This is a genomic window from Micrococcus sp. Alg238-R198, assembly GCF_900537135.1.
GTDB classification, from domain to species: Bacteria; Actinomycetota; Actinomycetes; order Actinomycetales; family Micrococcaceae; genus Micrococcus; species Micrococcus luteus.
Genome location: NZ_UNRH01000009.1, coordinates 1 through 56,530, shown reverse-complemented (window position 1 = coordinate 56,530; position 56,530 = coordinate 1). Strand labels below are relative to the sequence as shown.

Genomic DNA, 56,530 nt, shown 5'->3' with positions numbered 1-56,530 from the left:
GTCGACCCTGCCGGCCTGCTCGGCGAAGCCCTGTCCGAAGCATCCCCGGATTTGATGCGTTCGTTGCTGCAGACCGTGATCAACTCCCTGCTCTCCGCTGACGCCGACGCGGTGGTCGGCGCCGAATGGGGTAAACCCACCCCGGGCCGAGCTACCCAGCGCAACGGGTACCGGCACCGGGACCTGGACACCCGGGTCGGGACCCTGGACGTGGCGATCCCCAAACTCAGGTCGGGCACGTACTTCCCGGAGTGGCTGCTCGAGCGCCGCAAAAGGGCCGAATCCGCGCTGATCACGGTGGTCGCCGACTGCTACCTGGCCGGGGTCTCGACCCGGCGGATGGACAAACTGGTCAAGACCCTCGGGATCAACGCGCTGTCGAAGTCCCAGGTCTCGCGGATGGCCACCGAGCTGGACGAGCAGGTCGAGTCCTTCCGTCATCGCCCGCTCGGGGAGGCTGGGCCGTTCACGTTCGTGGCCGCCGACGCGCTGAGCATGAAGGTCCGCGAGGGCGGCCGGGTGGTCAACGCCGTGGTGCTGCTGGCCACCGGGGTCAATGGTGACGGCCACCGCGAGGTCCTCGGCCTGCGGGTGGCCACCTCGGAGACGGGGTCGGCGTGGAACGAGTTCTTCGCCGACCTGGTGGCCCGGGGCCTGACCGGAGTCCGCCTGGTCACTTCCGACGCCCMCACCGGGCTCAAGGACGCCATCGCCGCGAACCTGCCCGGAGCGACCTGGCAGCGGTGCCGGACCCACTACGCGGCGAACCTGATGGGCATCACCCCCAAGTCCATGTGGCCGGCCGTGAAGGCCATGCTGCACTCGGTGTATGACCAGCCCGACGCCGCCAGCGTGGACGCCCAGTTCGACCGGCTGCTGGACTACGTCAGCGAAAAGCTGCCCGCGGTGGCCGAACACCTCGATGGTGCCCGGGCGGACATCCTGGCGTTCACCACGTTCCCCAAGGACGTGTGGACCCAGATCTGGTCGAACAACCCGGCCGAACGGCTCAACCGCGAGATCCGGCGTCGCACCGACGCCGTGGGCATCTTCCCGAACCGGGCAGCGATCGTGCGCCTGGTCGGGGCGGTGCTGGCTGAGCAGACCGATGAGTGGGCCGAGGGCCGCCGCTACCTCGGCCTCGAGGTGTTGGCCCGCTGCCGCCTCACCACCGTGGACGACACCGGGAACGAGGTGAACGCCGAACCGGAAACCACCCTCGAACTCAGCGCCTAGCAGCACCAATGGAGGATCAGAGCGTTACACCACTACTCGGGACTTGACCCCCCACAGGAGCGGAGACTCACGGCGGCCGCGTTCGGACCCGCCTTCGTGGACGTGCCTCAACGAAGTCTGCTCCCCACAGGAGCGGAGACCACAGACCACGGAAACGGGCCATCGCCTTCCGCTGGGGCCTCAACGAAGTCCGCTCCCCACAGGAGCGGAGACAGCGGGTGCTCCACCATGCCCTCGATCAGCCGTTCGCCTCAACGAAGTCCGCTCCCCACAGGAGCGGAGACCGCCGTATCGCTGCCGGTCTGCCTCGGCCTCTGCCTGGCAGCCTCAACGAAGTCCGCTCCCCACAGGAGCGGAGACGCGCTGATCCGTCAGGAGTCGTCCGGCAAGAACATGCCTCAACGAAGTCCGCTCCCCACAGGAGCGGAGACTCGCCCATGTTGGCGGGGTCTGCGAGGTCCACGGTGGTGCCTCAACGAAGTCCGCTCCCCACAGGAGCGGAGACGTTGCCCAGGGCCACCCAGGAATACTGGTCCAGCGGGCCTCAACGAAGTCCGCTCCCCACAGGAGCGGAGACGGACATGAGGCCGGAGACGCGCCTCATGAGCCAGAGGCCTCAACGAAGTCCGCTCCCCACAGGAGCGGAGACATGCCGGGGCATCACATCCCGGCCCTTCATTGTCATGCCTCAACGAAGTCCGCTCCCCACAGGAGCGGAGACCCAATTCAATCTTCTCACCGCCCCCTGTGAGATTGCCTCAACGAAGTCCGCTCCCCACAGGAGCGGAGACTGCGCTGGGACACGCGGATCTGTCGTCGATCAGCCGGCCTCAACGAAGTCCGCTCCCCACAGGAGCGGAGACCTCCGCGTTGGACACCATGAGCGGCACCGTGGCCTTCATGCCTCAACGAAGTCCGCTCCCCACAGGAGCGGAGACAGTTCTGGTAGGCGACGATGAGGTTGAGCCGGAAGCCTCAACGAAGTCCGCTCCCCACAGGAGCGGAGACAGCACCTCAGATTACAGCCCTTGACATGGGCAGACGCGACCTTCGGCGAGCCCTGGGCTCAAGAGGCGTCCGTGGAGCGCCATGCTTATCGGCCTCGACCCATGAACCGTGGGCTGACAAGCCCTTTTCTGATGCGACGGCTCGCCGGATTCCGGACATCGACGGAGCCCTCGCGAAGGTCCCTGGCTCGCTTCAGATGATGATGGGCCCATCCACAGAGATCTCGCGTGATCGACCCAGAAAGCTGAACTGCTCTGCGCCAAGCGTGGCCGTCAGGCCGAGGTCGCAGACCAGCACGCTGTCCTCGCCCGGATCCAGCACCGCTTCGAGGGCTGCTTGCAGGGAGACGAACTGGGCGGGCAAGGCATCCACCACGAAGACTGAATATTGGACTCGATCTCCGAACCCTTCGAGAACGCGGGCCGCCCGGGATCTGCGGCGGTCGTCAGGAATGTCATAGGCGATGAGCCTCCTCCGGAGACGATCCCGGGCACTCAACGGACTCGCACCCCCTTGTAGACCTCCTGCGAGCCGTCCAGGACGCCGAGGAACATCCTCGCCTGGACCTCTATCGCGCGGCGCCACGTCACTCTGTATCCGAAGACGGGGTGCTTGAACTCCGTCCCGAGGCGCCGTTCCACCGCCGCAATCACTTTGCGCCGGCCGGTCTGGGTGAGCCGCGCGCCGCCGAGCACATGAGTGAAAGACAGCCGCCCCAACTCGCCATTGTTGAACGCGGCCAAGATGGCGGAATCGACCACGGGCGGACGGAACTCCTCCATCAGGTCCAGCGCCAGGGCCGGCTTGTTCCGTCCGCTGGAGTGCAGCACCCCGGCATGCGGGTCCAGGCCGCAGGCCAGGACCGCACGGATCACCTCGGACAGGAGCATCCCATACCCGTAGTTCAAGGCGATGTTCAACGGGTCGGTGGCCCCTCGCCCGACCCGACCGGGGAAGGACTCAGCCACGCCCGCGTCCACACCTGGCGCCAGCAGCCCCGGGAATCCTGCGAAATACTCTGCGGCAGCCCGGCCCTCGATTCCGAACAACTGGCCGGTGGACGTCGCCGTGCTCGCCAGTCGCGTCGCCGATCGAAGACGCTTGACCACAGCTGGCATGCCTCCGAAACGCCGGAGGATCGTGGCCTGGTTCGCGACCTTGGCCACCACGAACTCGCGAGCGATGTCCACTCGGCCTTCGGCCGATGCCGCGAACTGACGGAAGCGTGCGCCGCCATTCGGCGGCTTGACTCCATTGGTCCACCCGACGACGCGCCCCGCCCCCGTGCACCAGACACAGGGGAGGCCTCGCCACATCAGCTCCCGCAGCAACGCTCCTGAGAGGTCGACGTTGCCGTGCACCACGACGGCCGACACCCGCTCCAAAGGGATGCTGGCCAGCCGCTCATCGCCCTTCACCACCGTGATCCGCCCGGCCGACATGCTCGCTCGACTCCCCGGCACAGTGAGGTGCAGGGTCTCACCGGCAGGGTCCGGCGGGACGATTCGGGACAGCACTTCTGCTTCCTGCCGTTCCTCAGGGAGGCAGACGGAGGCGTGGGAGCACCGCATGCACCTCGGGTCGTCCAGTAACGGTGCCGGAGCGGTCTTCCCGTTGACCACGGACCGAGCCGATGCCACCGCATCACGGGCGGCCTTTCGGTCCGCAGCCGAGATCTCGATCGGGACCCGCCGATGATGGGTGGTGAAGTACACCTCGGCGTCCTCCACCGTGTTCCCCTGGGATTCGAGCGCCATCGTCTGCAGTACCAGCTGCAGACGATTGGCGTCGCTGATTCGGGCAGCTCGCTTCACTGGGGTGGCTTTGTGCTCGACGACGCGTAGACGCCCCGAAGGGACTCGCTCGACCCGGTCGACACGCCCGTGAACACCGAGAGACGGGTCCCGCACGTCGACGCCGCGCATCGTCTGAGCCTCACGCGTGGTGGGCACGTCCACCCGCGCGTGGTCCACCACTCCCTGCTGGATCTGCGCCACCTTCGGTGCTTTCTCGTCCATAGCCTCGAGCCATGCCCGACGCGGGCAGAAACTCCAGTGCGCGACCAGACTGAATGGCAGCGAATCAGCATACGGCTCCCCCGTGTCGTGCTCAGTCATCTCAGTGCCTCCGCCGCGAGAGTGCGCCGTTCCGGGGCCGACGCACTGCCGGTGACGTTCACGGGGAAGCTCAGGATCTGGGCCAACCCCCACTCCTCCAGGATCGTCTGAGCGGCCATCGTCTCGGCTGAGCCCAGGCTGGGAGCTGTCGCGTCTTCCCCCGCCACGAGCAGGTATCGCGAGCGCAAGGCGGCCTGCATCCGCGCCACCGTCACCCAGGATGTCGGCACCGGCATCAACAGCCGCGCCAAGGACTCCCTGCGGGCAGGGATATGAGCGGACGAAACGGACCGCCCGCGGCTGTCCGCCCAGACGGGCAAGGCCGCGAGCGCCCACAGCCCCACCCAGGCGCGCGCGGCATCCACCGGCCCCAGGGGGGCCATGCCCGTCGCCGTGCGGGAATCCGGCTTGTTCTTGCCCGGTTCGTCCTCCACCGTGGTCCCGAGAAGGCCCGAGGTCACTGCCTCCACCGCTCGGCCAGCCACGGCCCTTCCCGTGGGGAGGAGTGAATGCGCGATGAACTCCATGCCCTTGTTCCTGGTGCGCATCTCCCAGGCGGCCGCGCCATGGTCAGGCCGGAACGATTTGCTCGTCCTGTGCCACCAGGCCCGCTCCCCCAAGCCCACCACGAGAGCCGAGTCGAGCCCGCGCAATGGCCGCGCCGCCTCTGTGCGATCGTGCAGCAGGTCGACCCACGCGTGCTCGGACGCCGGCATCTTGGTCCGGGCCGAGAACAACGATCCGGCCACTGCGTCCGTGGAGTACAGCCAGCCCCTCGGGTCTTGGACATGCCGGGTCGCATGCCGGTGGATGAGGCCGCCAAGGGCCGCGGCATCAAGCCCTGCCCCACACAACTGCGGTCGAGAGTCCGGCTCGTCGGTCCACCGCAGCCGCACAGCACCGGCTCCCAGTTCCTCCTCCACGATCATCGCGGCGCCGAGCAGCGCCGTATGGGACAGCAGCACGTCCCACGTGCCCGCCAGCGTCACGGGCTCAGTCGTGCGGGCCATGTTCATCGTCCTTCCTTGGAGATCGTCACGTCGGCAGCCCGCAGTACCGCCTCGAGCCAGGCCACAGCCCATAGCCCCCACGTCTGCTCCACGGACAGGACCAGTGCGTCCCAGACTCCGACGTCGAACAGTTCCTCCGCGGCCATGCGGACGTGAGGGGCTGCCTCCGGGTGGACAAGACTCTCCGCCCCCATCAGGAACGTGCCGCGCCCATGCCCGTGGCTCGTTCCCACCAGACGCACGGCCAGGGCATCCGCCCCGTCCGCATGCGCGCGGAGCATCGCGGCGGACAGTTGCTCGTGCCGCCAGCCAGCGGGGAGGAACCGTGACTGACGGAAAGGCAGGGCGCTCAGCAGACTCTTCGCCATCGGCTCGTCCGCGCCAGCCACACCCTGGGTCAGCCATGCTTGGTAACGCTCGTCGCTCTTGCCGTCGTCGTGGTGTGCCCCCGCCACGGTCAACGTCCGCTTCAGACTCTCAGGCAGGCCGAGAATTTGGGCGAACTCGCCGGCCCGGTCTGCCACGTCCCTCTGGTGATCGGCGAGGGACACAGGGCTGCGCCCGGTTGTCGCAGAGAGCTGGGCGTCGTCAGGATCGGCCGCGTCCAGCAGCTCGAACACCACCCATGCCGCCTGCTGCGGCGAGTCGGGAGCCCGGCCACCCACGTGGACCTGCACGTCGAATCGCGCGGCCAGATCCGGGTCCGCCCACTGGCCGAGATAAGCGGTGAGCCACGCGGACTGTCCCCGGTCATCCAGCGCATCCAGCACGCTGGGGAGGGTCAGCGGAACGTCCGCCTCCTGCAGGCCCGCGCAGACCTCCAACAGGGAACATCGAAGGTAGTCCTGCACGCCAGGCGAAGCGACGCCGGTCATGAACACCACCCTGCGCCGACTGGCCTTTACCGGCTCGAGCGAGAGCATCGTTCCGTCCGGAGACCGCGGGTCGAGGACGTCGCCGACAGGCTCCTGGCCGTCCTCGACCAGGACGTGATGGTGTGTGGCAGCCCAGTCGTGGGGGACGCAGACGACATCTCCCGGGACGATCCCGTGACCCGAGGCCTCCGGATCCACGAGCGTCCACTGGCGTCCACGACGGACGAACGCGGGCGTGGCCCGCCCGCGGCGGCCCCCGGCGAGCAGCAGGCGTAGCCGGGAGAGCGTGACCGGATAAGCCTCATGCGGCTGAGGTGGGGCAGTCGTCAGCAACGCCGCGGACTCCGCCTGGTCCAGCCCTGACAAGTACTGTCCAGCGTCTTCGCCGAGACGGGGAAGCCGGCGGCCCACGACGGTGACGTCCGTTTCCGCGTCTAGTGAGTCCCTCAGCCACAGCGTCAAGTCCGGTTCGACGGCCAGTGCCTCGGACGTGCGGCTGAACAGGGCCGCGCGCGCGGCTTCGATCTCGCTGAGGACGGGCCTGGCCGGGGTGGAGGACGGGGCCGGGTGCTCCAGGAGAGCAGCGGGACTCACCCCCTTCGGATCCTCTGCGCGGTCCCGGAGCCACTCGAGCGCGTCGGTGATGTCCTGCACTTCGTAAGGGGCCGCCGTCTTTGCCGTGGGATCGGCGGACGGGCAGAGCACATGCACGGGCGCGGACTCCCGGGCCCCGGTGCGGTTGAGTCGCCCTGCCCGTTGCGCGAGCGCCGATCCCGACGCGATGTCCGTGATGAGGAACCCGAAGTCCAGGTCGAGGCCGACTTCGATCGCCTGGGTCGCCACGTAGACATCCGGGGTCCGGGATCGTTCGAGGGCCTGCTCCCAGCGGCGGCGCGGCCCCACGACGAGCGCGACATCCAGGCCGCCATTGAGACCGAGGAGGGCACGGTGCACGGCCAGGGCCGACGCGACGCGGTTCATGACGACCCCCACGGGGGTGTGTCCCGCCTGCACGGCGTCCGCCGCCATGCGGGCGATCTCCTGCGCTCCCTGCGTCGTTTCCCGCGCTGTGCCCCCAACGAGCCAGGGGCCGTCCAGATGCAGATGGACTGGCTTCGGACGATCCAGACGGCGCAGGAGCGCCTCCCCCACGGCACCCGTGCGGATGTCCGAAAGCTCGACGCCGATAGAAGTCTGGGCCGGCGCGAGTCCCGCCGGAGTGGCCGTCGTCTCGACGACCTGCAGTACTGGCACGTGAGCGGCGAGAGGTGACTCACCGGCGAGCGACGCGACACGACGAGCCGTGGTGAGCAGCTGCCGGTTGAGATGGGCCTCGTCCAGGATCAGCACGGAGTCGTATGCGATCAGCCCCGCCTCGCGGGGACGCATCCCTGCGGTGGAGCCATAGCCACGGAACAGGAGCCGGCTGCCGGCCATGTCCGGCGTCGCACAGATCACCTGGCAGGAGACCGGGTCGTCCTGCCATCCACGCTCCGGTGCGATCCCGCCGCGGAGCGTTGTCACCGAGCCCGGTTGCCCGGCCGGCGAGATGCGCCTCAGGGCAGCTGCGACTCGGCTCAAAGGCGCCTCGCCCGGGACGTCCGTGATCTCGGCGAGCTGCTCGAACACACCCTCGGCCCGGGAGGCCATGTCGTCAACGAGCGCTCGGCGCCCCACCACGTGCCAAAGGCGGCGAGGGGCCCGGGCCCCATCCCACCCGGGCGAGTGGGTCATGGCCACTGCGAAGACGTGCACCTCCAGGACGCTCGATTTACCGGCGCCTGTGGGCGCAACGACGGCGTCAGGCCAGCGCCCCGTTGTCACGACCTGCCTCAGCAGAGCACGTTGCCAGTCGTAGGGCTCACGGCCCTGGTTCACGGCGGCGAAGAACTCGTCGAACTCATCGATGTCGACGGTCAAGGCCGCCTTGTCATTGACGTTCATGACTGCTCCTGGGTCGATCCGGGAATGTCCGTGGGCACCAGCAGTCCGCAGCCCAGATGACGGCTCTGACCGAGCGCGAGGATGGCCCGGTCAGGCACGGCGGTGCTGAGAGTGAGCGTGAGGCGGAACGGCTCGATGGGGCTGCGGCGGTCCGTACGGTGGACGTACGCCGTCGGCGTGAGCGTGCGGAACGCCCTGCCCCGAAGCTGCGCCCCGCTCTCCACAACCGCTGCGTGCCGAGCGACAGGGTCCTTCGTCGCGAACGCCGGTTCGACGTCACGGAGCACATTGCCCAAAGACCATGCGGCAGCCAGGTCGACGTCCCGGATCGGGGGTTTGGACTTGAGCCGTCGCTCTACGACCACGGCCGGCTGGGCGTCCCACGTCCGCACCGCACCCTCGGTCGGAGCCTTCCAGAATTCAGCCCCGTCATACACCTCGATCTCCTCAGGTGCAACGGTCAGCTGGTGCTCTGAGGTGACGACACGGCGGACCCCGGCCAAGGCTGATGCCAGCATCCCCAGGGCGGGCCCGGGCATCCCTCGCGGCACCAGGACGAGGAATCGATCCCGTCCGTCCGAGAACGGCAGGTTCGGAAGGTCCCCCGGCGCCAGGTGGAGTGCGACACGGTTGGCCGGTGGGGCGACGGACGGCGCATAACGGCCGGTGATCTCCGGCGGGGCGTCGGGGCCCAGGCGCGACACGAGCGCGCGGTGCAGGGCGACGCAGACACTCACGTACCGCTCTTCAGGGACAGTGGAGTTGGCCCCGATGACGGGGACCGCCAGCACCTGGGTCCAGGGAACGTCAGGTTCGTGGTGCTCGACCGGCGCGAAGATCCCGCTCCGGAGGTGGTCGCGCGGCGGCAGGGTGGCATGCGGCACCGCCGACGTCGTGTGCTTGTCGCCGCTAGCCGAGGGCTTCCGCCCCAGCGTCGTTGCCGCGTGGGCACGGTCGAGCTCTGCCCTCCGTCCGGGACTCGGCATCGCCTGCCGCACCGCACCGGGGACCGCACGCAGACTTGCATTCCGGTCACGTCGATGCGTGGGCGCCGGAAGGCCCTCCCCCTCGTGCACCGTCAGACGTACGGGCGACGACGCCTCTCCGAGATGGGGCACGTCCGCGCAGAGTTGTTCCAGAGTTGAGCAGACCTGTGTGTCCGTCCCGCTGGGCCCGTCATCCCAGACCCACTGCACGGGGCCGCCGAGCGCAGTTCCGTCCGAGACAGGCCGGCCGGTCACTTTGTAGTTGGTCTTGCCGACCTCCTTGAGGAAGACCCCCTCCTTCCGGTACGCGAAGCGTCGCACGCCAGGTGCCACGGGCGTGTGACCAGGCAGGACCAACGCATCCGGCGGATGCTCCTCGAGCCAGTCCAGGGCGGCCAACGACTCTGCCGTGAACGGAGCCTCAGGATCCCCCGTCGAAAGAGTCCCCGCAGCGGCCGCCTGCACGAGGGCCGAGAAGAGCCTCGCGACATCAGGGAATCGCTCTGCGCCGCCGTCCGACCCGTGGCCCGTGTAGACGCCCAGCGGGAAGTCCGCGCTGATGACGAGTCCGCCCACGGTCACACCTCGGCGTCGTCGGTGCTGGCGGCGCCCAGGATCGCCGGGTCGCCCACCAGTTGGATGGTCTGCCCGTTCCACTCGACACCGGCGACCGACTCCGCATGCGCCAGCGCCGCTTCGAACACCTGGACGGCCACCTCGTCCGTGATGGGGGCGAGCGCCCGGGACTTGCCGTACCGGAGGTCGAGGGTCACGGTCGGCTCATCGGATTCGACCAGATGGCAGTTCGCACGCAGATGCAGCTCGCGGTCCGAGAGGGCCATGCCGAGCAGGGCGTAGGCCGCGAGCAGGGCGCGGCACGCCACGTCCTGCTCCGACGTGCCACCGAAGCGGAGCTGACGGAGCGCGGAAAAGGACAGGAGGCGTCGTCGCATGATGGAACGGCACGCGACACCACCCAGTTCGCCGAGGACCGGCGGGATGTGGCCCAGGCCGAGCGTGGACATGGACGATCCGGTCTCCCCCTTCTTCTTGGCCTCGGCGAGCACCTTGTCCTGCAGTTTGGCACTCAGTTCACCCGCCTGCGCCTTGACCAGTGCCTCAACGTCCTTGGCCGATGGCTTGACGCTCGCCGCGACGGGGTCCACACGGCCAGCTGCGCGCCGATTGGTCCGCGGCGCCCCGCCCTCCTGGTCCTGGTCGGCCAGAACGCCGATGATCTCACCCGTCATGCAGGACTGGTAGCGGCCCTGATGCGACTTCCGAGTGGAGTCCCATGCGCCGAGGACCAAGGCCGTCGGTGCGGCGTCCAGCAGAGCCCGGGCGTCGAGCTTCGTGGCGTCTCGCAGTGCACGGTAGGCCTCGGTCTGCGTCACGGGAGCACCGTCAAGGGTGGCCGCCCGGATGTGTCCGTCGAACGCACGATGAGGCAGGGAGAGATCCGACTCGACAGCCTCTCCGTAACGCACCTCGATGGTCGGCACCTTGCGCAGCGCCTCTCCCTCCGGTGTCCCCTGATCCCGCCGAGCGGAGATGATGGCGTCCTCGTCCCGGTTGGAGACCGACTGCTTGCTGTCCACGACGACGGTCCACACCGGTCGCGGCTGGCCGGCCTCGTCGAGTTCCATCCGACGCTCGTAGGCGTAGGTGGGCTCACCCCGGCCCTCGATCACCTTGGCCGGCGCGATCACCGCCCCGGGGCCGCCGGCAGGCTGGAGCGGGGTCTCCGACAAGAGTGAGGTGCTCCCCCCGGGAGCACACGCGGCGAGGAGGTCCTCGAGGGACAGGGTGTCGAAGTCAGACATGACGCGGCCTTTCGTCCTGGTCTCGGGGCCGCCGCATTCAATCGGCACTGCCCCCGCTTAACGTGTCCGCCTCACGCGCGAAGATCGCGTGGACGGGAGCCTCGGTGAGGCATGACACAGATGCTGACAGAGCGGGCACACAGGGTCAAGACCAAAACCCTCTTGGCAAGTTCTCATGCACATACCTACTACCGGATAGGACGGGCGCGCCTCCCGACCCCTCCACCCCGCGCACCATGGGGACGCCTCCCCAGCACGCGCGTCCTCACGTAAGGTCGTCTTCGTCGCGCGGAGTCACCCCGCCCCTTCGTTGAGGCTAGGTCTGTGCCTGAGAACTGCGTCCAGACGCACACCACGCGGGATCCCCCGCGTCTTCGCTGAGTCGGCTCCGCGCGGCACCACCGGGCTCCATCAGGTGATTCCGCACAAGGCTGTGGAGCCTGCAGCCCCACCCCACAGACAAGGTGACGGCCGTGGTCGCTTCCGGTGTCCGGAGGCGACCACGGCCGTCACCTTGTCTGTCGCGGGGTACACGCCCCGCCTGACAGGCCTCACCTCACGGCGTCGGCATGCCGCCGGTCACCGGGATGGTCGCGCCCACCACATAGGAGGACTCCGGCGAGGCCAGGAACACGTAGGCCGGGGCCAGCTCGGTGGGCTGCCCGGCGCGGCCCAGCGGAGTGGACTGGCCGAACTCCGGCAGGTCCTCCGACTTCTGGCCGCCGGAGGGCTGCAGCGGGGTCCAGATCGGCCCGGGCGCCACGGCGTTCACGCGGATGCCCTTCGGGGCCAGCTGCTGGCCCAGGGCCTTCGTGAAGGTGTTGATGGCGGCCTTGGTGGAGGCGTAGTCCACGAGCTGCGGCGGGGCCATGTAGGTCACCACGGACGTGGTGTTGATGATCGTGGAACCCGGCTTCAGGTGCGGCAGGGCGGCCTTGACCAGGCGGAACTGGGCCAGGATGTTGACGTCGAAGGTGGCCTCGAGCTGCTCGTCGTCGATGTCCTCGATCGAGTCCTGCGCCACCTGCTTGCCGGCGTTGTTCACCAGCACGTCCAGCCCGCCGAGCTTCTCGACCGCCTGGGCCACGAGGTCGGCGCAGAACGTCTTGTCGCGCAGGTCGCCGGGGATCCCGACGGCGGTGCGCCCCTCCGCCTGCAGGACCTCGAGGACGTGCTGGGCGTCCTTCTCCTCCTCGGGCAGGTAGGTGATCACGACGTCGGCGCCCTCGCGCGCGAACGCGATCGCGGTGGCCGCGCCGATGCCGGAGTCACCGCCGGTGATGAGCGCCTTGCGGCCCTCGAGACGGCCGGTGCCGCGGTAGGACTTCTCACCCAGGTCGGCCTTCGGCGTCATCTCCGCGTCCAGGCCGGTGCCGGGCAGCGTCTCCTCCGGCGGGCTGATCACGGGGTAGCGCTTCGTGGGGTCCTGCAGGGTGAGCTGGTCGGTGGTGGTGGTGTTCGCGTCGTCGTGCGCCACGGGGTGCTCCTCATGGTCTCGGGGCGACGCGCGGTCTGCGCGCCGTCCTCCGAGCGTAGGGAGCAACCCCCCAGCAGAGCCACGGCTGACCGCCGGGCCACCGGACGTGCCCCACCCGCTCCCCTGGATGACGAGCCCTGCGATATGGCCCCTAAACCACGCGTTTAGGGGCCATATCGCAGGGCTCGTCGCGGGGCACCGGGGCCGGGCGTCACAGCCCGCCGTGCACGAACTCCCCGCCCACGGCGGTGGCGACGACGTCGATCGCCGCGATCTGATCGCTCGGCACCGCGCGCGGGTCCTCGCTGAGCACCGTGAAGTCCGCGAGCTGGCCCGCGACGAGCCGTCCCTTGCGGCCGCCCCAGCCGGTCGCCTCCGCGGAGCCGACCGTATAGGCGTGCAGGGCTTCGGCCACCGTGAGCCGCTCCGCGTCCGGGCCGTACTGCTCGCCGGTCTCGGTGCGGCGCAGCACGAAGTCCTGGATGACCTCCAGCGGGCGGCCGCCGGCCACGGGCCGGTCCGAGCTGCCGGGCAGCACCAGGCCCGCGCGCAGCAGCCGCCCGGCCGGGTACGAGAGCGCGGCCCGCTCCGGCCCGATCCGCTCCCGCACCGACCCGCCGAACGCGCTGATGAAGTTCGGCTGGGTGGCCATCACGACCTCCAGCTCGGCCATGCGGGCCACCTGGTCGTCGCGGACCACCCCGCCGTGCTCCACGCGGTGCGGCATCACGGGCCGCCCGAACCGGCCCCGCGCCTCGGCGATCACGTCGAGGGCGAAGTCGAGGGCGGCGTCGCCGATCGCGTGCAGGGCCAGCGCCCAGCCGGCGGCCGCCGCACCGAGGCACGCTCGGCGCATCTCCCCCGCGTCCTGCTGTAGGTAGCCGCGGCCGTGGCCGTGGCCGCAGTAGTCCTCGGTCATCGCGGCGGTCTGTCCGAGCATCGACCCGTCCGTGAACACCTTCGCCGGCCCGATCTGCAGCCACTCGTCGCCCACGCCCGTGCGCACGCCGGCGTCGAGGGTGAGGTGCGTGCCGTCGTCGGGATGGCCGTCCACCGGGTGCAGCGCGTCCAGGGTGACCATCGTCTGGAAGCGGGTGCGCAGCAGCCCCGCGTCCCGGGCGCGCTGATACGCGCCGAACTCGAGCGGGCTGTGCCCGATCCACCCGCCGGCCACCCCCGCATCCGTCACCGAGGTGATGCCCTCGGCCGCGTACTCCTGCGAGGCCCGCGCCAGGCACGCGCCGATGTGCTCGTGGGACTCCGGCTGCAGCAGCCGGGTCACCAGGCTCATGGCGGTCTCCTCCAACAGGCCGGTGGGCCGGCCGGCGGCGTCCGTGAGGATCCGCCCGCCCTCGGGCTGCTGCAGCACCTGCTCCCCCACGCCGGCCAGGACCAGCACCGCCCCGGACACCGTGACGGCGTGGCCCGTGTTGTGGCGGATGAGCACCGGGCGCCCGGAGGCGGCGGCGTCGAGGCCGTCCCGGTCCGGCTGGGGGCCGGTGAGGTGGCCGGGGTCGAAGCCGGTGCACGTCACCCAGGCGCCAGGGTCGAGCTCGGCGGCGCGGGCGCAGACCCGGCGGTGGACCTCCTCCGCGGTGCGCGCGCCCTCGAGGTCCACGTCCAGCCGGGACTGGCCGAACCAGACGCTGTGCGCGTGGGCGTCGTTGAACCCGGCGAGGACGGTGCGCCCCCGCGCGTCGAGACGTTCGCGCGTCGCGAGGCCGTCCAGCTGCTCGTCCACCCCGACGACGACGCCCCGCCACACCCCCAGCCGCGAGGCCGACGGGCGGGCGGGGTCGCCGGTGATGAGGCGGGCGTTCTCCACGATCAGGTCGAGCTGCATGGGGGCGGGTCTCCTGGGGTGGGGCGGCGGGGACTGGTTCGCGAGCGTAGCCGGGACGCGGGTCAGGGTGAGGTCTCGGCGGCGCTCACTTTCAGGGCCGAATACGACTCTCCCGGGCCCCAGAGCCCCCGGGAGAGTCGTATTCGGCCCACAAAGTGCGGAGGGCGCGGGTCAGGCGGTCGGCCCGCCGCCCGCGGCGGTCATCGCGCGTTCCAGGTCGGCCAGCAGCTCGGCGGTGGGCTCCACGCCCACGGACAGACGCACGAAACCGTCCGGGACGTCGTCGCCCCAGCGGGCGCGGCGCTCGGCCGCCGTGTGCGTGCCGCCGAAGCTGGTCTGCGGCACCACGTACTGCGCCGCGGCGATGAACCGCTCGGCCGCCGCCGCGTCCGCGAACCGCAGCCCGACGAGGCCGCCCGCCGCCGTCATCTGACGCGCCACGACCTCCGCGTCCGGGTGGTCCGCCAGCCCCGGGTAGACCACGGCGCGCACCGCTGGGTGGCCCGCGGCCAGCTCCGCGACCGCCTGCGCCGAGGCGCACATCCGGGCGAAGCGGACCTCGAGGGTCTCGAGACCGCGGTGGATGAGCCAGGCCTCGTGGGTGCCCAGGATCCCGCCGGCCAGGGTCCGCCAGCCGCGCACCCGCGCCATCACCTGCGGGTCCCGGCTGGCCACGTGCCCGCCGAGGGCGTCCGTGTGCCCGTTGACGGCCTTCGTGTCCGAGGCCACGACCACGTCCGCCCCCAGCTCCAGCGGGCGCTGCCCCAGGGGGGTCAGCAGCGTGTTGTCCACCACCACGAGGGCCCCCGCGCCGTCCCGGCGGCCGTTCGCGTGGGCGCGGGCGGCGACGTCCGCCAGGTCCGCCACGCGCAGCCCCGGGTTGGAGGGGGTCTCCACGAGCACCAGGTCGTAGCCGCTCAGGTCCGCATGGGCGAGCCCCTGGGTGGCGACCAGGTCCACGTGCACGCCTCGGGGCGTGAGGTGCTCGGCGGCGAGGGCGCGGGTGGGCCCGTAGCCGTCCGCGGGCAGGAGGGCGCGGTCCCCCGGGTGCAGCAGGGGCAGCAGGACGGCGGCGATCGCGGCCATGCCGGAGGGGACCACGGCGACGTCGGCGTCCTCCAGCGCGCCCAGGGCGGCCTCGAGCGCGGACCAGGTGGGCGTGGCCCAGCGCGCGTACTGGAAAGGCACGTCCGCGCCGGGGGCGGTGGGGGCGCCGTCCGGGTCCGCGCCGGGCAGGTGGAACGCGCTCGCGTGGACCAGCGGCGGGGAGATGGACTCCCCCGGGGCCATCCCGTGGGCGCGGTGGTGCAGGACGGTGCCGAAGGCGGGCGGCGGCGGGGCGGCGGACATGGCCCCGAGCGTAGTCCCGACCCCGGACGCGGCAGCGCGCCCCCTCCCTAGACTGGCGGACATGACCTCCGGCCCTCCCTCCCCCGCCCTGCCCGCCGGGCCCGCCGCCCACCTGCGCGGCGAGCACCTGACCGTCTCGCTCGGCGGGCACCGCGTGCTCACGGACGCCACGGTGCGGATCAACGCCGGCTCGCGGCTCGGGATCGTGGGTGAGAACGGGCGCGGCAAGACCACGCTGCTCCACGTGCTCACGGGCCGGATCACGCCCGACGTCGGCCGCGTGACGCGGGCGGGCACGCTCGCGTTCGTCCCGCAGGCGCTGCGGGCGCGGGCCGACGGGCGCTCCCGCACGGTGGGCGACCTGGTCCGCGACGCCCTCACGGGCCCGCACGCCGCACTCGAGGCCCTGGACGCCGCCGCGGCCGCCCTGGCCGAGGCCCCCGACGACGCCGGCGCCGGACACCGGTACTCCACCGCGCTGGAGCGGGCCCACCTCTACGACGCCTGGGACGCCGGCCGGCGCGTGGACATGGACCTCGAGGGGCTGCACGCGTGCACGGACCGCGAGCGCCCCCTCACATCGCTCTCGGTCGGCCAGCGCCACCGGGTGCGCCTGGCCGTCACCCTCGGCTCCCGGCCGGACCTGCTGCTGCTGGACGAGCCGACCAACCACCTGGACGACGTCGCCCTGGACTTCCTCACCCGCCGGCTGGTGGAGCACCCGGGCGGGGTCGCCGTCGTCAGCCACGACCGCGCCCTGCTGCGCGCCGTGTGCACCGACATCGTGGACCTGGATCCCAGCCAGGACGGGCGGCCGCGGCGGTACTCCGGCGGGTACGCCGGCTGGGCGAAGGGGCGCCGCCGCGCCCGGGCCGCCTGGGAGCAGGAGTACGCCGAGCAGAACGCCGAGCGCGAGCGGCTGGAGCTGGCCGTGGAGGACGCGCGGGAGCAGATGCAGGGCTCGTGGCGGCCCCCGAAGGGCACCGGCAAGCACCAGCGCTCGAGCCGGTCGGCGGGGATCGTGCAGATGTTCAACCGGCGCTTCGACGAGCTGGAGGCGCACCGGATCACCGTGCCCGAGCCGCCCCTGCGCCTGGACTGGCCGTTCGCGGACATGCCCGACGGCGACCCGCGGGACGGCGCGGACGCGGCGGCGGGCACGGCGGGCGGGCCGGGCACGGCGGGCGACGACGTCCTGCTCACCGCGGACGCCGTGCGCGTGGCCGGGCGGCTCGAGCAGCCGATGGGCGCGGCCCTCGTGCCGGGCGGCCGCGTGCTGGTGACGGGCCCGAACGGGGCCGGGAAGTCCACGCTGCTGCGCGTGCTCGCCGGGGACCTGGAGCCCACGAGCGGCTTGGTGACCGTGGGCGCCGACGTGCGCGTGCGCCTCGTGGCGCAGGAGACCCCCGCGTGGGACGAGGAGCGCACCGCCGCCGCCGTGTTCGAGGAGCACGTGCGCCGCGTCGGCGCGGACGAGGCCGGCGTCGACGACCTGGGCCGTCCCCTGCCGGCCCCCACGCTGCCCTCGCTCGGGCTGCTCACCGCCGAGGCCGCGGACACCCCGGTCGGACGCCTGTCCCAGGGGCAGCAGGCCCGTCTGCACCTGGCGATGGTGCTCATCGAGCGCCCCCACGTGCTGCTGCTGGACGAGCCGACGAACCACCTCTCCCCCGCGCTCGTGGACGAGATGACCGAGGCCCTGCAGGTCACGGAGCAGGCCGTCGTCGTGGTGACCCACGACCGGCAGATGCTCGCCGACCTCGCCGACTGGCCGCGCGTCGAGCTGCGGACCGACGCCGCGGCGGTGTGAGGCGGGCGGGGCCCCTGGCCACAGGCCCGGCCCGGCGGTCCGCCCTCAGAGGTGCGCCCGGCACAGCCGCCGCAGCGCCACGCGGGCCGGCAGTCGGTAGGCCAGGGCGACGACGGCGGGCCCGTGGACCGTCAGCCCCGCCCGGGTGCCGCGGGGGGTGGCGGTGAGGTCGTGCGTCATGGAGACCGCCGTCCCGGCCACCCGCACCGTCCACCGCCAGGTGCGGGCGTCGTCGTCGACCTCCTCGACCACGAACGGGACGCGCAGCCCCAGGGGCGCGTGGACCACGCCGCGAAGCCCGGCCCGCAGCCGGCGCCGTGGCGCCTCCACGGCGCGGATCTGCGGAGCCCACCGCGGCCACAGGCGCAGGTCGGCGTAGCGGGCCCAGGCCACGTCCACGGCGGCGGGCCCGGTCGTCGTCACGCGGCGGAACTGTCGGGGGCGGCGCGCGCGCCTCGCGCCGGCGGGGGTGCGGGTCCAGGGGGTCCGGATCATGGTGCCGAGCGTAGGGTCCGGACCGCCGGCCGGGACACGCCCGCCGGCCCGAGCGGCTCGGCCAGTGCACCGGGGGCGGCGTCGCGCTCCGGCAGGATGGGCGCATGACCCTCCCCACCCCCTCCGGCCGCTGGACGACGACGGCGCGGCCTGCCTTCGCCGTCGCCGCGGCCCTGTCCCTGGGCGGCAACCTGCTCTCACTGTGGATCGGCTCGTGGAAGTCCTCGGACCTGCCGGCCGACGCGGGCTACGCGGGCGTGCTCGAGGGCGGCTGGGAGCACATGCTCAACCAGCCCACGTACTTCACGTTCCTCTCGAACTTCCTGGTGGGGCTGACGTCCCTGCTGCTGGCGCTGCGCCTGCACCGGCCGGGCACGCTGTTCCGGGTGCTGCGGGTGACGGGGGTGGTGTGCATCGTGATCACGGGCGTGGTGTTCAACGTGCTGCTGCGGGACGCCGACCCGATGACCGCCGTCGAGCGGTTCAACGACACCCTGCAGCACATCGTCACGCCGATCCTCACCCCGGTGCTGTGGGCGGTCTTCGGGCCGCGGCGGCAGATCACGTGGCGGGTGGTGTGGTTGTCCACGCTCATCCCGCTCGCCTGGCTGGCGTTCACGCTGCTGCGCGGGCCGTGGCTGGACTGGTACCCGTACACGATCCTGGACGTCCCGCGGCTGGGCTACGACGGCGTCGCCGTCTACGTGGTGGCGATCCTCGTGTTCTTCGTGGCGGTCGCCGCCCTGCTGCGGGTGGCCGACGGCCTGCTGGCGCGGGCCGGCGTCGGGGTGGGGGCGGGCGCCGAGGCGGAGGCCCGGGTGGAGGCCCGTCCCTCCCCCTGACCCCGCCTCAGTCCGACGCCGCGCGGCCCACCTGCACCGCCCACGCGCGGACGAGCGCCTCGGCGACCTCCTGCTGGTCCAGGTGCACGTTGTGGCCGGCGGCGTCGAGCGCCGCGTAGGTGGCGCGCGGGTAATGCTCCAGGAGCCCGGCCTGGTCCCGGTAGCCGACGAGGTGGTCCTCCCGGCCGGTGAGGATCAGGGCGGGCCCCTCGAACGGCGGCGCGGCCTCCTCCGGCACGGCGTCCAGGACGTAGCGCGCGGACAGGCGCTTCAGCGCCTCCTCGTCCACGGCGCGGACGCCCGGCAGCGCGTGCTCGCGGAACCGCTCCCACGTGTCCCGCGTCAGCCGCGGGGACATCTCGAGGAACGGGGCGGCGTCGTCGGGGTCGAGGGTAGACATGAAGGCGTCGTCGCGCTCGCGCACCACCAGGTCGGTGCGGGTGCGCCGGTCCTCGTCCGGGTCGACGACGGGCGCGAGCAGCCCCAGCCCCAACACCTGCGCGCCGAACTCGGCCGCCACGTGCCGGGCGAGCAGGCCGCCGAGGGAGTTGCCGAGCACCGCGAACGGCCGCTCGCCGACCTCCGCGCTGATCCAGTCCACGAGCCAGGCGGCGAGCTCGGGGAGGCCGCCGTCGTCCTGGAGGGCCGAGGTCCGGCCGAAGCCCGGCAGGTCCACGTAGATCCGCTCGACCTCCCCGGCCTCGGCGAGGGCGTCGTCGAGCGGCAGCAGCAGCCGGTGGTCCACGCTGTTGCCGTGCACCGCGATCAGCGGGACGCCGGAGCCGCGGCGGACGACGTGGGGGTTCTCGGGGGTGTGCTCGGATGTGTGCTCGGTCATGGGTCCGAGCGTAGGGCTGAGCGCGCGGTGCCGCCCTCTCCCCGCCGCCCTCTCCTCGCCGCCCTCTCCCCGCTGCCCCCTCCCCACCGCTTTGCGGGCCGAATGCGACGCTCCCGTGCCCGATTCAGGGGCTCATCCGTCGGATTCGGCCCACAAAGTGCTCGGCCGGGCCGCCCGGTGCCGGCCGGTCACCAGAGCAGCTGGTCCCCGCGGATCTGCGTCTGGAGTCCGTCGATGCGCCCGAGCACGGAGACCTGCAGCAGGGCCGGCCAGGCGTGCACCACGAGCCCCAGGGCCACCGCGACCACGCCCCAGACCGGATGCCCGACGGCCGCCAGCGCCACGCCCGCCACCGCGTGCAGACCCGCGGAGGCGGCGTGGCTGACGAGGGAGCCCACGGCGGCGGTGCGGATGCGCCGCAGGTCGGCCCGGCCGGTGATGCGGCGGCTGATGGCCGCGTTCCAGCCGACGGCGCCCAGCTGCCGGGAGAGCCAGTCGGTGCGGACCCGGCGGGCGAGATCGCGCCAGCGCGTGTCCCGCCTCCACGGCCGGTCCACGAGCTGCCGCGAGGGCTCCCCGTAGAACGGGCCGAACCCGAAGGTCCCCACCGTGAGCACGCCGACGAACAGCCCCGGCGCCGTCGGCGCCATCAGCACGAAGGCGGACATCAGGGCGGCGACGGTGAGGGCCAGACCGGCGAGCGAGCGGGGAGTCATCACCGCGGACGCTAGCGCACCGGGCCCGCACCCCGGGCGATCCCCTCGAGCCGCCGCACGTGCGCGGCCCACCGCTCGGCGTCCCAGCCGGGCAGGTTGTCCCCGGGGCCGCGCAGGCCGGCCTGCCCGTCGATCCCCTCGCGCAGGATGTCGGCGTGGCCGGCATGGCGGGCCGCGTCGAGGGCCACGTGGGAGAGGATCTGCGCCAGAGTCACCTCGGCCAGGTGCGCGGGCCACCAGGGGACCCGCCCCCGCGCGTCGAGGACGAGGGCCTCGATGGTCGCGTCCGCGTGCGCGAAGCATCGCCGCGCGTAGTCGAGGACGTCCTCGAGGGTCTCGTCCTCGGCGGCGAACAGGTCCGCGCCGTCCTCCTCGCCCACCCCCGGCGCGTCCCAGGGCAGGGGGATGCCGGCGGGGCGGCCGAAGACCTCGCCGAAGTACTCGAGCTCGCACGTGGCCGCGTGCTTGAGCAGGCCCAGCAGGTTGGTGCCGGTGGGGGTGCGGGGCAGGCGGACCTCCCGCTCGGGCAGGCCGTCCAGCTTCGCGAAGAGGGCGTCGCGCTGCCGGCGCAGCCCCTGATGGAGGATCTCCTTGTGGTCCATGGGGTGAGCCTGCCGGGATTCAGGCCGCGCGGACGGCCCTGGCCCGTGGCCCGACGTCGTCGCGGACGTCCGGCGCCCCGGGCCGCCGTCGTCGGTCCTCAGCCCTCCCGGCGCGGGACCACGGTGATGGCCCGGGTGTCCGGGGCGGTGTCGGCGACGTGCTCCATGGCGCGGTCGAGGTCGCCGGTCTGCTGGTACGCCGCGTGGATCTGCTCCCACAGGCGGGCGTTGCGGACGCCGATCGCGTGCGGATCCAGCACGGGTTCCTGGCCGGCGCGGCGCTGGCGGTCGTAGTCCTTGAGCAGCCGGATGGCCACGGGGCTCAGCAGGATGAGCGCCACGATGTTCACCCACGTGTAGAGGCCGACGCCGAAGTCGGCGAACGCCCACACGAGGGCCGAGCTCTGCACGGACCCGAACACCATGGAGCCGGCCAGCAGCAGCCGGGCGATCGCGATGACCGCGCGCTGCGCCGTCTTGTTGGGGATGAGGTAGGCGACGTTCGTCTCCGCGTAGAACGCGAAGGAGAGCAGGGTGGTGAAGGAGAACAGGAAGACGGCGATCGCCACGAAGGACGGTCCGAAGGCGGGCAGTGCCTCGTCGATGGCGATCTGGACCCATGCCGGGCCCTCCTCGACGCCGGGCACGTGCTCCGCGAGGAGGCTCTCCTCGTCCGGGCCCAGCACGTTGAAGCTGTTCGTGGCGAGGATCATCAGGCCGGTCATGGTGCAGACGAACAGGGTGTCCACGTAGGCGGAGAACGCCTGGGCCAGGCCCTGCTTCACGGGGTGGGAGACGTGGGCGGCCGCCGAGGCCTGGGCGCCCGAACCGGTGCCGATCTCGGTGGAGTACACGGCACGGCGCACGCCCCACGCGACGGCGGCGCCGAGGATGCCGCCGTAGACCGAGTGCAGGCCCAGCGCGCTGGAGAAGATCAGCCCGAACATCGCGGGGACCTGCTGCCACATGAGTCCGACGACGAGCAGCCCCACCAGGATGTACGCGCCGGCCATGAACGGGACCACGAGGCCCACCGTGCGGCCCAGGCGGTGCATGCCACCGAACACGATCGCGCAGAACAGCACGGCCATCCCGAGACCCACCCACAGCGGGTTCCAGCCCCACGCCTCGGTCGTGGCGGCGGTGACGGCGTTGGCCTGGATCTGCGGGCCGGTGAAGACCGTCGCGAACACGGTGGCCGCGGCGTACGCGACCGCCAGCCACCGCCAGTTCCGGCCGAGCCCCTCGAGGATGTAGTACGCGGGCCCGCCGCGGTACTCGCCGCGGACCTTGTGCTTGTAGAGCTGCGCCAGCGAGCTCTCCACGAGCGCCACGGGGGCGCCGAGGATCGCCGTCACCCACATCCAGAACAGCGCGCCCGGGCCGCCCAGGTAGATCGCGGCCGCGACGCCCGCGATGTTGCCGACACCGATGCGCCCGCCCAGGGCCATGGCGAACGACTGGAACGAGCTGATCCCCGCCGACGACGATCCTCCCCTGACCAGCTGGCCCACCATGTCCCTGAGCAGCCGCACCTGGGGAGCCGCCATGCGGATCGTGAAGTACAGGCCTAGGGCGAGGAGCCCGACGACCATGGGCAGGCTCCACATGATCGAGTTGGCGGCGGTGACGAACTGCTCCATGGCTTCTTCCCAGGTCGCGGACAGGATCCGTGCACTCCATCACATTCGGGCCACCCCGGGCACCCCTGAGCCCCCGGGGGGTCTGTGTGAGACCGGCAGGGTCGGCCGGCCAGACACGCCGTGCCGCCCCCGCACCGGCTCACCCCTGCCCCGCTCCCGCCTCCTCCCGCACCGTCACCGCCAACTCGACGTGTCCGGCCTCCGGGTCCACGAGGATCTGGCGGATCTCCGGCGCGGCGCCGGCGTCGTCCACGTCGAACGCGTCCATGAGTCCCAGCAGATCCGGATGGGGCAGCGCGCCGCCGGGGGCGTCGTCGAGGAGGTCGACGTCGCCCGCATCGGCCCGCACGTCCACGTACCGCTCCACACGGCGTGGCAGTGTCCCGGTCACCACCTCGTGCCCGTCGACCCTGAGGCCCGCGGGAGCCGGACCGCTCAGCGGGACCGCCAGGACGGTCTCCACGACGTCGGCGGCGCCCGGCACCGGACGCAGCGCCGTCCACAGCGGCCCGGCCGGTGCCGGCCCCGCCTCCGCGAGCGCCTGGAACAGCATCGCGAAGGCGGCGTTCGCGCGCTCGGTGGTCCCCTCCTCACCGGCCTCGTCCAGGGCCACCCGCTGCACGACGCCGGCCCACGGCGTCGGCCCGACCGTGCGTTCCGCCACGGGGCCGGGACGGGCGGGGCCGCCGTCGTCGTCGGGATCCGGGGCCGCGTAGACACCGGCGGCCGCGAGCGCGAGCGCGCGGTCCTCGAGGTCGCGGCGGCGTCGCAGCTCGGCCGCGTGTGTCTCGAGCCGCGCCGGCAGGGAGGCGGGGTCCGCGAGGACGGACCGGACGTCGTCGACCGTGAGGCCGGCCGCCCGCAGGACGCGGATCTGTGCGGCCGTCCGGATCTGGGCGGGCGCGTAGCGGCGGTAGCCGGAGTGGGCGTCGACGTCGGCGGGGGCGAGGAGGCCGCGCTCGTCGTAGAAGCGCAGCGCCTTCGCGCTCAGTCCGGTGGCGAGGGCGAACTCGCCGACGGTCATCAGGGGGCTCATGGGGCGACCTTTCTCTCAGGTGATCCCAGCGTGGGCGTTCCCCCAAGGGGAGGGTCAAGCGTCGCCCACGGCGCCCCCGCGCGTCGTCCCCGGCACAGTCCTCCGACTGTTACCCCGCACGTCCTGCCCGGCGCGCGGGCCCGGCCGCACCCTGTCTCATGGCAGGCATGATCATCACCGGACTCCTCCTCGGCCTCGTCCTGGGCTTCGTGTTCCAGCGCGGACGCTTCTGCGTCACGGGCGCCTTCCGTGACCTGTTCACCATCCGGTCCACCCGATGGCTCACCGCGTTCATGGTGATCGTGGCCGTCCAGTCGGTGGGCGTGTTCGCCCTCGACGCGCTCGGCGTGATCACCCTGGAGGCGGAGACGTTCCCGTGGCTCGGCACGATCATCGGCGGCCTGATCTTCGGCTTCTCGATCGTGCTCGCGGGCGGCTGCGCCACCGGCACGTACTACCGCGCGGGCGAGGGCCTCGTGGGCTCGTGGTTCGCCCTGATCTTCTACATCGTGGGCGCCACCGCGTTCCGCAAGGGCCCGCTGGCCGGCACCACCGAGGCCGTCCGCTCCGTCGAGACGCAGACGGGCTCGTTCCAGCAGCTCACGGGGCTGTCCCCGTGGGTGTTCGTGGCGCTGCTCGTGGCCGGCGTCGGCCTGGCCGTGCGTCATCACCTGCGTCGCGAGGCAGCCATGACCCGCTTCCGCCTGCCCGCCGCCAAGACCGGCCTCGCGCACGTGCTCACCGAGAAGGCGTGGCACCCGTTCGTCACCGCCGCGATCATCGGCGTGCTGGCGATCCTCGCGTGGCCGCTCTCCTGGGCGACCGGCCGCGAGTCCGGTCTGGGCATCACCGGCCCGTCCGCGAACATCGGCGCGTTCCTCGGCACGGGCGAACTCGAGCTCGTGGACTGGGGCGTGCTGATGGTGACGGGCCTGCTGATCGGCTCGTTCATCGCCGCGAAGGCCTCGGGCGAGTTCCGCGTCCGCGTGCCCGACGCGCAGACCACCGTCCGCTCGATCATCGGCGGCCTCGGCATGGGCTGGGGCGCGGCGTGGGCCGGCGGCTGCACCATCGGCAACGCGATGGTGAACACCGCGACCTTCAGCTTCCAGGGCTGGACCGCGCTCGTGTTCATGGTGCTCGGCACCGGCCTGGCGGCCAAGCTCTTCATCCTCAACCACCGCGGCAAGGGCACGACGCCGGTCCCCGCCTCCGGCTCCGGCCTCACCTCGGCCGAGGGCGCGGCGGCGGACGCCGGGGCGGCCCGCCCCGTCAAGCTCACGCCGATCGGCTGAGCCGGCCCGCCCGCGCACGATCTCTGACCACCGACATCAAGGAGAGAACATCATGGCGAAGCACCTGCTCGAGACCGACGGCCAGGTCTGCCCCTTCCCGCTCGTGGAGGCCAACCAGGCGATGCAGCAGATCCCCTCCGGGGACGAGCTCGTGATCGATTTCGACTGCACCCAGGCCACCGACTCCCTGCCCCGCTGGGCCGCGGAGAACGGCCACGAGGTCACCGACTTCGTGAAGCGCGGCGCCGCGGAGTGGACGATCACCGTGAAGAAGGGCTGAAGGGCGGAGGAGCCCCTCGGCACCTCCGCCCGCCGCGGGGGGCTCAGACCTCCAGCAGCACCTTGATCTCGCGGCGCTCGTCCATGGCCCGATACGCCTCGGCGGCGTCGTCGAGCGGCATGCGCGCGGTGAACACACGGCCGGGCTGGATCTCACCGGACTGGATGCGCTCGATCAGCTCGGACAGGAAGCGGCGGACGGGGGCGGGCCCGCCCTCGAGGTGGACCTCCCGTGCGAAGAGGTCGGAGCCGTCGAGGGTCTGGTCGTGGGAGACGCCCACGAACCCGAGGTACCCGCCGGGGCGCACCGAGGCTAGGGCCTGGTCCATCGAGCCCTGCGTGCCGACGGCCTCGCACACCCCGTGCGCGCCGTAGCCGCCGGTGAGCTCGCGCACCTGGGCGGCGCCCTCCTCGCCGCGCTCGGCGATCACGACGTCCGCGCCGAACTCCCGGGCGAGCGCGGCCCGATCCTCATGGCGGGAGAACACGATGACCTGCTCCGCGCCGAGGGTCTTGGCGGCCAGGACGGCGCACAGGCCGACGGCGCCGTCGCCGACCACGGCGATGGTCTTGCCGGGGCCGGCCTGCGCGGCGACGGCGGCGTACCAGCCGGTGCCGAGCACATCCGAGGCGGCGAGGTAGTCGGCCAGGCGGTCCGGGTCCGAGGGCTCGCCCCCGGGCACCTTCACGAGGGAGCCGTCGGCGAGCTCGACGCGCATGTACTGCGCCTGGCTGCCCGTGTACTCGCCGGCGTTGACGCAGCGGGACTGGTAGCCGGCCTGGCAGATCTCGCACGTGTTGTCCGAGAGCATGAAGGAGCCGATCACGAAGTCGCCGACCTCGAGGGTGGCGACGTCCTCGCCCTTCTCCACGATCGTGCCGACGTACTCGTGGCCCATGCGCCGGTGGTCGACGTCGTTGTGGCCGCGGTAGGGCCACAGGTCCGAGCCGCACACGCACGCGGCGGCCAGCTTCAGGACCACATCCGTGGGCTGGGCGACGCGCGGGGTGTCCACCTCCTCCACGACGACGTCGCCCGGCGCGCGCATGACGACCGCCTTCATCGTCTTGGGGATGGCAGGGGTGGCGGGGGTCTGTGCGGTCATGGTCTGTCCTCCGGTCTGGCCCGGCGGTCCGGGCGGTGTGCGGGGACCAGTCTTGCGCCCCTGAGCCGTGGAGACGACACATCGGCGACGCGGGCGGGGCCGGTGGATGACCGCGCGCCAGCGACATCACCGCCGGGCAGAACCGCGGTGATGTCGCTGGCGTGAGGTTGGCCGACACACCCCACTCGGCTCACAGCGAACGAGCACCGCCGGGCGTTACGCTGTGGTTCCCATCACATCCGACTCCCCTCGGAGGCCCGTCGTGACCCTCACCCTGCCCGCCCGCCTCGAGCGCACCGCCGCCGAGCATCCGAACTCCACCGCCCTGATCCTCGGCGAGAACCGCATGACATACGCGGAGCTGCAGGACCAGTCCCAGCGTCTGGCCGGGCTCATGCGGCAGGAGGGCATCGGCCCCGGGGACCGCGTGGCGCTCATGGTGCCGAACATCCCGGCGTTCCCGGTGGTGTTCTTCGCGGCCCTGCAGCTGGGCGCCGTCGTCGTCCCGATGAACCCGCTGTTCAAGCGCCGCGAGATCGAGTACTACCTGGAGGACTCGGGCGCGTCGATGCTGTGGTCGGTGCCGTCCGAGGAAGCCGTGGAGGGCGCCCGCGAGCGCGGTGTGCCGCTGCGCACCCTCGGCGAAGACGGCCTCGCCCCGCACCTCGCGGAGAGCCCCGGCCCGGTGACCGAGACCGTCGAGCGGGACCTCGAGGACGACGCCGTCATCCTCTACACCTCCGGCACCACCGGCCGCCCCAAGGGCGCCCAGCTGACCCACCGGAACATGGGCACCAACGCGGACACCGCGGCGGAGACGCTGATCCAGCTCCAGCACGGGGAGACCGTGCTCGGCTGCCTGCCGCTGTTCCACGTCTTCGGCCTCACGTGCGCGCTCATGGCGCCCGTGACGATGGGCGCCAGCCTGGCGTTGATCCCCCGCTTCGATCCCGCCGTGGCCGCGCAGACCGTCAGGGAGCGCGCGGTGGACGTGTTCATCGGCGTGCCCACCATGTACGGGGCCGTGCTGGCCGCGGCCAAGGACCATCCGGAGGACCTGGCCAGCCTGCGCCTGGGCGTCTCCGGCGGATCCGCCCTGCCCGTGGAGCTGCTGCGCCGCTTCGAGGCCACCTTCGACTGCGAGATCCTCGAGGGCTACGGCCTGTCCGAGACCTCCCCGGTGGCGTGCTTCAACCATCCGGGTGAGGAGCATCAGCCGGGCTCGATCGGACGCGCCGTCCGCGGGTGCGAACTGCAGCTGGTGACGCCGGACGGGGCCGTCGTGCCCGAGGGCGACGAGGAGACCCTGGGCGAGGTGTGGATCCGCGGGGAGAACGTGATGAAGGGCTACTGGGGCAAGCCGGAGGCCACCGCCCAGGCCATCACCGAGGACGGCTGGTTCCGCTCCGGCGACCTCGCCCGGCGCGATGCCGCGGGCAACTACTACATCGTGGACCGCACGAAGGACATGATCCTGCGCGGCGGGCTCAACGTGTACCCGCGCGAGATCGAGGAGGTGCTCTACGAGCACCCGGCCGTCGCGGAGGCCGCCGTGGTGGGGGTGCCCCACCCGGAGCTCGGCCAGGAGGTCGCCGCGCACGTGGTGCTCGCCCCCGGCGCGCACGCCACGGAGGAGGAGCTGATCCAGCACGTGAAGTCTCAGGTGGCCCCCTACAAGTACCCGCGCACCGTGACCGTGCGGGACGGGCTGCCCAAGACCGCCACCGGCAAGATCCTCAAGCGGGAACTGGCGCCGGCGGAGTGAGCCCGGGGTGGCCGCCCGGGCCGGACACACGGTGAGCCTCCCATGACGGCCCTGCCGCGCCTACGGGCGGAGGTGGCCCGGCGGTACGCCGCCCTCGACCTGCCCACCTGGCCTGGCCCGCACCCGGACGGCGCCCCACCCCGGGAGGAGGAGTACTCCCGGGTGACCGACCCGCAGCGGTATCGGATCGCGGCCGCCCGGCGTCGACGGCGCCTCCCCCTGGTGGCTGCTGGAGACGGACGTGCCCCAGGATGACGACGACGGCGGCGTCCTGCCGGTGATCCGGGTGGCGGTCGGCGCCCCGGGGTGGCCGTTCGAGGCGCTCACAGACGCCTGCCGGGACCTGGCCGCCAGCGGCTGTCCGAGGCTGCCGCGCGGGACCGAGGCGACCGTGCGGGCGGGGTGGTTCCCGGAGACATGAGGGGGCGGCGGTGGATTCGGCATGACCTGTCGATCGCGACATGACCTGACGGCAGACCCCAGGTCGTGTCGCGGCCGTCAGGCCGACCTGCCTCGGGCGCGGGCCACCATCCCCGCCGTCACAGCCGCCACAACCTCCCGTGGTGGCTCGGCCCCGGCCCAGTCCCCCGCGGCGCCGCCCTCGAGGCTGGCGATCAACCCCTCGACGTCGGCGTGGTGCTCACCGCGCCCCGAGCGGCGGATCAGCGTCCAGGCGTCCCCCTCGAGCGTGAGTCGACACCCCGGGGCGAGCTCGCCGCGCAGCCGCGCCAGGGCCCGCCGTTTGAGGCCGTGCTCGTTGAGGAACGCTGTCGTCGGGGACGCCACCCCGCGTCCGCACGCCCCGCACATCCGCGCTCAGCGGAGCTCGCGGGGGAACCGGCGGGCGAAGTCCGCGGCCACGTCCTTCATGAACGCGAACTCCACGCCGTTGTGCCCCTGGATGTGGTCGAACAGCCGCTCCAGCATGAGCAGGTTCTGGGGGCGTCCGGACACGTCCGGGTGGATCGTGATCGGGAAGACGGCGTAGTCCATCTCGCGGTGCACCCAGTCGAACTGGTCCTTCCACAGCTGCTCGATGTCCCGCGGGGAGACGAAGCCGTGGCTGTTGGGGCTGGACTTGATGAACATCATGGGAGGCAGGTCGTCCAGGTACCAGGACGCCGGGATCTCGATCAGGTCGGTCTCTTCGCCCCGGACGAGCGGCTTCATCCACTCGTGCGCGGACGCGGCCTCGTAGTCGATCTTCGTCCAGCTGTCCCCCACACGCACGTAGTACGGGGTGTGGTCGTCGTGCATGAGCGAGTGGTCGTAGAGGAAGCCCCGCTCGAGCAGGATCTCGTTGGTCACCTTGGAGAACTCCCACCACGGCGCCACGTAGCCCACGGGCTTGGTGCCCGAGCGGCGCTCGATCAGGTCCGTGCAGTAGTCCAGGATCTCGGTCTCCTGCTGCCGGGTCATGGCAATGGGGTTCTCGTGTGAGTACCCGTGCACGCCGATCTCGTGACCGGCGGCGACGACGGCGTCGAACTGCTCCGGGAACGTCTCGATCGAGTGCCCCGGCCAGAACCAGGAGACCGGCAGCTCTCGCCGCTGGAAGAGCTGCAGCAGACGCGGTACACCCACCTCGCCGGCGAACAGGCCGCGGGAGATGTCGCCCGGGGAGTCCTCGCCGCCGTACGAGCCGAGCCAGCCGCCGACCGCGTCCACATCGATGCCGACGCTCACGTAGATCTTCTTCGCCATGGGGGTTCCTCCTCGGAATCGTGGGTGGGGTCAGCGCAGCCGGGTGAACCGCGCCGCAAACTCGTGGGGATCCGGACGATGTGCCAGCAGGGCGGCGGCCAGGATGCGGGCCTGGAACGGCGGCAGCTCGCCGGCCGCCACGGCACCGGCGGCCAGGATGTCCGCGCCACCGCCGCTGCCGTAGACGCCGAGGACGGGGCCGGCCAGGGTGCGGGTCGCCAGCACGACGGGCACCCCTCGCGCGACAAGGTCAGCCACCGCCTCCGCGTGTCCGGGCCCGGCGTTGCCCAGGCCAGTGCCGGCCAGCACGATGCCGTGGGCGCCGCGATCGACGGCGGCCGGCAGGGCCGCGGGGTCCGCGCCCGGGTACGCGGTGATCAGGTCGACGCGGACGCCGTCCAGCCCGGAGTCCGGGAGGTCGAGGGTGCCGGGTCGATGCGGGCGGGCGTGCAGGCGGAACTCATCCCCGTGCGTCGTGCCTACGAGCGTGCCGCCGGTGAACGGCTGGCTGACCATCGTGTGCCCCTTGCGGGTGCCGCGTGCCGAGAGCAGCACACCGTCGAAGGCGACGAGGGTGCCGAGTCCGCGAGCGTTCGGGTGAGCGGCGGCGAGGACGGCCTGGCGGAGGTTGCGGGGACCGTCGGTGTCCGGGTGGTCGGCAGCGCGCTGGGCGCCCGTGAAGACTACGGGGGTGTCCGTGCCGTTCAGCAGGTCCGCGAGGAACGCGGTCTCCTCCATGGTGTCAGTGCCGTGTGTGACGACGACACCGTCGATGCCGGGGTCTTCCGCGCGCTCGCGTGAGACGCGGGCGATCGTGGCCAGCTCCGGCAGTCCGAGCCGGTAGCTGCCGACCGTCATCACGTCCTCGCTGGTGACCTCGACGTCGGCGGCCGCGTCCATGCCCTCGAGCAGGACCTCAGCGGAGTCCCCGGCCGTCGCCCCGGACCCCTCGCCAGAGCGCGAGGCGATCGTGCCACCGGTGGCAAGGACGTGGACGCGGGTCATTGGGGGGCTCCTTCGGTCATGGCCCGACCCTCTCAGCGGCGGGAGAGGCCGGTCAATGGCCCCGCCCACCGGCGACCCAGCCGGTCGGGGCCAGGACAGGCAAGGTCAGGCTTTGAGGTCCCCCTCCACCATGCGCGTGAGCACGCCCGTGAGCAGGTCGACGCCGGCCAGCATGTCCTCGTCCGAGGTCAGCTCAGCTTCGTTGTGGGAGACGCCGTCCACCGAAGGGACGAACAGCATGACGGTGGGCACAACGTCCTTCATGTTGGTGGAGTCGTGGCCGGCCACGGTCAGCACCTCTCCGCCCCGCAAGCCGCGCTCCTCGGCCACCTTCCGTGCCAAGGCCACGCCCTCCTCCGGGTAGGCGAGCTGGCCCCACGAGTGGGTGAGCTCGAGGTCCACGCGCACGCGGGCCTCCTCCTCGATCCGGACGACGGTTTCACGCAGCCAGGCTTCGGCGTCTTCCAGCACGGACGTCTCCGGGGAGCGCAGGTCCAGGTTCAGCACGACCTCGCGCGCCAGCGTGACGGGCGAGTTCGGCTCGAGGTCCAGCTCGGATACGGACGAGTGCAGCGCCCGGTACGGCGCACGGTCGGCCACCTCACGGGCGGCCACGATCACGCGGGCCGCTCCGTAGAGAGCGTCCTGTCGGTCTTCCATGCGGGTGGAGCCGGTGTGGGCCTGTGCACCAGTCACGGTGACGCGGAACTTCTTGGCGCCCCATGTGGCGGTCACGAAGCCGACCTGCAGCTCGCGCTCCTCCATGGACCGGCCCTGTTCCACGTGCAGCTCGGCGTAGCCGGCGGTCTCGGGGAAGGCACCGGACCCGGCGCGACCCTCGGCCCCCAGCTCCTCGGCCACGGTTGCGCCGTCTCGAGCCGCCTTCGCCAGCGCGTCCGCCAGCTCGAGCCGCCCGGTGTGCACGGACGAGCCCATCATCGACGGAGTGAACCGCGAGCCCTCCTCGTTGAACCAGTTCACGACGGCCACGTTGAAGACCGATGCCGCCTCACCGGCGCGCACGGCGTCCGCGACAGCGGCCGCTGCGTGTCCGGCGGCGAGCACGCCGTAGGCGCCGTCGAAGCGGCCAGCCAGCGGCTGAGAGTCCAGGTGAGAGCCGGCCACGATGTACGGGGCGCCGGGCACAAGCTCGATGCGGCCGATCTGGTTGCCGATCGCGTCGTAGTCCACCGTGAACCCGCGCTCCTCCAGCCAGCCGTGGAACCACCGGCGAACGGAGCGGTCCGCGTCAGTACCGGCCTGGCGGTCCACGCCCCCACCGGGGGTCGCCCCATGGGTGGACATGGTGGCGAAATCGTTCAGGAAGTCCGCAGTGCCGGTCATCATCGTTCCTCTCCGTAGGTGATCTCCCCGCCCACCCACGTGGACGAGATGGGGATGTCCGCCAGGTCGTCCGGCTCGACCCGCAGCGGGTCCTCCTCGAGCACGACGAGATCGGCGAGCTGGCCCGCGGCCACCTGGCCCTTACGGCCAGCCCAGCCGGTCGCCGCGGCGGAGCCGGCGGTGTACGCGCGCAGCGCCTCCTCGACGCCGATCCGCTCGTCCGGTCCGTAGACCTCGCCGCTCTGAGTGAGGCGCCTGACGAAGGATTGGACGACAGCGAGCGGTGCGCCGGGCGCCACGGGGCGGTCTGAGCTGCCGGGAAGCATCATCCCGGCGTCGAGAAGACGACGCGCGGGGTAGGAGAGGGCGGTCCGCTCAGGGCCGAGCAGGCCGGCCATCCCGTCGCCGAAGCTGGCCAGGAAATGGGGCTGCGGGACCAGCACAACACCGAGAGCGGCCATGCGGACCACCTGGTCCGGGCGGACGACTCCGCCGTGCTCGATGCGGTCCGGCATGGGCCCGGGGCCGGCCTCCGCCCGAGCCTGCTCGATGGTCTCGAGGGCGAAGTCCAGGGCGGCGTCGCCGATCGCGTGGAGGGCGAGTGCCCAGCCTGCGCGCGCGGCGCCGCGGATGCGGGCCGCCATGGTCGGGGCGTCCATCTGCAGGTAGCCCGTCTCGGCACCATGGGAACAATACGGGTCGGTCATGGCCGCCGTCGCACCGAGCAGTGAGCCGTCGGTGAAGAATTTCACCGGGCCCAGTTCGAACCACTCGTTGCCGAGGCCGGAGCGCAACCCGGCGTCCAGGGTGAGGGCGGCGGGATCGTCGGCATGGCCACCGACGTCGTGGAGCACGTCCGAGGTGACCATGGCCTGCAGGCGGGTGCGCAGCCGGCCAGCGTCCCGGGCGTCCTGATAGGCGGCGAGTTCCTGCGGGCTGTGGCCGATCCACCCGCCCGCCGTGCCGGCGTCGGTGACGGAGGTCAGGCCCTCCGCGGCGTACGCCTCGGTGGCCGCGGCCAGGCACTGGGCGATCTCGGCGCGGGACTCGGGGAGGATCAGCTCCTGCACGAGTGCCATCGCAGTCTCCTCGAGCAGGCCCGTGGCCTTCCCGGACTCGTCCGTGACGATGCGCCCGCCCTCGGGCTGGTGCCCAGGCGCCACCCCGATGCCGGCCTGCTCCAGCACGGCCGTGTTCACGGTGAATGCGTGGCCGGAGTTGTGGCGTAGCAGCACGGGGCGGCCGCCAGCAGCCGCATCCAGGTCCTCACGGCGCGGGGTGCGGGTGGTGAGGCTCAGCGGGCTGTAGCCGGAGCACTTCACCCACTCGCCGGGCGCGCGCCGTTCGGCGTCGCAGCGGACGGCCTCCAGAACATCGTCCAGCGTGGTGGCCTCGCTGAGGTCCACTTCGAGGAGAGTCTGGCCGAACCAGACGGAGTGGGCATGAGCGTCGTTGAAGCCCGGCAGGACCGTCCGGCCGCCAAGGTCCACCCGCTCCCGCGCGGTGCACCCCTCGATCTCTTCGTCCACGCCCACGACCCGCCCCTGCCACACGCCCACGCGGCTGGCCGAAGGGCGGTCCGCGGTCATCGTATGGATCCGGGCGTGCTCCAGGATCAGATCAAGTTGCACGGAACTCCCGCCCCGTCTGTCTCTACGGTGACCACTGGCATGCCCTCCATTGAATCGACCGGGGTGGGGCCCAGCAATGGACGTATGTAGCCGTCCTCACCCCGGTGCGTGGGCACGTGCACATCCAGCCAGGCCGGGAAACCGGCGGTGGACTAGCATCGGGACGATGGAGGAGGTGACCCCGCACCCCGTCAAGGACGGGCAGGCAGTGGACGAGCAGGTCTGGCGGAGGATCGTCGAGACCCTCCACGGAGACGTGGGCCGACTCGCCGACGCGTTCTCGGATGAGCTGCGCGGGCACGGCTACTACGACCATGGCCGCGTCACCCCGCAGCAGATCCTCGACTCAGCCCTCAGCACGTTCACGGCGCTGATCGAGTTGTTGGCCCTGGAGGATGCCGGCCAGGGCCCCTCCCTTGGTGACGCCCCGGCCGCCCAGGCGGCGGCCGAAGATCTGGGCCGCAGCCGCGCCCATCAGGGCGTCCCCCTCTCCTCGCTCGTGCAGGCCATCCGCCTCGACTTCGGCGTCCTGTGGCGCCGGATTAAGGAGCTTGCGCTGCCGACGCACGTGGACGTGCTGGTGGCCCGAACCGAGCACATCCACTACGCGGTGGAGGCCTATTCGGCCGGGGTCCAGCTGGCCTTCACGGCGGAGAGGGCGCGGATCCAGCACGACGCACGGGTAGTCACCGACCGCGTCGTCGCCCGGCTCTTCGATGAAGCCGAACTCGACGCGGACGCGGTCTCTCGCATCTGCACCGGCCTGGGGGTCGAGGCGGACACGCGCTTTGAAGCAGCACTGTTGCCCGTCGAGAACGGGACGGAGCTCGACCGGCGGATGGAGCCCGCGTTCCAGCGCGGCACCGCGTGGCGCCACCAGCGTGCGGACACGATCGCGTTCGTCCGCCCCGTGACCGGCGGGCGCAGACTCGCCGACGACCTCGCCGGTCTCGGTGCGCTCCTGCTCCCGGTTTGCCTCGGCGTGGCGGAACTGCGCCGGACGGTGCGCGGAAGTGCGCGGACGCTCGCCAATCTGCCGTCCCTGAGTCGGCCCACCGAGTTCCTCCACGTGTGGGAGCACGAGGCGCGCCGTCACCTGTCAGACGCGACCCCCTGGTTCCTGCGGGAGTGGCGGGAGCTCATCGAGAGCATCCCGCCGCAGGACCGGGCCCTCGTGGTCGAGGCCGCCCGGGCCTACATGGAGACAGGTTCCATCCGCGACACCGCGGGGGCGCTGTACTGCCACCGCAACACGGTGCAGAACCGGTTCCGGATGCTGAAGGAGCGCGTGGGGCTGGACGTGACCGTCCCGCGGGAGGCCGCCCTCCTCCAGATCCTGTTCAGCGCGGACACGACCGAGCTGGACGCGGAGGACAGCCCGGGCGGCAGAACCCCGCGCCGCTGATCGCCGGCAGGTCCCGGCCCACGATCACGTGAAGCGGGGCCGGGCCCTGGTCCGCGAGGACCCGGTCGAGGGTGGCGACCTTTTGGCCGTTCATGAGGACGCCCCGTCACCGCACCCGGTCGAGGTTGAGGTAGCGGCCCTGGCCGCCGCCTTAGGGCTCGGTGCTGAAGTGCTCGTGGAAAGCGTGCAGGGCGGTGACCCGGCCCGGGAGTGCGGGGGAGCATCGCGGCGCCGGGGCGCTCACCCCCGTGCCGGTCCGTCGGCATGGGGGGGGGTGACCGCCCCGGACGTCGAGTCTGTCCTTGACAAGGTGTGCCCTGTGCAGGTGACCAAGGGTGCTTGGCCCAGGCGCGGCACATGCCCAGTGATTCCCATCACCCTGGGTGGCAAAGTGACACGTCAGATGATGCGCCGGCGTTTGCCACCCGTCATCGGCGCTGCCCCTCCACGTCCACGGTCACAGCCCCGGGCGCACGCTGAGGGACTGAACGACGAGAGCTGCTGGGAGGACCACCATGTCGAGCACACATCCAAGCCCGCGTCCCGCCCCGAAGGTGGACGAGCCGCACGAGCCGGCCTCGGAAAAGACCGTCAGCGCCAAGGAGGTCGGGCGCATCGCCCGGGCGGCGTTCGTGGGGACCGCCCTCGAGTGGTACGACTACTACCTCTTCGGCACCGCGGCGGCGCTGGTATTCAACCGGCTCTTCTTCACGACCCTCAACCCGACGGCGGCCGTCCTCGCCTCGTTTGCGACCTTCGGCGTGGGTTTCGCGGCGCGGCCGATCGGTGCGTTCCTGTTCGGGATCCTCGGCGACCGCTGGGGGCGCCGGCCCACGCTGATCCTTTCCATCGTCCTCATCGGCACGGCCACCGGCGTCATCGGCCTGTTGCCGAGCTACGCCGACATCGGCCTGCTCGCGCCAGTCCTGCTCGCGGTGCTTCGCCTCATCCAGGGCCTGGCGGTCGGCGGCGAGTGGGGTGGTGCGACCACCATCGCGATCGAGCACGCACCTCCGGAGCGTCGCGGCCGATACGCCGCGCTCGTGCAACTGGGCTCCCCGGTCGGCACTCTGCTGTCGTCTGGCGCGTTCGCGCTTGTGCTGATGCTTCCGGCCGATGCCGTCGACTCTTGGGGCTGGCGGCTCCCGTTCCTCTTCGCGTTCCCGCTGCTCGGCATCGCCCTGTGGATCCGGGTCAAGGTCGAGGAGTCGCCGGTCTTCGAGGAATTGCAGAAGATGGACGACCGACCGAAGGTGCCTGCCGCCCAGGTGTTCACCAAGGCCGGCGGTCGCCTCCTCGTCGCCATCATGGCCGCGCTGCTCGGCGTGGGCGGTTTCTACGTGATGAACACGTTCGTGCTCAGCTACGCCACCAACACCCTCGGGGTGGAGCGGCAGACCGTCGTGAACGCGACCCTCATTGCCGCCGTGGTCCAGGTCGTCGTGATCCTGATCTTCGGGAGGGTCGCCGAAACCTGGGGACCCGGCCGAGTGACCATGGCCGGCGGCGTGGTGACCGCGCTGGCGGCGTGGCCGCTCTTCGCCCTGATCGACACGGGGCAGGCGTGGGCGATCACCGTCGCCGTCGCGACCGGCATCGGCTTGCTGACCATCACCTACGCAGTGACAGGCAGCCTGCTGTCTGAGCTCTTCCCCGCCGAGTACCGGTACTCCGGCGTCGGCCTGGGCTATAACCTGGCCGGCGCGCTCTCCGGGTTCCTGCCGTTCCTGGCCACGTGGATGATCGGTCTTCAGGAGACGCCGTCCTCGACGCCCGCGATCGTCATCCTTGTCGGGATCTCCCTGCTGACGGCGCTGGGCGGGTTCATCGGCGAGCGGCTTCGCGTGCAGGACGAGACGGTGGTGCGGGCGGGCTAAGTGAGGGGGCGGCGGTGGCCGGGTGCCGCCGCTCAGAACAGTGCCGCCACCCCCCGAGCGGCGAGCGGGACGAGCCGCACGGCCCGCACCACGGTGAACGCGGTGACCACCGAGACGAGCGCCCACTCCCGCCAGGACCCGGTCCGGCCGAGCAGGGGAAGCCGGAACCGTCCGGAGGACTGCCACCACCACAGGCGCGCGGGAGGCTCCGGGCTGAGCGGCCAGAGCAGGGCCACCCCGTTGTTGGTGAGGGCGTCGCCGAGGATGTGCACGCTCACGCCGACGGCCACGGAGGCGGGGATCCACCACAGCCCGTCGCTGAGGACGGTCGCCGACACCGCGACCAGGATGCCGAGTGCCCACGCGGCCCTCCATCCCCGGTTCGGGAGCAGTCGGAGGGCCTTGGCGGCCACGGCCGCCAGGAACGCGGCGATGACCCCCTGCCCCGGTGTGTAGACGTGCCCCGCGATCGGCACCTGGATGGAGGCGGCCGCCGTCGCGACGGCGGTGAACGCCGCGATCCCCACCAGCGAGTGTGTGCCGCGCCGATGCCCGCCGGCCACGTGGCGGATGCCGCGGCTCAGCCACTCGGTCAGGGGCGGCAGGGCGTGGACGACGGTGGCGCGGGGGTGGTCCCAGTCGCTGATCATGGCCGCGCCGGCGGTGGTCACGGCGCCGAGCAGCTGGAGCTCGGCGGGCAGGTGCAGCACGGCGATCGGCGACTGCCAGTGCGTGAGCGCCAGCCAGGCCGCGGCGCCGGTGGCCGCGTGGGACGGGCCCATCATGGGTGGGGTCCTCTCGTTCGCAGGACCGGGCCGCGTCACTGCGCCTGCGAGGGCCGGCGGGCGGCCCGCGGGGAAGGAAGAGGACCAGGGTGGCAGGCGGGGCGGACACGGTAAGGCGGCCGCCGCGGCCGGAGCGGGTCGAGGCGGCTGCCCGGCCGGGGGCGGCCGCCCGGCCCCTCACCCCGTCATCGCCAGCACCAGCGGGGCCAGCAGGGCGGTGAGCACACCGGAGCAGGCCATGGCGAGGGCGGAGAACGCACCGGTCTTCGGCCCCTCAGCGAGGGCGCGGGCGGTGCCGATGCCGTGGGAGCTCACGCCGATGGCCAGACCGCGCACGCGGGGGTCGCGCACGCGCAGCCGGTCGAGCACCCAGGGGGCGAACACGGCGCCGAGCACGCCGGTGAGCACGGGGAGCACGGCGGCGAGGGAGACGATCCCGCCGCCGGCGTCGGCCACCGCCATGGCGATCGGCGTCGTCGCGGACTTGGGGGCGAACGTGGCGGCCAGCGCGGCGTCCCCGCCCATCGCCCGCACGATCAGCACGGCGCTCACCATGGCGGTCAGCGAGCCGACGGTGACCCCGACGGCGACCGGCAGGAGCAGCTTCCGGATGTCAGGGCCGGCCCGGTAGAGGGGGACGGCGAGGGCCACGGTGGCGGGGCCCAGCAGGAAGGTGAGGTAACTGCCGCCGATCATGTAGGTCTCGTAGTCGATGCCGGTCAGGGCCAGGAACGCGGCCACCAGCACGATCGTCACGAGCACGGGCGTGAGCAGGGCGGTCTGCCGGGCGGCGAGCCACAGACGGCGGGAGAGCACGGCGACGGCGAGGGTCAGCGCGATGCCGAACAGCGGTGTGTGCAGGAGCGCGTCCCAGGCCTCGGCGAGGGAGTCGGTGAGTTCGGCGGCGTTCACTGTGCGTCCTCCTTGTCCGTGAGGCGGCGGGCGAGCGGGGCGGCGACGCCGGCGGTGACCACCAGCCCCAGCAGCCAGGGCACCACGAAGCCGACCAGCATCAGCGCCCGGTGTTCCTCGATGAGGCCCAGCACCGCGACGACGCCGACGCCCGCCGGGACGAACAGCAGCGGCAGGTGCTGGAGCAGGTGATGGCTCGCCGTCATCACCGGCGCGTCCTCGGCCGGCCGGCGCCACGCGAGCAGGCCGAGCAGCAGGAGCATGCCCAGCACGGCCCCGGGGATCGGCAGGTGCAGCGTGTCGGCCACGAGCGTGCCCGCCAGCTGGCAGAGCAGCAGGATCAGCAGGCCCTCGATCATCGGGGTTCACCTGCCTCGGACGGGCCCACTGGCGGCAGGCCGGGGACGACGCCGCTCCCCGCGGCGTCGAGGTGCGCCTGCAGGGCGCGCTGGGCGTCTGCGGCGCGCCCGGCGGCCAGCTGGGCGCAGATCTCGGCGTGCCCATCGAGGAGGCGGCGGGCGGCGTCGACGGATCCGCCGGTGGCGGCGTGGATCAGGCGTGCCAGGCGGGGGGCGAAGGTGCGCACGACCTCGTCGAAGGCGGCGTTGCCGCACGTGGCGATCACGTCCCGGTGGAAGCGCACGTCCAGCGCGGAGAAGGCAGCGAGGTCGCCGGCGTCCAGGGCGGCGCGCTGCTGCTCCAGGTTGGCGGTGAGCGTGGCGACGAGGGGCCCGACGGCGTCGGGCCGCGCGGCGACCGTGGCGAGGGCGGTGGACTCGAGGAGGCCGCGCAGGGCCGTGAGGTCGGCCACGCTCTGCGGCGTGAGGGCCTGCACGGCCGCGCCCTTCTTGGGGAGGAGCCGCACCAGGCCCCAGCGCTCGAGCTGGAGGAGGGCCTCCCGGGCCGGCGTCCGGGAGATGCCGGCCTCCGTGGAGAGCTGGACCTCGGTGAGCATCTCCCCCGCGGCGATCTCACCGCGGACGATGCGCCAGGCGACGTCGTGGGCCAGGCGGCCGGCAGCCGTGGCACGACTGCCCCATAAGGGGTCGGAGAGTGGAGTCATGCGGGCCAGAGTAATCGGATGCATGCATGGATGTATGCATTGTGTCGGACTCGGAAGGGGTCCGGGTGGGGAGGCGCCCATGATGCCGGCGCCCACCCTCGCCCCATGACCGTCGCCATCACCCGTCTCGACCCCGCCGGCGCGGACCGCGCGGAGCTCATTGCGCTGCTCACCGGCAACACGTGGCCCTTCCCTGTGCGCCCCACGTCACCCGGCCGGTGGCGAAGGAGGCCATCGAGGACGGCGGCAGGCACCACACACTGTCGGGTCACCAGCTCCCGATGTAGTCCTCCGGGCCGAGGAGACCCCGGGTGTCCGCCCAGGCTCCCCAGCGGTCGAGGAGGAGGGGGATGGCCTGGTCCTCCCACCAGGGCAGATGGACGAGGCCCTGACTCATGCCTCCGCGGTTGAACCGCTCCACATTGACCTTGTCCTCGTCGTAAGGCTCGGCCCCCTCGAGGGAGCGATCGAGCGCATCGCGCAGGAGCCGGCCGAGTTCATACTCACTGGTGGGCATGGGGGTGTCGTCGAGCCGTTCAGCGAGCTCCTCCCAGAGACCGATGCTTCCCCGCAGCCCGTACTGGCGGGGGCGGCGGCGGCGGAACAAGTCGCCGACGGTCGCGCGCGCCGACGAATGGACTTCCACCACGTCCACATCGCGCTTCGCCTGCTCCGCCATGGCCGTGCGGGCTTTCCGGATGCGCTGGCGGAGCAGCTGTGCTTCGGGGCTGGTGCCGCCGTAGATGAGGTTCAACGGCGGGGTGTGCGTGTCGATCACAGGCTTCTCGATGCCCCCGAGCGGTGTCACTTCCGCGAACCCGGCGGGCGCCTGCCACACACGGACGGCGAGGTGACGGCGCATCCAGGTGGTCAGCTGCTCGCCGCTCTCCGGGGTGAGGGAGAATCGACCCGCGGAGGCGACGGCGACTGGCTCCAGGTCCAGCCGATCCACCAGGAGTGCGGCCAGAGTGCGGCGCAGAGTGGAGTGCGCGGTGCCGCCGCCCGCGAAATGCTTGCGTTCCAGGCGGGCCCGCAGGCTGCCCTCGGCCTTGCCGATGTAAAGCACATCGCTTCGACTGACAGACGTGTCCAATCGCAGCTCGGCTCGCGCCGCGTCAGGATCCTGCGCGACAACCGCGTACAGCCCGGTCGAATCCGGCATGACCTCGCCGCCACGCCCACCAATGACCACACCGCCGTCCTCGACGCGTGCGAACAGCTGGGGACTGTTCTGCAGAGCATGGGAAGCGGCCACGATGAGCCCCGCCTTGGTGGTCATGCCAATGTCCTCTCTTCGTCCGGGACATCTACCCCGGCTACGCCTCGAGCCTACGGAGGGCCCTGGACACGGTAGGCGCCCTTGCGATGGATCGCTGAGCCCTCACCGCGCCAAGATCCACCGGTCCTCTGGGCCGAAATTGTGGAGGTCGTCGCAGACGAAGCCGCGTAGCCACGGGACGTGGTCCACGACGCGCCGGTACAGGCCGCGGTGCACGCCGGACTCGTCGCCGATCAGCTGCTCAGCGGACACGTTCATCTCGACGCCAACCGCGCACAGGCGGGCGGGGCTTCACGCCTCGTCGGGCGCCCGGTCCTCCGCGTCGGCGATGACGTCCTCCAGAGCCTGCAGGTGGGGCTCGGCGTCGTCCCCGGCGCCCAGGTCGGCCAGCGCGAGGCGGAGGGCCTCGAGCAGCTCGCCGGCCTCCGGGTCCGCGGCGGCGGAACTCCAGCTCGCCCGCCAGGGCTCCTGGGTGGCGTCCTGCTGCTGGAGGAAGATGAGCCGCTCGACGTCGTCGGCCGGGATCTTGAGTTCCTCACCCCACGCCTGCATGGTCGTGACGTACGTCCGGTACCTGTCGGGGTAGGTCCAGCCGCCGCCGATCCGGACGTCGACGTCCTTCACATGCTCGGCGAACCAGGCGCGCACCACGGAGTCGAGGACGGGGGCGATGTCGGACTCCCGGTGGGCCTTGGTGAGGAAGTAGAGGTACTTGGTGCCGAAGGCCGCGCCGAGGTGCTTGAGGCAGCCGACCCCGCTCTTGCGCTGCTGCCGGATGTGCTCGAAGGCCGCGGGCCCGCCCTGCTCGAGGGTGATGCGGGTGACGTCGGCGAGCTGCTCCTCAAACCCGGGCTGCGCCATGATGCGCTCCACCCGGGAGGGGCCGTAGCCGACCCGTCCGTATCCCCACACCATCGCGGCGATGAAGGCGTCCCGCTGCACGGCGCGGTCCTCGGCGGTCACCTTCGCGGCGTAGCCGGTGACGACGGCGCGGGTCAGCGGCTCACACTCGAGGCAGGCGGGCAGGTCGGGCACGTGGGCCGTCCAGTGATCGAAGGACCAGCGCGTGGGCTCGTCGGCGGGCCTGCCGGCGGCAGCCCACGCATCGAATGAGCGCTGGAGGGCAGGGGGTACGGCGGCAGCGGGAGTACTCGTCATGGCCACACCGTAGGCCAAGGACCGGCACGGGAGGCATGTGCCTTCAGTTCCGGCCCGGCCCGCCACTCCCCTCCGCGATGGCGGTCAGACGGTCCACGTGGGCGGCCCAGCGGTCGGCGTCCCACGGGGGCAGGTTGTTCCCCGGGGCGCGCAGGCCGGCCTGCCCGTCGATCTGCTCCCGCAGGATGTCCGCGTGGCCGGCGTGCCGGGCCTCGTCCAGGGCGACGTGCGCAATGATCTGCGCGAGCGTCACCTCCGCCTTGTCGTCGGGCCACCACGCCACCCGCCCGGGGGCGTCGGCGCCGAGGGCCGTGATGGTCGCGTCCGCGTGGGCGAAGCAACGGCGGGCGAACTCGAGGACGTCCTCGAGGGACTCACCCTCGGCGGCGAACATGTCCACGTTGTCCTCCTCCGGCTGCCCCGCCGCCGCCCAGGGCAGCTGCACCTCGGCGGGGCGGCCGAACGTCTCGCCGAAGTACTCCAGCTCGACGACGGCGGCGTGCTTGACCAGTCCCAGCAGGTTGGTGCCGGTGGGAGTGCGCGGCAGGCGGGCGTCGCGCTCGCTGAGGCCCTCGAGCTTCTGGAGGAGGGCCGCACGCTGGCGGCGCAGCCCGTCGTGGAGGATCTGCTTGTGGTCCATGGGGGGATCCTGCCCCAGATCAGTCAGGCCGCGAACCCCCGCACGAGCTCAGCCACCCGCTCCGGCGCGTCCAGGTGCACGTCGTGCCCCGCGCCGGGCACCTGCACGTGCCGCACATCCGGGCGCCGACGCCGCATCTCGTCCAGCTCTCCGGCGGGCACGTACCCGTTCTCCCCGGTGATCAGCAGGGTTGGCGCGGCGATCTGCCCCCATTCCTCCCACCGGGGCCGCTCGTGGACGGGCCGCAGGGCGGCCTCCAGCACGTCGACGTCGAAGCGTGGCACCCAGCCGGCGTCGACGTCCCGGGTGGAGCGCGGGGAGGGCGCGATTGCGGGCGGCCCCGCCCCTGACTGGCCGTTGCGCACCGCGCGCCTGACGCTGCGCCCACCCCGGGAGGACGACCTCGGCTGGCCCTGCCGGATCGGTGTCTCTGGTGGTGGGGAACGTGGGCATGCCCGTGGGGACGTGATCCTGTGGCTGACGGACCGCGAGTCATCCCGCGGGCCTCACCTCGTGTGTTCGCCTGACCATGGCCGGGACACTACACGCGGCATGAGGCTGGTCAGCCCGGTAGTCCACACCCGGTCAACCCCGCCGGCCCGCACGCGCGGCGAACTCGTCCAGACAGGCGAGCACCTCGGTGGCCAGCCACACCCGGTTCCGACGCTGGCTGGAGACCGGCTGCAGCACACCGGCCTCGACAAGCTGGTCCACGGCCCGCTGGGCGGCCGGGCGCGAGACACCCAGCACCTGGGCCAGGTGGTCCACGGTCACGGCGGGTTGCGCGATGATCACCGCGAGCGCCCGCCAGACCGCCGCGTCCCGCCGGGCGGTGAGCCGCTCGCGCCAGCCGGTCAGGGCCTCGTCCAGGTCCGCGACGAGCTCTCGGCCGTTGCCGACGGCGGCCAGGGCGGCCTGCGCGAAGCGGCGCACGATGGGCGCGGGGTCGCCGTCGCGGTAGGCGGTGAGGGCGTCGAAGTATCCGGCCGTGTCCGTGAGGAGTCCCGCGGAGAGGGGCACCCCCATACGGGTGATCGCGCCGGCCCGATGCAACACGGCGTGCACGAGGACGCGCCCGGTGCGGCCGTTGCCGTCCGCGAACGGGTGGATGGTCTCGAACTGGGCGTGCGCGATGGCGGCCTGCACGAGGGCGGGCACGTCCGTGCGGCGCAGGTAGGCGAAGAGATCGTCCATCCCGGCACGCAGGCGCTCCGGGTGGGGCGGGACGAACTGCGCCGTGTGCGGCGTGGGCACCCCGCCCCCGATCCACCCCTGCGCATCGCGGTAGGCGCCCGGCCGGGCATGCTCCTGACCGTCCATGAGGGCACGATGGGCGGCCAGCAGGGCGGGCTCGTCGAGGTCGGCGGCCAGCCGGGAAGCAGCGCCCATGGCCCTCACGTTCGCCGCCACGAGCGTTGCGTTCGGGCGGGTGCGTTCGCCGAGAGTCGCCAGGGCGAGGGCTCGCGCGCCCGCGGTGATGTGCTCGATCTGCGAGGAGGACGCGGACTCAGTGCGCAGGAGCACCGCGTCGATCGGGGCGATCTCGCCGGTGAGCCCCGGGAGGGCGTGGCTGATCTCAGCATCGAAGCGCACGACGGCGGCCGTCGCCTCCTCGACCTCGGTCGCCAGATCAGAGGGCAGGTCGAGCCCGAGTCGGGCGATGCGGGCCGGGAGCGCGGCTCGATACGGGCCCGAGGCGCGCACGCGAGCGCTGCGGGAGCGCAGCCCGGCGTCATCCGGGCCCGCGGCCCAGGGGCGCTCTTCCCAGCCGACGGCCCACGGGGTCGGGCGCGGATCGTTGCTCATGCCGCCACCTTACGCAACGTTATGTCTAGAGAGTTGCGTACTTCTGGGCGTCGTGAGGTGGAAAGCCGTCTGCCCCGGGCCCGATGCTCCGAGGCGAGCATCGCGTAAGTGACGCCGTCCACCCAGCCGCGGGTGCGGTGCAGTGACTCCTCCTTGAAGGTGCCCTCGTGGCGCAGGCCGACCTTCTCCATCACGCGCAGGATGGGCGCGTTGTCCGCGAAGGCGTGAGCCTCCACGGGTCGGACGCCGAGGCCTGCGAAGGCGAGGTCCAACAGGGCACAGGCCAGCTCGGTGGCGCGGCCCCGGCCGGCGTGGGCCTGGGCTATGGTCCAGCCGATCTCGGCCTGCGCGTCCCGGGCTTCCTCGCGCGGTGCGCCGCGAGGTCGAGGAGGGGCGTGGCCATGGGGTCACGGCAACGGGCGGCGGTGACGTCCCCTCCCCTACTCTCGGCCCCATGGACGTCACCTTCACTCCACTCGACCCGGCAGGCGCCGACCGGGACGCGCTCGTCGCCCTGCTCACCGAGAACGCGTGGCCGTTCCACACGCGCCCGCGCGTCACCCGGCCGGAGGCGGAGAAGGCCGTCGATGGCGGCGCCTGGGAGGATGAGGACCACCGCACCTTCTGGATCGAGCATCCCGAGCACGGCCGCGTCGGCGTGGTGCGCCTGGAGGACCTCACGGACCCCACCCCCTTGTTCGACCTGCGCGTGGCGGAGCGGTTCCGCGGGCGCGGGCTCGGCGCGCAGATCCTCACCGCGCTCACCCGGCGCGTCTTCGAGACGATGCCCGCGGTGGACCGCTTCGAGGGCCAGACCCGCGAGGACAACGTCCCCATGCTGCGCACCTTCCGCCGGGCCGGCTGGGTCAAGGAGGCGCACTACCGGCGCGGCTGGCCCGTGGACGGCGGCGAGCCGCTCGCGTCCGTGGCCTACGCAATGTTGCGCCAGGACTGGGCGTCCGGCACGACGACGCCGGTCCCCGCCGACGTCGACGCCCCGCCTCCGGTGGGGCGCAAGGAGGGCGCGGCTGCGGGCGGCCGCGCCCCTGACTGGCCGTTGCCCACCGCGCGGCTGACGCTGCGGCCGCACCGGGAGGACGACTTCGGCTGGCTGCAGGAGATGTACACGCAGCCCGAGGTGGTGCGCCACCTGCTGGACGAGCCCTGGGACGAGGCGACCGCGCGGGCGAAGCTGGCCAAGCGGATCACGTGGGACGACCTCGGCGGCCCGTCCGGGGCGGCGTCCCTGGTGGTGGAGCACGCGGGCGTCCCCGTGGGTGACGTGATCCTGTGGCTGACGGACCGCGAGCGCGGTGTCGCGGAGATCGGCTGGGCACTGGATCCGCGACATGCCGGTCAAGGCTTCGCCCGGGAGGCCGCGGCTGCGCTGCTGGACCTGGGGTTCGAGACGTCTGGCCTGCACCGGGTAGTGGCACAGATGGATGCCCGCAACACGGCGTCCGCCCGACTGGCCGAGATGCTCGGGATGCGTCGAGAGGCACACCACCGGCAGGACCTGTGGAGCAAGGGCGAGTGGACGGACACCCTCGTCTACGCGATGCTCGCGAGCGACCGGGGGGTGAGGGGCCATCTATGACGACGAACGGACTTCTACGCTCACCCCATGCAGCTCGAGACCGTGAGGGGGTGGACTCGCGAGGCTCACCAGGTGTGCGGACCGAGGTCCTCGAGGATCTCCAGGTCGAGAGGCCACTCGTCAGGGCGGGGAGTCTCGGGGAGCACCGGCTCGTAGGCGCCGACGTAGACGACCTCCCCCAAGCCGAGGCCGGTGGCCTCCTCTGGCTCAAGGATCGTCAGGTCAGCGTGGCCGGGGACGCGGTCGATCTCGGCGAGCCGCCCCGAGGGCCACACCTCGTGTGCCGCCCTCACCACGGCCCGCACACGACGCAACGGGATCGACCCGGCGGGGCTGCCGTCGTCGTGATGGGTGACGACCCAGCCTGCAGAGGCCAGGGGCCCAGCCTGACTCACTCCCCGGGAGGGCAGCAGGATCAGCTCGTGGACTTCCCCCACGGCGATCGGGTCACCGCAGCATTCCTGCTCCCAGTCCGAGAGCGAGGCGCGGCCGACGGCGCCGACGGTGATGTCCATGGTCGGAGTGTAGGGGCGAGGCCTCACCCGTGGGCGCGCGTCACCCGGGGCGCTCCGCCCTCGTTCCAGCGGAACAGGGTGAGGTGCCACAGCCCGGGGACCGTGCGAGACGGGCCACCTCCACGCGCACCGACGTGGCCCTGTGCGAGCGGCTCGGGTTCCGCGAGACCGTACCCGGCGCGTGGGCACCCGCGACCCGGGAGTGACATCATGGACCTCGGCTCGCGCTGATACTGGGTATCGTGAGCCACGCCACTACACTGTGCTTCCACTGATAAAGGAGCAACCCCCCATGCCGACCCTGCGAACCGTCCCCCTCTCCGCCGCCACGCGGGAGGACCACCTCGCCCGCCTCCGGGCCACCAGCCCGGAGGCCCCCCTCGACATCCTGGTCGTGGGCGGCGGCTCCACCGGCGTGGGCGCCGCGTTCGACGCGGCCACCCGCGGCCTCGACGTGGGCATCGTCGAGGCCCGCGACTGGGCCTCCGGGACCTCGTCCCGCTCCTCCCGCCTCATGCACGGTGGCCTGCGCTACCTCGAGATGCTGGACGTCAAGCTGGTGTACGAGGCGCTGCGGGAGCGCGACCTGCTGCTCACCCAGACCGCGCCCCACCTGGTGCGTCCCCTGCGCTTCGTCTTCCCGTTCTTCCACAAGGTGATCGACCGCGGCTTCATCGGCGCCGGCGTCACCATGTACGACGCCATGCAGTCGCTCGGCCGCCGCCGCGCGATGGGCGCGCACCGCCATCTCAGCCGCCGCTCCATGGCCGCGACCTTCCCCTCCCTCGACGACGAGAAGATCGTCGGCGCGGTGGAGTACGCCGACGCCCAGTTCGACGACGCCCGCCTGGCCATGATGCTCGTGCGATCCGCCGTGGACCACGGCGCCGTGGCCGCCAACTACACCGCCGTCACCGGCTACCTGCGCGGCGACGACGGCCGTGTGCAGGGCGTGCGTGTCCGCGAGGAGACCTCCGGCGAGGAGTTCGACGTGCACGCGCGCGCCGTCATCCTGGCCGGGGGCGTGTGGACCCAGGAGCAGCAGGAGCTGGCCGGGGCCGACGGCGGCCTCGAGGTGCTCGCCTCCAAGGGCGCCCACATCACCGTCCCGCGCGACCGCATCCGCGCCGACGCCGCCACCGGCGTGATCACCAAGACGGAGAAGTCCGTGCTGTTCCTCATCCCGTGGGACGAGTACTGGGTGATCGGCACCACGGACACCCCGTGGGCGGAGGACGTGGCCCATCCGGCCACCACCGCGGACGACATCGACTACATCCTCGAGCACGCCAACGCGGTGCTGAAGGAGGACCTCACGCGTGACGACGTGATCGCCACGTACGCCGGCCTGCGCCCGCTCCTGCAGCCGGTCACCGGATCCGACGGCGGCTCCACCAAGATCTCCCGTGAGCACACCGTCACCGAGGTGGCCCCCGGCCTCACCGCCGTGGCCGGCGGCAAGTGGACCACGTACCGGGCCATGGCCGAGGACGTCGTGGACTTCGTGGTGCGCGAGACCCACCCGACCCGTCCCAGCCTCACCGAGCACATCCCCGTGCTCGGCGGCCTCGGCTACTCGGAGATCGAGGCGGAGGCGGACCGCATCGCCGCCGACTACGGCCTGGACGAGGCCCGCGTGGACCGGCTCCTGTTCCGCTACGGCACCGTGCTGCGCCACGTGCTCGACCTGATCGACGCCGACCCGTCCCTGAGCGTCCCTCTCGCCGAGGCGCCGCGCTATCTGCGCGCCGAGATCGTCTACGCGGCCCGGGCCGAGGGCGTCGTCCACCTGGACGACGTCATCGAGCGCCGCACGCGCCTGTCCACCGAGGTCCGTGACCGCGGCGTCGCGGCGGCCGCGGAGATCGCGTCCCTCGTGGCCCCCGAGCTGGGCTGGGATGAAGAGCGCATCGCCGGTGAGATCCGGGCGTACAAGGACCTCGTCGCCGCCCGCCTCCGCGGCGAGACCGCCCACGACGACGTCACCGCCGCCGCCGCGCTCGCAGCTGCCGACGCCGCCCCCGTCCACGGAAAGGAGCCCGTCCATGGGCACGATCTTCCTGCATGAGATCGCCGGCACGGCCATCCTCCTCCTGCTCGGCGTCGGCGTCGTCGCCAACGTCGTCCTGATGAAGACCAAGGGCAACGGCGGAGGCTGGCTGCTCATCAGCTTCGGCTGGGGGCTGGGCGTCTTCGCGGGCGTCTACGTCGCTGCCGCGACCGGTGCGCACCTGAACCCCGCCGTGACCGTCGGCCTGCTCGTCAGCGGCGCCGAGGAGTACGCCCCCGGCATCGCCGTGACCCTCGGCACCACGCTCGCGTACTTCGCGGCGCAGCTGATCGGCGCCTTCCTCGGCGCGGCCCTGGCCTGGCTGGCCTACCGCGACCACTACCAGGCGGAGACGGACCAGGGCGCGATCCTGGGCACGTTCGCCACAGGTCCCGAGATCCGCAACCCGCTGTGGAACATGGTCACCGAGGTGATCGCCACGTTCGTCCTGGTGTTCGTGATCCTGCTCTTCGGCTCCACCCCCTCCGGGCTCGGCCCGCTCGCGGTGGCCCTGCTCGTCGTCGCGATCGGCGCGAGCCTGGGCGGCCCCACGGGGTACGCCATCAACCCGGCGCGCGACCTGGGCCCCCGCCTGTTCCACGCCGTCGCGCCGATCCGGCACAAGGGCGGCTCGGACTGGGGCTACGCCTGGGTGCCGATCGTCGGCCCGCTCGTCGGCGCCGTCCTGGCCGGCCTCGCCGCGCCTCTGTTCGTCTGAGCGGTCTGCCCGTCCAACCCCGGCGGGCACGTTCCCCTGCGGGAACGTGCCCGCCACCCCCACACCCCCGTGACCACCTCCGAAGGAGTAGGACATGACCACCCCCCGCTACGTGATGGCCATCGACCAGGGCACCACGTCCACGCGCGCGATCCTCTTCGACCACAGTGGGGCCATCGTGTCCACTGGTCAGCACGAACACGAGCAGATCTTCCCGCGCGCCGGCTGGGTGGAGCACGACCCAGTGGAGATCTGGACGAACACCCGCGAGGTCATCGGCGAGGCCCTGGCCCGCGCCGAGGTGACCCGGCACGACGTCGCCGCCGTGGGCATCACGAACCAGCGTGAGACCACCGTGGTGTGGGACCGCAGGACCGGCAAGCCGGTGTACAACGCCATCGTGTGGCAGGACACCCGCACCGACCGCCTCTGCGAGCGCCTGGCCGGCGACGTCGGCGCGGACCGCTACAAGGAGCGCGTCGGGCTGCCCCTGGCCACATACTTCTCCGGCCCCAAGGTGGCCTGGATTCTGGAGAACGTGGACGGTGCCCGGGAGGCCGCCGAGAACGGCGACCTCATCTTCGGCACCACGGACTCGTGGCTCGTGTGGAATCTCACCGGCGGCGGCGAGGGCGGCCGGCACGTCACCGACGTCACCAACGCCTCCCGCACCATGCTGATGAACCTGGACACCCTCGACTGGAACGAGGAGATCTGCGCGGACATGGGCATCCCGATGTCCATGCTCCCGGAGATCGTCAGCTCCTCCGCCGAGGTGGGCACCGTGTCTGGCCAGCAGCTGCTGCGCGAGACGCCGATCACCGGCATCCTGGGCGACCAGCACGCGGCGACCTTCGGCCAGGCGTGCTTCGAGGTCGGCCAGGCCAAGAACACGTACGGCACCGGCAACTTCATGCTGATCAACACCGGCGAGGAGCCGGTGCATTCGGACAACGGCCTGCTCACCACGGTGGCGTACCGCATTGGCGACCAGAAGCCGGTGTACGCGCTGGAGGGCTCGATCGCCGTCACCGGCTCGCTGATCCAGTGGCTGCGGGACAACCTCGGCATGATCGGCAGCGCCCCGGAGGTCGAGACCCTGGCCGCCGGTGTGGAGGACAACGGCGGCGTGTACTTCGTCCCCGCGTTCTCCGGCCTCTTCGCCCCGCACTGGGACGCCACGGCCCGCGGCGCCATGGTGGGCATGACCCGCTACGTCAACAAGGGGCACATCGCCCGCGCGGCACTCGAGGCCACGGCCTTCCAGAGCCGCGAGGTCCTGGACGCCATGAACGCGGACTCCGGCGTCGACCTCACCGAACTGAAGGTCGACGGTGGCATGGTCGCCAACGAGCTGCTCATGCAGTTCCAGGCGGACCTGCTGCGCGTGCCCGTCGTGCGCCCCAAGGTCATCGAGACTACCGCCCTCGGCGCCGCCTACGCCGCAGGCCTGGCGGTGGGGTTCTGGGCGTCCCAGGACGAGCTCGTGGCCAACTGGGAGGAGGACAAGCGCTGGAAGCCCACCATGGACGAGGAGGAGGCTGAGCGCGCCCTGCGGCTGTGGAAGAAGGCCGTGGAACGCTCCCGCGACTGGGTCGACGAGGACGTCGTGGCGGCCCAGGGCTGAGTCGTCCGATCCGTAGGCTGGTCCGGCCGGCCCCGTGCGCCCCGTGCGCCCCGGGCCGGTCCGGGCCCTCCAGAAGGACCCCGAGCAGCACTACCCCCTCGTCGGCCGCCTGCGCGCGGAGCGGGGCGGAGTCGGTGCCGTTGCCATCGGCGCAGTGGCCAGGCCCGAGGCGCCCGGCTGCTCCGACGTCAAGCTGTCCTCACCCAGGGCGTCCTCTTCCCCGCCGCTTCCGCCCAAGGCGGCGGTGGACAGGCAGGCGAAGTAGTCCGCATCCACGTTCCGGCTGTCCTTGATGGCGCTCCGCTGTGGAATCTCCTCGGAGAGGTTCTCCACGGCCGCGTTGTTCGCCGAGGCCACCACCCTTTCGAGGCCGGCCACCTCAGGCCGGAGTTCGCGCGCCCGTCGTCGCATCCTGTCCTCGCCGGTCCACTCATGGGTGCGTTCGGTGAGGGCGTCGAGTGGGTTCTCACACGCCGACAATCGGCGTGCTCGTTCGACAACGTTGGACGCCAGGATGTCCCGGAGCATCGTCGTCTTGCCGGTTCCGGGGAGGCCGTTCACACCCATCAGACCTGGCCCGCCCGCCTCGACGACCTCGGCCCGCGCGACGACATCAATGCGGGCGGCTTGCGGATGCCCCGTGTGCTCGTGGGCGGTCATATTCGAGGAATTCAGCGGTGGCTACAGTGCCTGGATGGCGCACTTGCCCTCGTCCCCGAGGCTCGGCGGGGGCAATCCATCCCCCCTCCCGTCTGACCTTCGCCCTCTCCCCCAGGACAACGGAGTCCGTTCAGTTCCGGTTCAGCCCGAACCGGCGCGTCATCAGAGCCTCCTTGTAGTGCTTCTCCGCGGCGTCGATCTGGGCCTGCGGGGTATTGGAGCCGAACACGCGCAACAGGCTGAACGTGTACCGCTCCGGCTGGTCGGGGTCGAGCTCCAGGGCATCCCGGAGGGCGACGTTCCCGCCATGCCCGTCACGGGCGTAGGCCTCCCACCGTCCGAGCACACCACGCTCACCGTCGGCCTTGCCGACGTAGCACTGGCCCGCGGTCTCGTCGGCGATCAGGTAGATCCCGCGTACGGCCTCCAGGGCGGTGCGCCAGCCTGCGTAGCGGGTCTCGGTCACCATTGACTGCAGGTCCCCGTAGCTGAGCAGCACGTGGTCGAAGCCGGGGAACGCCTCGGTGGTGGGGTCGGCGATCTCCAGGACGGGGAATCGCGCCGCCAGGGGGCCCCGCTTGGCCCAGTTCACGGGGTCCGCGGACCACTCCACCACCAGGCGCTCCTCGAGGGAGGCCAGCAGCGGCACCGGCGCAACGTCGTAGTACCGGTAACGCTCCGTGCGCTCAGCCACGGCCTCCCCGCGGTTCTCGTACACGGCGGTGAGGCGAGAACGACGCCCGCCCTCCCCCATGAAGATCAGCCAGTGGCGGGCGGGCTCCTTCGGGAACTTCCCCACGTGGTGCTGCTCCCGCGTGTAGGCGAGCACGCGCTCCGGCGTGGCCGCCGCCCGCGACGGCAGCCCATCCGCCTTGTATGTGTGACGGATGGCAAGAACCTCGTGCGGGTCCAGGCCAGCGGCGTCGAGCACCGACCCAAGAGTCAGGACGAACGGCTCGGGAACCGGATCAGAGTGCGGCATAGGACCTCATTCTGCTCATGGGACGGATCCACATCGACAGATTGACACTTCAGACTCACAGTCGACCACCAAGGGGGGCTCTCAAGAGCGGCAGTGTCAGTCTCCCGCCCCTCTGGCCGACACCAGTCGGTACCGGGTGTCCTTGTGGCCCTGACCGCCGGTCATCTCCACCAGCCCGTCGAGCAGCGGCTGGCGGAGCGCGTAGCGGATCTGCCGCGCGGTCAGCATGGTGGCCTCCTCCAGGTCGCGGATGCCCACCGCCTCCCCCGCGGCCAGGGCGCCGAGGACGCGCCCCTCGTGGCGGGTCGGCACGGAACTGGACGGCACGGTCGACGACGGTGTCCCTGCCTTCGCCCCGGGCGTCACCTCCGCGGGAGAGGTCCGCGCTACCTCCACAGCCGGCTCCCGCCGATGCGGCAGAGCCCCCTCGGGCCGCGGCCGCCAGAGGAGGGCCTTGAACTGGACGCCCGTGTCGATGAGCTGAGGCCGGCCCAGCCCCCACTGACGAGCGGACCGGAACACCTCGTGGATGCCGCCCCCCTCGCCCTCGATGACGGAGGCGCCGTCCGGCGTCGTGAGCTTCTTGGCGATCTGGTACAGCCGCTGATTGACGGCGGCCTGGGCATGTTCGTCACTTTCGAGCTGGGTGAGTGACACTCCGCGGCGGCCGCCCGGGCTCTGAATGAACAGGGCCCGGTCCGTGAGCCGCATCTGGATGGCTTTGCCCGCGCCGAGGGTGTCGGGGCCGAGGTCGCGGTGCACGAGGGCGTTGCCGAGGAGTTCACGGACGGCGGCGAGCGGGAGCTCGGGGCGGCGCTCGAGCTGACCGTCGGGGCGGTACACGTGCTCGGTCCCGAGGTTCTGGCGCACCCAGGCCATCACCTCGTCGAGCAGCACGGGGACCGGCCCGGTGAAGTCCGTGAGGTTGCGGCTGCGCGTCTGCCCCTCTCCCCCGCGCACCTGGACGGCCGCGGTGACGGTGAGCCCCGGATAGCGGCCCTGCGGGTAATCACCGAGGGCGTAGAGGCCGGCCAGGGTGGGCTCGCCGATGGCGGTGAGGACGTTGGTCTGGCGGAGGATCTCGTGGTGGGTGCGGTCGCGGAGGCGACGGTCCCGCTCGCGCACGGCCGCCACGTAGTCGGCCACGAGATCGGGGACCAGGTCCTCCTCGCTCATCCCCGTGACGGGCTTGACGTCGTAATCCACGCGCTCGTCCGAGTGGAGCTTGGCGACCTCCAGCATGCGCAGCTCATGCGCGTGCATCACGTAGTCGCCGTCGGACTGCCGGAGGTAGGCCTGCCCTCGCACCGTGGCGGGCCGGTCCGTGAGGCGCAGGGGCACCACGTGGACGACGAGCACGTCCTTGCCCTCCAGGCGGAAGACCTGGGGAAGGACGGTCGGGCTGGGTGTGACAGCCTCGCGCGCCTGGGCCACGAGGCCCGCCTCCAGCGTGGCGACGTCGGGCACGCCCACCACGCGGAACTCACCATGAGCCTCGTCGACGCCGCAGATGACCGTTCCGCCGTCGGGCATGTTGGCGAAGGCGCAGAGCGTCTCCGGCATGGAGGGGACGCCGCCCGTGGCCCGCTCGACCTCGACCGAGGTGGTGTCGCCACGACGCGCGCGGAGGGCTTCGAGGGTGGCCGTCAGAGCGTCAGATGACCAATTCACAGTGACAACTGTAAGTCACGGTGTCAGTGTCGGGCTGACGAGTCCCCATCACCCCTCCGCCAAGACGCCGACCGCCAGCTTCTCATCGGCCCCCACGCGAGAGCAGGTGGCCGATAAGTTCGCTTCGCCGCCGCTCTTCGATGTCGGGATCCGCCGCCTGGATGAACTCCACAGCGTTGAAGCCGTCACCCTGGCGGCGATTCTGCGGGGGCTCGATCCCCTCGATCAGCAACGCCTCCATCGTGGCGATGAGGGTGTCCACGCCGATCCCGGCTGCCGGCACCGCTCCGAGGGTGCCGTTCTCCTCGACGGGGCGGACCCCGAACCAGGAGAAGCGGTCCCACCGCGCGGAGAGGCGGTCACGCGTGTGCTCCGCAAGACGGTGCCCCAGGCGAGTGGCGGTCACCCTGCCGACGTACACGACGCGGTTGCCGTCGTAGAGGATGTACACCCCGGCCTGTCCTGCGAAGTCCGTGGGAGTTGCCCCGTCCTGCTGCACACCACGGAGGCGGGTGGCCTTGCCCTGCCAGTGGACCTCCTCGCGCCGCCAGAACATGCCGAAGGCGTTGATGAGGCCCATGTCGTCGTCGGCGGCTCCCTCGCCTGGAGCCACCGACGGGGGCTGCGCGACCGGCTGGTCGGCATCCCCCGCCAGCGACGTCGTCGACGGCTTCTCATCCAGGAGGCGGTAGCGGCCAGGTGAGACCTTGAGCAGCTGCTCCTTGAGGTGCATGGAGATGTTGGCGGCCACCGTGTTGGCCGGCGTCGCACCGATGCTGTCCTTCGACCGGTATCCGCGGTCGATGATCTCCTGAGCGATGTCCGCGTAGTGCGCCTCGCCGCCGAGGTCGTTGAGGGCGCGGAGGATCGCCTTCCGCCAGGTCATGTCTGCCATGGCTCGAGCCTAGGGGTTGCTCATGAGCGGTGCCCGCTACTGTGTCTGCCAGGCCCGGTACGGTGTCGGCAGTCGGACCAAGACGTGCGGTCGCATGCGAAGAGAGGACACTCATGCCCGAGCTGACCTGGGTGGGCAAAGACAAGGTCATCACCCACCATCTCGACGTTCCCCTGCGAGTGCTGGACCGGAAGTACTCGTTCGACGAGGTCGGCCAGAGCGAGACGGACAACGACTCCCCCAACATGATCATCCATGGGGACAACCTCGAGGCCCTCAAGGCCCTCCTGCCTCGCTACGAGGGACGCGTGGACTGCATCTACATCGATCCGCCCTACAGGTCAAGTCCCGAGTAGTGGTGTAACGCTCTGATCCTCCATTGGTGCTGCTAGGCGCTGAGTTCGAGGGTGGTTTCCGGTTCGGCGTTCACCTCGTTCCCGGTGTCGTCCACGGTGGTGAGGCGGCAGCGGGCCAACACCTCGAGGCCGAGGTAGCGGCGGCCCTCGGCCCACTCATCGGTCTGCTCAGCCAGCACCGCCCCGACCAGGCGCACGATCGCTGCCCGGTTCGGGAAGATGCCCACGGCGTCGGTGCGACGCCGGATCTCGCGGTTGAGCCGTTCGGCCGGGTTGTTCGACCAGATCTGGGTCCACACGTCCTTGGGGAACGTGGTGAACGCCAGGATGTCCGCCCGGGCACCATCGAGGTGTTCGGCCACCGCGGGCAGCTTTTCGCTGACGTAGTCCAGCAGCCGGTCGAACTGGGCGTCCACGCTGGCGGCGTCGGGCTGGTCATACACCGAGTGCAGCATGGCCTTCACGGCCGGCCACATGGACTTGGGGGTGATGCCCATCAGGTTCGCCGCGTAGTGGGTCCGGCACCGCTGCCAGGTCGCTCCGGGCAGGTTCGCGGCGATGGCGTCCTTGAGCCCGGTGTGGGCGTCGGAAGTGACCAGGCGGACTCCGGTCAGGCCCCGGGTCACCAGGTCGGCGAAGAACTCGTTCCACGCCGACCCCGTCTCCGAGGTTGCCACCCGCAGGCCGAGGACCTCCCGGTGCCCCGCACCCGTCACCCCCGTGGCCAGCAGCCCCCCCGCGGCTACCCCCCGCC

Annotated in this window: 51 protein-coding genes, 1 pseudogene and 1 CRISPR repeat array (1 of these 53 cut by a window edge); of the genes and pseudogenes, 14 read left to right on the top strand and 38 right to left on the bottom strand. The window is 71.8% G+C overall.

Annotated features, from left to right (window positions below; genetic code table 11):
* Positions 1–1,236 carry the 3' portion of an IS256-like element ISMlu1 family transposase gene (locus tag G6R13_RS09315; RefSeq protein WP_163721488.1) on the top strand. Its footprint begins 18 nt before the window's first position, so only the last 1,236 of its 1,254 coding nucleotides appear in the window; its start codon lies beyond the left edge, outside the window; its stop codon occupies positions 1,234–1,236.
* A 31-nt stretch (positions 1,237–1,267) separates the two neighbouring features.
* A CRISPR array of direct repeats spans positions 1,268–2,244; the repeat unit is 36 nt; unit sequence GCCTCAACGAAGTCCGCTCCCCACAGGAGCGGAGAC.
* 192 nt (positions 2,245–2,436) lie between these two features.
* On the opposite strand, the gene cas2 is transcribed toward G6R13_RS09315, so the two are convergent.
* From cas2 to G6R13_RS09270, 9 genes are all read right to left on the bottom strand, one after another.
* Positions 2,437–2,829, bottom strand: a complete 393-nt coding sequence (cas2, locus tag G6R13_RS09310) for a CRISPR-associated endonuclease Cas2 (RefSeq protein ID WP_230594528.1) — start codon at positions 2,827–2,829, stop codon at positions 2,437–2,439.
* The gene (cas1, locus tag G6R13_RS09305; protein ID WP_119217671.1) at positions 2,739–4,361 is read right to left on the bottom strand and encodes a CRISPR-associated endonuclease Cas1; all 1,623 of its coding nucleotides are present in this window, start codon (positions 4,359–4,361) and stop codon (positions 2,739–2,741) included. The genes cas2 and cas1 overlap by 91 nt, the downstream gene beginning before the upstream one ends.
* Positions 4,358–5,371, bottom strand: a complete 1,014-nt coding sequence (locus G6R13_RS09300) for a hypothetical protein (RefSeq protein WP_163721486.1) — start codon at positions 5,369–5,371, stop codon at positions 4,358–4,360. Before G6R13_RS09300 ends, cas1 begins: the two co-directional genes overlap by 4 nt.
* 2 nt (positions 5,372–5,373) lie before the next feature.
* Positions 5,374–8,190, bottom strand: coding sequence for a type I-U CRISPR-associated helicase/endonuclease Cas3 (gene cas3u, locus G6R13_RS09295; RefSeq protein WP_163721485.1), 2,817 nt, complete (start codon positions 8,188–8,190; stop codon positions 5,374–5,376).
* Positions 8,187–9,752: a type I-U CRISPR-associated protein Csb2 gene (csb2, locus tag G6R13_RS09290; RefSeq protein ID WP_163721483.1), complete on the bottom strand. Its 1,566-nt coding sequence runs from the start codon at positions 9,750–9,752 to the stop codon at positions 8,187–8,189. Before csb2 ends, cas3u begins: the two co-directional genes overlap by 4 nt.
* Positions 9,753–9,754: 2 nt before the next feature.
* Positions 9,755–10,999 carry a type I-U CRISPR-associated RAMP protein Csb1/Cas7u gene (gene cas7u, locus G6R13_RS09285; protein WP_163721522.1) on the bottom strand — a complete coding sequence of 415 codons (1,245 nt, stop codon included), beginning with the start codon at positions 10,997–10,999 and terminating at the stop codon, positions 9,755–9,757.
* A gap of 556 nt (positions 11,000–11,555) precedes the next feature.
* On the bottom strand, positions 11,556–12,476 hold the full coding sequence (locus G6R13_RS09280) for an SDR family oxidoreductase (RefSeq protein WP_163721481.1): 921 nt from the start codon (positions 12,474–12,476) through the stop codon (positions 11,556–11,558).
* Positions 12,477–12,687: 211 nt separating this feature from the next.
* Positions 12,688–14,319: an amidohydrolase gene (locus tag G6R13_RS09275; RefSeq protein WP_123244417.1), complete on the bottom strand. Its 1,632-nt coding sequence runs from the start codon at positions 14,317–14,319 to the stop codon at positions 12,688–12,690.
* A gap of 171 nt (positions 14,320–14,490) precedes the next feature.
* Entirely contained in the window at positions 14,491–15,669 is a 1,179-nt protein-coding gene (locus G6R13_RS09270) for a cystathionine gamma-lyase (protein WP_020627041.1), read from the bottom strand.
* A 61-nt stretch (positions 15,670–15,730) separates the two neighbouring features.
* Here G6R13_RS09270 and G6R13_RS09265 point away from each other — a divergent pair, with 61 nt between their 5' ends.
* The gene (locus tag G6R13_RS09265; protein WP_036315586.1) at positions 15,731–17,479 is read left to right on the top strand and encodes an ABC-F family ATP-binding cassette domain-containing protein; all 1,749 of its coding nucleotides are present in this window, start codon (positions 15,731–15,733) and stop codon (positions 17,477–17,479) included.
* 45 nt (positions 17,480–17,524) lie between these two features.
* Here G6R13_RS09265 and G6R13_RS09260 read toward each other — a convergent pair whose 3' ends face one another.
* On the bottom strand, positions 17,525–17,974 hold the full coding sequence (locus G6R13_RS09260; RefSeq protein WP_020627043.1) for an SRPBCC family protein: 450 nt from the start codon (positions 17,972–17,974) through the stop codon (positions 17,525–17,527).
* A gap of 104 nt (positions 17,975–18,078) precedes the next feature.
* Here G6R13_RS09260 and G6R13_RS09255 point away from each other — a divergent pair, with 104 nt between their 5' ends.
* Positions 18,079–18,816, top strand: a complete 738-nt coding sequence (locus G6R13_RS09255; RefSeq protein ID WP_020627044.1) for a Pr6Pr family membrane protein — start codon at positions 18,079–18,081, stop codon at positions 18,814–18,816.
* Positions 18,817–18,823: 7 nt separating this feature from the next.
* On the opposite strand, the gene G6R13_RS09250 is transcribed toward G6R13_RS09255, so the two are convergent.
* From G6R13_RS09250 to G6R13_RS09230, 5 genes are all read right to left on the bottom strand, one after another.
* Positions 18,824–19,654 carry an alpha/beta hydrolase gene (locus G6R13_RS09250; RefSeq protein ID WP_123243966.1) on the bottom strand — a complete coding sequence of 277 codons (831 nt, stop codon included), beginning with the start codon at positions 19,652–19,654 and terminating at the stop codon, positions 18,824–18,826.
* Positions 19,655–19,842: 188 nt separating this feature from the next.
* Positions 19,843–20,370, bottom strand: a complete 528-nt coding sequence (locus G6R13_RS09245) for a hypothetical protein (RefSeq protein WP_036315583.1) — start codon at positions 20,368–20,370, stop codon at positions 19,843–19,845.
* Between the two features lie 11 nt (positions 20,371–20,381).
* A complete protein-coding gene (locus G6R13_RS09240) occupies positions 20,382–20,972 on the bottom strand; it encodes a DinB family protein (RefSeq protein WP_010079843.1) in 591 nt (196 codons plus the stop codon).
* A gap of 98 nt (positions 20,973–21,070) precedes the next feature.
* Positions 21,071–22,615, bottom strand: coding sequence for an alanine/glycine:cation symporter family protein (locus G6R13_RS09235; protein WP_123243967.1), 1,545 nt, complete (start codon positions 22,613–22,615; stop codon positions 21,071–21,073).
* 139 nt (positions 22,616–22,754) lie between these two features.
* On the bottom strand, positions 22,755–23,651 hold the full coding sequence (locus G6R13_RS09230; RefSeq protein WP_036315578.1) for a MerR family transcriptional regulator: 897 nt from the start codon (positions 23,649–23,651) through the stop codon (positions 22,755–22,757).
* A 167-nt stretch (positions 23,652–23,818) separates the two neighbouring features.
* On the opposite strand from G6R13_RS09230, the gene G6R13_RS09225 reads away from it, so the two are divergent.
* Positions 23,819–24,946 (top strand): YeeE/YedE family protein, encoded by a 1,128-nt coding sequence (locus tag G6R13_RS09225; RefSeq protein WP_123243968.1) that lies wholly within the window; start codon positions 23,819–23,821, stop codon positions 24,944–24,946.
* A gap of 52 nt (positions 24,947–24,998) precedes the next feature.
* Positions 24,999–25,226: a sulfurtransferase TusA family protein gene (locus G6R13_RS09220; protein WP_002855519.1), complete on the top strand. Its 228-nt coding sequence runs from the start codon at positions 24,999–25,001 to the stop codon at positions 25,224–25,226.
* Positions 25,227–25,269: 43 nt separating this feature from the next.
* Here G6R13_RS09220 and G6R13_RS09215 read toward each other — a convergent pair whose 3' ends face one another.
* Positions 25,270–26,331: a zinc-binding dehydrogenase gene (locus G6R13_RS09215; protein WP_123243969.1), complete on the bottom strand. Its 1,062-nt coding sequence runs from the start codon at positions 26,329–26,331 to the stop codon at positions 25,270–25,272.
* A gap of 262 nt (positions 26,332–26,593) precedes the next feature.
* Here G6R13_RS09215 and G6R13_RS09210 point away from each other — a divergent pair, with 262 nt between their 5' ends.
* Together G6R13_RS09210 and G6R13_RS09205 are read left to right on the top strand one after the other, a co-directional pair.
* Complete coding sequence (locus G6R13_RS09210) at positions 26,594–28,096, top strand: long-chain fatty acid--CoA ligase (protein ID WP_159833605.1); 1,503 nt, start codon at positions 26,594–26,596, stop codon at positions 28,094–28,096.
* A 42-nt stretch (positions 28,097–28,138) separates the two neighbouring features.
* Positions 28,139–28,351: a DUF6226 family protein gene (locus G6R13_RS09205; RefSeq protein WP_152744220.1), complete on the top strand. Its 213-nt coding sequence runs from the start codon at positions 28,139–28,141 to the stop codon at positions 28,349–28,351.
* Between the two features lie 243 nt (positions 28,352–28,594).
* Here G6R13_RS09205 and G6R13_RS09200 read toward each other — a convergent pair whose 3' ends face one another.
* The 5 genes from G6R13_RS09200 to G6R13_RS09180 all read right to left on the bottom strand — a co-directional run bounded on the left by G6R13_RS09200 (position 28,595) and on the right by G6R13_RS09180 (position 33,780).
* The gene (locus G6R13_RS09200) at positions 28,595–28,882 is read right to left on the bottom strand and encodes a hypothetical protein (RefSeq protein WP_233569907.1); all 288 of its coding nucleotides are present in this window, start codon (positions 28,880–28,882) and stop codon (positions 28,595–28,597) included.
* A 30-nt stretch (positions 28,883–28,912) separates the two neighbouring features.
* Positions 28,913–29,800 carry a polysaccharide deacetylase gene (locus tag G6R13_RS09195; RefSeq protein ID WP_123243973.1) on the bottom strand — a complete coding sequence of 296 codons (888 nt, stop codon included), beginning with the start codon at positions 29,798–29,800 and terminating at the stop codon, positions 28,913–28,915.
* A 30-nt stretch (positions 29,801–29,830) separates the two neighbouring features.
* On the bottom strand, positions 29,831–30,805 hold the full coding sequence (locus G6R13_RS09190; RefSeq protein WP_123243974.1) for an asparaginase: 975 nt from the start codon (positions 30,803–30,805) through the stop codon (positions 29,831–29,833).
* A gap of 105 nt (positions 30,806–30,910) precedes the next feature.
* The gene (locus G6R13_RS09185) at positions 30,911–32,149 is read right to left on the bottom strand and encodes an allantoate amidohydrolase (RefSeq protein WP_336621541.1); all 1,239 of its coding nucleotides are present in this window, start codon (positions 32,147–32,149) and stop codon (positions 30,911–30,913) included.
* Complete coding sequence (locus G6R13_RS09180; RefSeq protein ID WP_123243976.1) at positions 32,149–33,780, bottom strand: amidohydrolase; 1,632 nt, start codon at positions 33,778–33,780, stop codon at positions 32,149–32,151. Before G6R13_RS09180 ends, G6R13_RS09185 begins: the two co-directional genes overlap by 1 nt.
* 166 nt (positions 33,781–33,946) lie before the next feature.
* Here G6R13_RS09180 and G6R13_RS09175 point away from each other — a divergent pair, with 166 nt between their 5' ends.
* Together G6R13_RS09175 and G6R13_RS09170 are read left to right on the top strand one after the other, a co-directional pair.
* Positions 33,947–35,185, top strand: coding sequence for a helix-turn-helix domain-containing protein (locus tag G6R13_RS09175; protein WP_123243977.1), 1,239 nt, complete (start codon positions 33,947–33,949; stop codon positions 35,183–35,185).
* A 554-nt stretch (positions 35,186–35,739) separates the two neighbouring features.
* Complete coding sequence (locus G6R13_RS09170; RefSeq protein ID WP_233569908.1) at positions 35,740–37,062, top strand: MFS transporter; 1,323 nt, start codon at positions 35,740–35,742, stop codon at positions 37,060–37,062.
* A 32-nt stretch (positions 37,063–37,094) separates the two neighbouring features.
* Here G6R13_RS09170 and G6R13_RS09165 read toward each other — a convergent pair whose 3' ends face one another.
* The 11 genes and pseudogenes from G6R13_RS09165 to G6R13_RS09115 all read right to left on the bottom strand — a co-directional run.
* On the bottom strand, positions 37,095–37,847 hold the full coding sequence (locus G6R13_RS09165) for a metal-dependent hydrolase (protein WP_044659363.1): 753 nt from the start codon (positions 37,845–37,847) through the stop codon (positions 37,095–37,097).
* A gap of 177 nt (positions 37,848–38,024) precedes the next feature.
* Positions 38,025–38,759 (bottom strand): LrgB family protein, encoded by a 735-nt coding sequence (locus tag G6R13_RS09160; RefSeq protein ID WP_044659364.1) that lies wholly within the window; start codon positions 38,757–38,759, stop codon positions 38,025–38,027.
* Positions 38,756–39,118 carry a CidA/LrgA family protein gene (locus G6R13_RS09155; protein WP_036315546.1) on the bottom strand — a complete coding sequence of 121 codons (363 nt, stop codon included), beginning with the start codon at positions 39,116–39,118 and terminating at the stop codon, positions 38,756–38,758. Before G6R13_RS09155 ends, G6R13_RS09160 begins: the two co-directional genes overlap by 4 nt.
* Complete coding sequence (locus G6R13_RS09150; RefSeq protein WP_041104849.1) at positions 39,115–39,822, bottom strand: GntR family transcriptional regulator; 708 nt, start codon at positions 39,820–39,822, stop codon at positions 39,115–39,117. Before G6R13_RS09150 ends, G6R13_RS09155 begins: the two co-directional genes overlap by 4 nt.
* A 268-nt stretch (positions 39,823–40,090) precedes the next feature.
* Positions 40,091–41,101, bottom strand: coding sequence for a GIY-YIG nuclease family protein (locus G6R13_RS09145; RefSeq protein ID WP_052833440.1), 1,011 nt, complete (start codon positions 41,099–41,101; stop codon positions 40,091–40,093).
* A gap of 102 nt (positions 41,102–41,203) precedes the next feature.
* Entirely contained in the window at positions 41,204–41,359 is a 156-nt protein-coding gene (locus tag G6R13_RS09140; RefSeq protein WP_155643142.1) for a hypothetical protein, read from the bottom strand.
* 33 nt (positions 41,360–41,392) lie between these two features.
* Positions 41,393–42,259 carry a hypothetical protein gene (locus tag G6R13_RS09135; protein WP_131661463.1) on the bottom strand — a complete coding sequence of 289 codons (867 nt, stop codon included), beginning with the start codon at positions 42,257–42,259 and terminating at the stop codon, positions 41,393–41,395.
* Between the two features lie 43 nt (positions 42,260–42,302).
* Entirely contained in the window at positions 42,303–42,899 is a 597-nt protein-coding gene (locus G6R13_RS09130; protein WP_044659366.1) for a DinB family protein, read from the bottom strand.
* A 23-nt stretch (positions 42,900–42,922) separates the two neighbouring features.
* Positions 42,923–43,264: an alpha/beta hydrolase gene (locus G6R13_RS09125; RefSeq protein ID WP_049147456.1), complete on the bottom strand. Its 342-nt coding sequence runs from the start codon at positions 43,262–43,264 to the stop codon at positions 42,923–42,925.
* Positions 43,265–43,484: 220 nt separating this feature from the next.
* Positions 43,485–44,705 (bottom strand): Fic family protein, encoded by a 1,221-nt coding sequence (locus G6R13_RS09120; protein WP_060973983.1) that lies wholly within the window; start codon positions 44,703–44,705, stop codon positions 43,485–43,487.
* A pseudogene (locus G6R13_RS09115) lies at positions 44,702–45,049 on the bottom strand (GNAT family protein); the annotation flags it as partial. The pseudogene G6R13_RS09115 and the gene G6R13_RS09120, both read right to left, overlap by 4 nt.
* A 110-nt stretch (positions 45,050–45,159) precedes the next feature.
* Here G6R13_RS09115 and G6R13_RS12490 point away from each other — a divergent pair.
* A complete protein-coding gene (locus G6R13_RS12490) occupies positions 45,160–46,302 on the top strand; it encodes a GNAT family N-acetyltransferase (protein WP_044659368.1) in 1,143 nt (380 codons plus the stop codon).
* 65 nt (positions 46,303–46,367) lie between these two features.
* Here G6R13_RS12490 and G6R13_RS09105 read toward each other — a convergent pair whose 3' ends face one another.
* A complete protein-coding gene (locus tag G6R13_RS09105; protein WP_044659369.1) occupies positions 46,368–46,817 on the bottom strand; it encodes a hypothetical protein in 450 nt (149 codons plus the stop codon).
* Positions 46,818–47,109: 292 nt separating this feature from the next.
* Here G6R13_RS09105 and G6R13_RS09100 point away from each other — a divergent pair, with 292 nt between their 5' ends.
* The 3 genes from G6R13_RS09100 to glpK all read left to right on the top strand — a co-directional run bounded on the left by G6R13_RS09100 (position 47,110) and on the right by glpK (position 51,212).
* Positions 47,110–48,885 carry a glycerol-3-phosphate dehydrogenase/oxidase gene (locus tag G6R13_RS09100; RefSeq protein ID WP_163721479.1) on the top strand — a complete coding sequence of 592 codons (1,776 nt, stop codon included), beginning with the start codon at positions 47,110–47,112 and terminating at the stop codon, positions 48,883–48,885.
* Positions 48,863–49,585, top strand: a complete 723-nt coding sequence (locus G6R13_RS09095; protein WP_163721478.1) for an MIP/aquaporin family protein — start codon at positions 48,863–48,865, stop codon at positions 49,583–49,585. The genes G6R13_RS09100 and G6R13_RS09095 overlap by 23 nt, the downstream gene beginning before the upstream one ends.
* 94 nt (positions 49,586–49,679) lie before the next feature.
* Entirely contained in the window at positions 49,680–51,212 is a 1,533-nt protein-coding gene (glpK, locus tag G6R13_RS09090) for a glycerol kinase GlpK (protein WP_163721477.1), read from the top strand.
* Positions 51,213–51,302: 90 nt separating this feature from the next.
* Here glpK and G6R13_RS09085 read toward each other — a convergent pair whose 3' ends face one another.
* The 4 genes from G6R13_RS09085 to G6R13_RS09070 all read right to left on the bottom strand — a co-directional run bounded on the left by G6R13_RS09085 (position 51,303) and on the right by G6R13_RS09070 (position 55,420).
* A complete protein-coding gene (locus tag G6R13_RS09085; RefSeq protein ID WP_240335731.1) occupies positions 51,303–51,872 on the bottom strand; it encodes a hypothetical protein in 570 nt (189 codons plus the stop codon).
* 130 nt (positions 51,873–52,002) lie between these two features.
* Entirely contained in the window at positions 52,003–52,854 is an 852-nt protein-coding gene (locus G6R13_RS09080) for a GIY-YIG nuclease family protein (protein ID WP_163721476.1), read from the bottom strand.
* A gap of 96 nt (positions 52,855–52,950) precedes the next feature.
* Complete coding sequence (locus G6R13_RS09075; protein ID WP_205521352.1) at positions 52,951–54,525, bottom strand: RNA-binding domain-containing protein; 1,575 nt, start codon at positions 54,523–54,525, stop codon at positions 52,951–52,953.
* Between the two features lie 82 nt (positions 54,526–54,607).
* A complete protein-coding gene (locus G6R13_RS09070) occupies positions 54,608–55,420 on the bottom strand; it encodes an HTH domain-containing protein (protein WP_196773867.1) in 813 nt (270 codons plus the stop codon).
* 113 nt (positions 55,421–55,533) lie between these two features.
* On the opposite strand from G6R13_RS09070, the gene G6R13_RS09065 reads away from it, so the two are divergent.
* Entirely contained in the window at positions 55,534–55,776 is a 243-nt protein-coding gene (locus tag G6R13_RS09065) for a hypothetical protein (RefSeq protein ID WP_205521351.1), read from the top strand.
* 32 nt (positions 55,777–55,808) lie between these two features.
* Here the strand turns inward: G6R13_RS09065 and G6R13_RS09060 are convergent.
* Positions 55,809–56,530, bottom strand: a 722-nt coding sequence (locus G6R13_RS09060; RefSeq protein ID WP_163721475.1) for an IS256 family transposase, incomplete at its 5' end; no start/stop codon positions are given.

Bases quoted from the DNA above. Each gene is read 5' to 3' on its own strand.
- G6R13_RS09070 (WP_196773867.1), bottom strand. From the start codon at position 55,420: ATGGCAGACATGACCTGGCGGAAGGCGATCCTCCGCGCCCTCAACGAC.
- G6R13_RS09300 (WP_163721486.1), bottom strand. From the start codon at position 5,371: ATGGCCCGCACGACTGAGCCCGTGACGCTGGCGGGCACGTGGGACGTG.
- G6R13_RS09165 (WP_044659363.1), bottom strand. From the start codon at position 37,847: ATGATGGGCCCGTCCCACGCGGCCACCGGCGCCGCGGCCTGGCTGGCG.
- G6R13_RS09265 (WP_036315586.1), top strand. From the start codon at position 15,731: ATGACCTCCGGCCCTCCCTCCCCCGCCCTGCCCGCCGGGCCCGCCGCC.
- G6R13_RS09100 (WP_163721479.1), top strand. From the start codon at position 47,110: ATGCCGACCCTGCGAACCGTCCCCCTCTCCGCCGCCACGCGGGAGGAC.
- G6R13_RS09130 (WP_044659366.1), bottom strand. From the start codon at position 42,899: ATGGACCACAAGCAGATCCTCCACGACGGGCTGCGCCGCCAGCGTGCG.
- G6R13_RS09245 (WP_036315583.1), bottom strand. From the start codon at position 20,370: ATGACTCCCCGCTCGCTCGCCGGTCTGGCCCTCACCGTCGCCGCCCTG.
- G6R13_RS09230 (WP_036315578.1), bottom strand. From the start codon at position 23,651: ATGAGCCCCCTGATGACCGTCGGCGAGTTCGCCCTCGCCACCGGACTG.
- G6R13_RS09135 (WP_131661463.1), bottom strand. From the start codon at position 42,259: ATGACGAGTACTCCCGCTGCCGCCGTACCCCCTGCCCTCCAGCGCTCA.
- G6R13_RS09195 (WP_123243973.1), bottom strand. From the start codon at position 29,800: ATGGCGAAGAAGATCTACGTGAGCGTCGGCATCGATGTGGACGCGGTC.
- G6R13_RS09275 (WP_123244417.1), bottom strand. From the start codon at position 14,319: ATGCAGCTCGACCTGATCGTGGAGAACGCCCGCCTCATCACCGGCGAC.
- G6R13_RS09105 (WP_044659369.1), bottom strand. From the start codon at position 46,817: ATGGACATCACCGTCGGCGCCGTCGGCCGCGCCTCGCTCTCGGACTGG.
- G6R13_RS09215 (WP_123243969.1), bottom strand. From the start codon at position 26,331: ATGACCGCACAGACCCCCGCCACCCCTGCCATCCCCAAGACGATGAAG.
- G6R13_RS09225 (WP_123243968.1), top strand. From the start codon at position 23,819: ATGATCATCACCGGACTCCTCCTCGGCCTCGTCCTGGGCTTCGTGTTC.
- G6R13_RS09185 (WP_336621541.1), bottom strand. From the start codon at position 32,149: ATGACCGGCACTGCGGACTTCCTGAACGATTTCGCCACCATGTCCACC.
- G6R13_RS09150 (WP_041104849.1), bottom strand. From the start codon at position 39,822: ATGACTCCACTCTCCGACCCCTTATGGGGCAGTCGTGCCACGGCTGCC.
- G6R13_RS09145 (WP_052833440.1), bottom strand. From the start codon at position 41,101: ATGACCACCAAGGCGGGGCTCATCGTGGCCGCTTCCCATGCTCTGCAG.
- G6R13_RS09220 (WP_002855519.1), top strand. From the start codon at position 24,999: ATGGCGAAGCACCTGCTCGAGACCGACGGCCAGGTCTGCCCCTTCCCG.
- G6R13_RS09250 (WP_123243966.1), bottom strand. From the start codon at position 19,654: ATGACCGAGCACACATCCGAGCACACCCCCGAGAACCCCCACGTCGTC.
- G6R13_RS09095 (WP_163721478.1), top strand. From the start codon at position 48,863: ATGGGCACGATCTTCCTGCATGAGATCGCCGGCACGGCCATCCTCCTC.
- glpK (WP_163721477.1), top strand. From the start codon at position 49,680: ATGACCACCCCCCGCTACGTGATGGCCATCGACCAGGGCACCACGTCC.
- cas7u (WP_163721522.1), bottom strand. From the start codon at position 10,999: ATGTCTGACTTCGACACCCTGTCCCTCGAGGACCTCCTCGCCGCGTGT.
- cas3u (WP_163721485.1), bottom strand. From the start codon at position 8,190: ATGAACGTCAATGACAAGGCGGCCTTGACCGTCGACATCGATGAGTTC.
- G6R13_RS09190 (WP_123243974.1), bottom strand. From the start codon at position 30,805: ATGACCCGCGTCCACGTCCTTGCCACCGGTGGCACGATCGCCTCGCGC.
- G6R13_RS09255 (WP_020627044.1), top strand. From the start codon at position 18,079: ATGACCCTCCCCACCCCCTCCGGCCGCTGGACGACGACGGCGCGGCCT.
- G6R13_RS09175 (WP_123243977.1), top strand. From the start codon at position 33,947: ATGGAGGAGGTGACCCCGCACCCCGTCAAGGACGGGCAGGCAGTGGAC.
- G6R13_RS09235 (WP_123243967.1), bottom strand. From the start codon at position 22,615: ATGGAGCAGTTCGTCACCGCCGCCAACTCGATCATGTGGAGCCTGCCC.
- G6R13_RS12490 (WP_044659368.1), top strand. From the start codon at position 45,160: ATGGACGTCACCTTCACTCCACTCGACCCGGCAGGCGCCGACCGGGAC.
- cas1 (WP_119217671.1), bottom strand. From the start codon at position 4,361: ATGACTGAGCACGACACGGGGGAGCCGTATGCTGATTCGCTGCCATTC.
- G6R13_RS09140 (WP_155643142.1), bottom strand. From the start codon at position 41,359: ATGAACGTGTCCGCTGAGCAGCTGATCGGCGACGAGTCCGGCGTGCAC.
- G6R13_RS09065 (WP_205521351.1), top strand. From the start codon at position 55,534: ATGCCCGAGCTGACCTGGGTGGGCAAAGACAAGGTCATCACCCACCAT.
- G6R13_RS09260 (WP_020627043.1), bottom strand. From the start codon at position 17,974: ATGATCCGGACCCCCTGGACCCGCACCCCCGCCGGCGCGAGGCGCGCG.
- G6R13_RS09120 (WP_060973983.1), bottom strand. From the start codon at position 44,705: ATGAGCAACGATCCGCGCCCGACCCCGTGGGCCGTCGGCTGGGAAGAG.
- G6R13_RS09270 (WP_020627041.1), bottom strand. From the start codon at position 15,669: ATGTCCGCCGCCCCGCCGCCGCCCGCCTTCGGCACCGTCCTGCACCAC.
- G6R13_RS09240 (WP_010079843.1), bottom strand. From the start codon at position 20,972: ATGGACCACAAGGAGATCCTCCATCAGGGGCTGCGCCGGCAGCGCGAC.
- G6R13_RS09085 (WP_240335731.1), bottom strand. From the start codon at position 51,872: ATGACCGCCCACGAGCACACGGGGCATCCGCAAGCCGCCCGCATTGAT.
- G6R13_RS09205 (WP_152744220.1), top strand. From the start codon at position 28,139: ATGACGGCCCTGCCGCGCCTACGGGCGGAGGTGGCCCGGCGGTACGCC.
- G6R13_RS09080 (WP_163721476.1), bottom strand. From the start codon at position 52,854: ATGCCGCACTCTGATCCGGTTCCCGAGCCGTTCGTCCTGACTCTTGGG.
- G6R13_RS09155 (WP_036315546.1), bottom strand. From the start codon at position 39,118: ATGATCGAGGGCCTGCTGATCCTGCTGCTCTGCCAGCTGGCGGGCACG.